We start from the raw sequence: 55,965 nt of genomic DNA on the forward strand, positions 1-55,965 counted from the left end.
TGTTCGAATCGCCGATCGTGATGGTCGGCAGATTCGACGCGTTGATTTTCACGACCGCGACGTCGGTTCGGTCGTCGACACCGATCAGCTTCGCCTTGAATTCGCGTTTGTCGGTCAGCGTCACGTAGATCGTGTCCGCGTCGTCGACGACGTGCGCATTGGTCATCACGTAGCCATCAGCCGACAGGATGAAGCCCGAGCCTACCCCGCTGTTCTGTTCGGCGTCGGTGTTGTCCGGTGAATCCGGGCTGCCGCCACTACCGCCGCCACCACCTCCACCCCCACCGCCGTTATCGCCCCCGTGCGGCGATTGCGGCGACTGCGGCATCGGAATCCCGAAGAAACGCCGGAAGAACTCCGACATGTCGCCGTCGTCCATACCCGGCGGCAGGCCGCCGCGAGAACTACCGTTCGACACGCGTGTTGTCGTGCGAATGTTGACGACCGCCGGGCCGACCTTGTCGACGAGGTCAGTAAAGTCGGGCAGATTGGCAGCGGGAGCCGCCGATGCCATATGCGGCACAAGCGGCAAACACGCCGCCACCACTACGGCCGCGAGGAATTTGCGCACCGAGAAAGTCGTCATATCGTAGCAAGCCGAGGGATTTCAGGATTCGGAAGGGTTACTTCGGAGCTTTGTATTCTATGGCAGACGCGAACTGCTGCAATGTGGTTTGGGGCACCTCACCGAGCAGGGTAATCCAGAAGTCGCCCTGACGCTTGACCAGTACGTGCGTTGCGCCGCTATCGCCCGTGCCCTCCTTGCGCGTATTGTTCTCGACCGGCTCGACGAACACCGAAATCGCCGCGAGGCCGTCGGAAAACACGGCCTGATCGACCGGGATCGGCGGCTGCCCCGTCTCGCGCGACGCCATCGGGCGGCGCAACTGGCGAATCATGTGGAAGCCCGGAACCGACGGCGTGATCTGCCAACCCTGCGCGGCCATGTCGACCGGCTCGACGGGCGGACGCACGACGGTCCAGCCCGCGAGATTGCGAATGCCGTTGACAATGCCCGTCTTGTCGACCGGAACACCGATGCGAACCTGCGAAAACGACAGCTGCTCGAGTACCTGGCCGCTCGGGTCGAGAGTCTGAGCGCGCAGCAGCAGACCGGTTTTTTTGTCGGCCCATAGCTTGTACGCAAAGCGATACGAGTCTTTGGGATCGAGTTCCATCACCACACTGTCGACGCCCGCGACGCGGTCGTCGCCAAGCATTTTCGGCTCGTAGACGGACAGTACCTGCTCGCCGTTCACGGCCAGCAGCGCAGGGAACGAGTCTTTGTTCTGCCGCTTTTCGAAGACTACGATACGCCGCTCGGGCACGAACGTGTACATGTCGTCGTTATGCCGCAGCATTTTGCGCGGCTTGCCGTCGAGGCTCTCGAGCTGCTCGAACTCGCCGTCCGCATGGGTGGAGTAGTGCGCGATGTGCGACGTCTGCACGAAATTGCCGCGCTGATAGACGAACGCGCCCTCGTAATTCTGCTGCTGGGCAGCCTCGTGGATGCGGTCGAGCAGTGCCGCGGCCGTGCGACGGACGACGGCCGGATCGTCTTGTGCGAAGACCCGCGGTGTGGCGGACAACAGCACGGCTGCACAGAACAGAAATGCTGGCAACCGCCCCCAGATAGTCGTTTTATTGAACCGCGGAGTCTGCATCAAACTATTGGCCCTGCGTGGAGACTGAGGCAGCGCGAATGACCGGCATCGAGCCTGCCATCACCGGTTGTTGCGCGAACTGCTGATGAGCTTCGAGGTATTGATCGAGGCTCGCGTCGCGAATGATGTTGGCGTCTTGCGCGGGCACCGAAGCCATGGCGACACGCTGCACCGTATCGCCGTGCGATTGGAGCGAAGCGAGCTGGGCACCCGGACCACCCGGCACGCCCTGCAGCTGCGGCACGACGATCCAGGTCAACGTTGCGGCGGCGGCAGCGACGGCAAAAGCCGGCACCACCCGTCGACGCAGCCCGAGCAGGCGGCGCGTGACCGACGCGGACGCGGCTGCTGGCGCAAGCACATGCGGCTCGCTTTCGAGACGCGCGGCAAAGCCGCTCAGAAAAGCGCTGCTCCGTGCGGGACTGACTGCCAGATCATCGGAACGCAGCGCGTCGCCGATCAGGTGGTAGCTCGACCAGGCGGCGCGATCATCGCCGTCCAGCTCCGCAAGAAACTTGTCCAGATTCAGATGCTCTTCGCCGAACAGTTCACCGTCGACGAAAGCGGACAGACGCTCGCCGTGCGAGCTCGCTTGCGACTGCATCGAGACCGACCCCATGATGCTCCCCATCTTCCAAATATCCCGTAGTGACACCACTAATCCAGATATTGCACCGCTGCCCCGCCAAGCCGGCTGGACGCTCAGAAACGTCTACCAGCGCTTGCCTTCGGGTGTGTCAAGCAACGGTCGCAATTTTGCCGCAATGGCTTCGCGAGCGCGGAAAATTCGTGATCTGACTGTACCAATTGGACAACCCATCATCTCAGCGATTTCCTCGTAGCTCAAACCCTCAATTTCTCGAAGAGTAATGGCGGTGCGCAATTCTTCCGGTAAAACCGCCATCGCAGCATTGACCGTTTCGGCGATCTGCTTGCTCATCAACATCGACTCAGGCGTGTTGATATCCCTTAGTTGGTCGGCGTCGGAGAAAGTTTCAGCTTCTTCAGCATCCGCTTCGGTCGAGGTCGGCGCGCGCCGGCCCTGGGTGGCAAGGTAGTTCTTCGCGGTATTGACCGCAATCCGGTACAACCACGTATAAAACGCCGACTCGCCGCGAAACTGCGGCAACGCGCGATACGCCTTGATAAAAGCGTCCTGCGCGACGTCTTCGACTTCGGCGGGGTCCCGCACGAGACGCGAGATCAGCCGGAGAATCTTGCGGTGGTATTTGGAGACCAGAAGCTCGAACGCGGCCTTGTCGCCCTTCTGAACGCGCTCGACCAGCACCTGATCAATTTCTTTTTCGCTCACCTGATAAATCCGTTAACTATAGGGCGCATGGCGGGGGACCATTGTAGCGTCCCCCTCTTGAGGGCACGTTACTACGGTAACAGCGGTTACAGTCGTTACAGTCAGGCGCCGGCTGCACGCCGGCCCAGCACGGAAAGTTCGCGGAAAACGGTGGGCGGCGACGCGTCGGCGGTGAGCAGCAGGGAGCGCATGCGGCCGCGCCTTTGACCACCCTCGGGCTCGATCGCAAGCACCAGCAAGCGGCCGCTCCACTGCGCGCACCCGACCACGCGGCCTCGTGCGAGCAACACGCCCGCGTGGTTCCAGGCGGAAATCTCGCCGATCCCGACATGCAGCGCGACGGGTTGCGCCGCCTCATGCCTCGCCGCGCACAGCGCGAGCAGCGCTGCGACGGCGAGCGTCAACGGAGCGGTCTGCCACGCGCCCAACCGCGGCGCGAGACAGGTATAGACGGCTAACGTCACAATCAGCACGAACGCCCCCAGCGCGGCACGCATTGCGACCGAACGACGCAGCGCAATCCGCTGGGCCGCGCTGCCCAATGTTGCCGGCGTGGGGGAAAGCGCCGGCGAAGCCGGCGTCGTGAACTGACTCGTCACCCGTGGTCAGGCGATCAGGCGCGCTTGAACACCAGCGTGCCGTTCGTGCCGCCGAACCCGAACGAGTTCTTCAGCGCGACGTCGATCTTCATGTCCCGCGCGGTGTTCGCGCAGTAATCGAGATCGCAGGCCGGGTCCTGGTTGAAGATGTTGATGGTCGGAGGCGAAACCTGGTGATGCACGGCGAGCACCGTGAACACCGACTCCAGACCGCCGGCGCCGCCCAGCAGGTGACCCGTCATCGACTTGGTCGAGTTGACGACCATGTCCTTTGCGTGGTCGCCGAACGCCCGCTTGATACCGGTCGTTTCCGCCAGATCGCCGAGCGGCGTGGACGTGCCGTGCGCGTTCAGATAGTTCACCTGATCGCCGTTGATACCCGCGTTCTTCAATGCGGCGAGCATGCAGCGGCGTGCGCCGTCGCCGTCTTCGAGCGGCGCGGTCATGTGGTACGCATCGCCGCTCATGCCGTAGCCGCCGATTTCCGCGTAAATCTTCGCGCCACGCGCCTTCGCGTGCTCGTACTCTTCGAGCACCATCACGCCCGCACCTTCGCCGAGCACGAAGCCATCGCGGTCCTTGTCCCACGGACGGCTCGCGGTCGCCGGATCGTCATTGCGTTGCGACAGCGCACGCGCCGCCGCAAAGCCGCCGATACCGAGCGGCGACACGGTCGATTCCGCGCCACCGGCGATCATCACGTCGGCGTCGCCGTATTCGATCAGGCGCGAAGCTTCGCCGATGCAATGCAGACCGGTCGTGCACGCGGTGACGATCGACAGATTCGGACCCTTGATGCCGAACTTGATCGACAAGTGGCCGGAGATCATGTTGATGATCGAAGCCGGCACGAAGAACGGAGAAATGCGACGCGGGCCGCGATTGAGCAATTCGGTCTGGGTGATTTCGATCATCGGCAGACCGCCGATGCCCGAACCGACCACCACGCCAATTCGCTCCGAGTTCTCGTCGGTGACTTCGAGGCCGCTGTCCTGCATCGCCTGGATGCCCGCAGCCACGCCGTAGTGGATGAACGTATCCATGTGGCGCGCTTCCTTACCGGGGATGTAGTCCTCGATATTGAAGCCCTTCACCTCGCCGGCGAAACGAGTCGAGAAGTTCGACGCATCGAACTTCGTGATATTGGCAATCCCAGACTTGCCGGCGACCAGATTGGCCCAGCCATCGGCAACATTATTGCCAACAGGCGAAATCAGCCCCAGGCCTGTAACAACAACACGACGGCGGCTCACGGTAACCCCTTTTTCATAGATGACAAAAAGCAAAAGCCACAGCGGCCACAGGAATCGCCCTGTGTGCCCTGTGGCTGTTTAAGTCGGCAATCGCGCGAAAGTTGCGCTGTCAACATCGCTGGCTCCTGACGGCCAAGCGGCGCGGCGCATGGTGTGCCAATGGACACGCCCCATAGCGCCGACCCTGCTGGCGCCGGCAAACGGCAAGGCGTCATGCGCGGCCCGTGCAGAAACGCAGGCGCGAATGACCTTAGGCCTTGACGTTCGCGCGAGCGTAGTCGATCGCTTGCTGAACGGTGGTGATCTTCTCGGCTTCTTCATCCGGAATTTCCATGCCGAATTCGTCTTCGAGGGCCATCACGAGCTCAACGGTGTCGAGCGAGTCGGCGCCGAGATCGTTCACGAACGACGCTTCGTTCTTGATTTCCGCTTCCGCAACGCCCAGTTGTTCCGCGACGATCTTCTTGACGCGCTGTTCGATATTGTCCATTACCCCTCCAAGGGAAAAGAAGTTCAAAAATACAGGTGCGCGCATTTTATCAGGTTTGACCCGGCAAAAAAGCGGCGCTTCGGGTTCCTGTCAACGCTTGCGCCTCATGCTTCTGCAAACACATCAAGGCGCGGATAGTAACCGAATTTGGTTACTGCATATACATGCCGCCGTTCACGTGCAGCGTCGTGCCGGTGATGTAGCCCGCTTGCGGCGACGCGAGGAACGCGACCGCGTGCGCGATGTCTTCCGGGCTACCGAGACGGCCGAGCGGAATCTGCGTTTTCAGCGCGGTCTGCTGCTCTTCGGGCAGCGCTTTCGTCATATCGGTATCGATGAAGCCAGGCGCCACGCAATTGACCGTGATGCCGCGGCTACCGATTTCACGCGCGAGCGCGCGCGTCATGCCCGCCACGCCGGCCTTCGCGGCCGCATAGTTGATCTGCCCAGGGTTGCCTGCCGAGCCGACCACCGACGTAATGTTGATGATGCGGCCGCCTTTCGCTTTCATCATCGGACGCAGCACCGCGCGCGACAGGCGGAACACCGACTTCAGGTTGGTGTCGATCACCGCGTCCCAGTCGTCGTCCTTCATGCGCATCGCCAGTTGATCCTGCGTGATGCCGGCGTTGTTCACCAGCACGTTGAGCGCACCGAATTCCTTGACCGTGCCGTCGATCAACGCCTCGGCCGCGGCCGCGTCGTTGACGTCGAGCACCGCGCCGCGGCCATTCACGCCCGCCGCCTTGAACGCTTCGCTGATTGCAGCCGCCCCGCTTTCGCTCGTCGCGGTACCGATCACCGTAGCGCCCTGATGCGCGAGTTCCATCGCGATCGCACGGCCGATGCCGCGCGATGCGCCCGTCACGATTGCGATCTGCTTGTCGAGAGTCTTTTCCATCTGTCAGTCCGGATGCCCTTCAAATAGGGCTGATTGATTCTTGTTGATTCGTCTGTCGGGAGATGCCGCGCCAGCGAGACGCTGCCCTGTCGACACGCGCTGGCGAATGCGCGCTCAGCCCGCCGTCACGAGCTTCAGCGTTTCTTCGAGCGATGCCGGATCGAACACCGACGCGCCGACCAGATTGCCGTCGATGCGCTTGGTCAAACCCGCAAGGACCTTGCCCGGACCGCATTCGATCACGTGCGTGACGCCCTGCGTGGCCATGGCCTGCACGCATTCGACCCAGCGCACCGCACCAGCCGCCTGGCGCACCAGCGCGTCCTTGATCCTGGCCGGCTCGTTGACCACGGCGACGTCGACGTTGTTGATGACGGGAATCGACGGCACCCGCACGTCGATGCTCGCGAGGTATTCGCGCAGTTGATCCGACGCGGGCTTGAGCAGCGACGAGTGGAACGGCGCCGACACCGGCAGCGGCAGCGCGCGCTTCGCGCCCTTCGCCTTCGCGACTTCGCAGGCCTTCTCGACCGCGGCTTTGTGGCCCGCGATCACGACTTGCGCCGGAGCGTTGAAATTGACCGCTTCGACGACGCCCGCCGGCGATGCTTCCGCGCAGACCGCGCGCACCGTGTCGTCGTCGAGGCCGAGAATCGCGGCCATGCCGCCTTCGCCCACCGGCACCGCGGTTTGCATCGCCTGCGCGCGGAAACGCACGAGCGGCACCGCGTCGCGAAACGCCAGCGCCCCGGCCGCGACGAGCGCCGTGTATTCGCCGAGGCTATGGCCGGCGACGATCGCCGGCGCCGGGCCGCCCGCCTGCTGCCACGCGCGATAGACAGCGTAGGCCGCGGTCAGCATGACCGGCTGGGTGTTGGTGGTGAGATTGAGATCTTCGGCCGGGCCTTCAGCGATCAGCTTGCCGAGGTCCTGGTTGAGTGCGTCGGACGCTTCCTGGACCGTCTCACGCACGATTGCGTGATCGGCGAATGCGTTGAGCATGCCGACCGCCTGCGAACCCTGCCCAGGAAAAACGAACGCGAATTTCATATCGTCCCCAAATTCTGTTTAATCGGATGTGACGGCCGGCCGCGGCTGCCAGATGACGCGCGGGATTACGCCGGCCGCGCGGGCGCCGGCCGCGGCGCCCTGCGATGCGTCGTCGCGCTCAGTAGCGAATGACCGACGCCCCCCACGTGAAACCGCCGCCGACGCCTTCGATCAGCACGTTGTGGCCGCGCTTGATGCGGCCGTCGCGTACCGCGACATCGAGTGCAAGCGGAATGGACGCCGCCGACGTATTGCCGTGCTCGCCCACCGTGACGACCATGCGCTCCTGCGGCAGACCGAGCTTGCGGCAGGTGCTCTGCATGATGCGGATATTGGCCTGATGCGGAATCAGCCAGTCGACCTGCTCGGGCTTCAGATCGGCTTTTTCCAAAGCTTCGATCGCCACCTTCTCGAGCACGTTGACGGCGAGTTTGAACACAGCCTGACCGTCCATGTGCAGGAACGCGCTGCCGGCGACCACGCCGCCGTTCACGTTGCCCGGTGTGCAAAGAATGTTCGAATGGCTGCCGTCCGCGTGCAGCGCGCTCGAGAGCACACCCGGTTCGTCGGAGGCTTGCAGGATCACCGCGCCGGCCCCGTCGCCGAACAGCACGCAGGTGGTGCGGTCGTTGAAATCGAGAATGCGCGAGAAGGTTTCCGCGCCGACCACGAGCGCCGTGCGATGCTGGCCGCTGCGAATCAGGCTGTCCACCGTCGCCACTGCATACGCGAAGCCGGAGCAGACCGCCTGCACGTCGAACGCGGCGCCGTGGTTTTTGATACCCAGCTTGTTCTGCAGCAGGCAGGCCGTGCTCGGGAACACGAAGTCCGGAGTGGAGGTGGCGACGACGATCAGGTCGATCGACTGCGGATCAATGTCCGCCGCTTCGATCGCGCGCTGCGAAGCGATCAACGCGAGGTCGCTGGTCGTGACGTCCGGTTCGGCGAAGTGACGCGCATGGATGCCCGTGCGCGCGACGATCCATTCGTCGCTCGTCTCGACACCTTGCCTGGCGAGACGCTCAGCCAGATCCTGATTGGTGACGCGGTTGGGCGGCAGACAGCTGCCGGTGCCCAGCACGCGGGAATAGATAGTGGATTGAGCCATTATGCCTTCGAGGATTGCGCAGCGTAGGGCTCGGCCGGCTGGCCTGCGATCGGGCTTGCGTGACCCGCACCGCTTGCGTCGCGCGCCGCCTGTTCGAGAGAACCCGCATTCTCTTCCATCGCTCGCGCAAGGCGCTCCAGCACGCCGTTTTTGACGGCATCATACCCGCGTTTGATGGCCCACTCAAACGCGTAGGCATCGGCGGAACCGTGGCTTTTGATCACGAGACCGCGCAAGCCGAGCAGCGCGGCGCCGTTGTATTGCCGATGATCGACGCGTTTCTTGAAGCGCATCAATACCGGCAACGCAAGCACCGCCATCACCTTGGTCAGCCACGACCGGCCGAACTCTTCCTTGATGATGTTCGACAGCATTTGCGCGAGACCTTCCGACGTCTTCAGCGCGACATTGCCGACAAAGCCATCGCAGACGATTACGTCGACGGTGCCCTTGTAGATGTCGTCGCCTTCTACATTGCCGTGAAAGTTCAGTGTACTCGCACGCAGCAGTTCGCCGGCGCGTTTGATGATGTCGTTGCCCTTGATGACTTCTTCGCCGATGTTGAGCAGGCCGATGGTAGGCCGCTCTTTTCCCTCGAGCGCGGACACGAGCGCGTGCCCCATCTCGGCGAACTGCAGCAGATGCTGCGGCTCGCAGTCGACGTTGGCGCCCAGGTCGAGCATCATCGTATAGCCGGTGGGATTTGGCAGGGCAAACGCGATGGCCGGGCGTTCGATGCCCGACAGCGTTTTCAGCACATAACGCGAGACCGCCATCAACGCGCCGGTATTGCCGGCAGAAATGCAGGCCTGCGCCTCGCCTTCCTTGACGCGGTTCAGCGCCACGCGCATCGACGAATCTTTTTTCTTGCGCAGCGCGACCTCGACCGGATCGTCCATCGCGACGACCTCGGTAGCAGGCACGACGGTCAGCGCCGGCAGATCCTGAGCCCTGAGCTTCTTCAGCTGCGCACGAATCGCACTTTCAATGCCGACGAGCAGCAACTGCGCATCGGGATGCGAACGAACGAAGTTGACGGCAGCGGGAACGGTCACGGACGGGCCGTGGTCGCCTCCCATGCAATCTATCGTGAGCTTTACTGTCATGGAGTGCGACGAATTTCAGACACAAAAAAGCGGCAGTTGAATGCCGCCTTTTTGCCGAACCGGGAAAATGTCAAGCGAGCCGATCGCTGCGCGAAACGCCACAGGGCGCATCGCAGTCAACGATTAGTCGTTCTTCGTCTTGACGACTTTCTTGCCGCGATAGTAGCCGTTCGGGCTAATGTGGTGACGCAGATGCACTTCGCCCGTGCTCGGCTCAACGGCCAGCGGCGCTGCCGTCAGGAAATCGTGCGAACGGTGCATGCCGCGCTTCGACGGCGACTTCTTGTTTTGTTGAACTGCCATGACTAAAACTCCAAAAAATTTTCCGAATTCTAACACAGCCCGATACGGACTTAACCACTGGCCGAATGGCCAATGCGCCCGCATCGCGCCCCCTGCAACTGTTCAGTGCTTCTTGCCGCCCGGCTCGTCGCGCTTCAGACTTTCGAGCGCCGCAAACGGGTTGCGCCGTTCGCCAGACTGGTCCGGCTCGCCGACATCGCCGGCTTCGTCCTGCGCGGCTTCGTCGCCCTCGCCTTCGCTGCCGTCCGCACCCGAGACAAGGCTCTCGTGCACTTCAGGACAAACCTCGTGTTTGGGCACGAGCGGCAAGGAAAGCAGCAACTCTTCTTCGATCAAGTCGATGAGATCGAACTGGCGCGAGCCCACGATCACCTCGACTTCATCCTCGTCGAGCGGAAACTCTTCGGCTTCCGCCTCCGTATTGACGATCCGGTAAGTTGCATCGACGTTGAACGCCTGCGAATACGGCGTCAAGCACCGCTGGCATTCGAGCCACGCCGCACCGTGAATCGCCAGCCGCAGATAAGGCTGGGGACCTTCGGTGCCGTCGTCCTGCAATTCCGGCTGCGTCGTCCCTTCGGCCTGCCATGTGAACGCGGTGTCGCGATCTGGCGCTTCCGCCGGGACTTCGTTTAACATGCGCGGCAGTTGCGAGACGCGCACGACACCCGCGGCCTGACGTCCGTTCCGCGTGAATTCGAACAGATCGAGCTCATGCGGGTCGGACAGACCTGCAGGATTGCCAGGATGTTGAGTCATGTGCGCTCCTGCGTCGGCAAGCATTTTGCCGGGGTGATTCGCGAAGGACGATCAGATCCGCCGCGAAGGTAATCCGGTGTGCGAGGTAGCCTGTGGACCACGACTGTTGCGTTCAACCTTGCTGTGCCTTCTCAACCTTCCGACTGCCGAAAGCCGCTGAACGCGCCGAGACCCTTCAAGCGCAAGCATACCGTGAAAAGCCCGAAATCATATCCGTTTTGTCTTTTCGAGTCAAACACTTAAGCTCGTACGCGCGCGAGCCTCGCCCGACGCCGTACGACCCGCCACTTCCGTTGCCCGCAAACCATGTCTGATTACTCCAAACGCCCGCCACGCCTGATTCTGGCGTCGAGTTCGCCGTATCGCCGCGAGCTGCTCGAACGCCTGCGGGTGCCGTTCGACGTCGTCGTGCCTGCGATCGACGAAACCCCGTTTGCCGGCGAAACGCCCGAAGCAACCGCGCTGCGGCTCGCCGAAGCCAAAGCCCGCGCGGTCGCTCAAGGCCTCGACGACGAACGCGCGCTCGTGATCGGCTCCGACCAGGTCGCCACTTACGACGGCCTGCAGATCGGCAAGCCCGGCACCCACGACAGGGCGCTTGCGCAATTGCAAGCGATGCGCGGCCGCGACGTGCTGTTCCACAGTGCGCTGTGCCTGTTCGACAGCGCGACGGACAGCGCGCAAACCGTCGACGTGATCACCCGGGTGCGCTTTCGCGACCTCCCGGACGCCGCGCTCGACGCCTACCTGCGCGCCGAAACGCCGTACGACGTAGCCGGCAGCGCCAAATCCGAAGGACTTGGCATCGCACTGCTGGAAGCCATCCATTCCGACGACCCAACCGCGCTCGTCGGCCTGCCGCTGATCGCGCTGTCGCACATGCTGCTCGCGGCCAACTACCCGCTTCTGGGGGCACGATGAACGGCACGCTCTATCTGATTCCGAATACGCTCGGCGAAGGTGACGCAAGCGCGCTCGAGTTGGTGCTGCCCGCGCCCGTGCGCGCCCGTGCGGCGTCGCTGCACTATTACATTGGTGAAAACGCCAAAACCACGCGCGCGTTCCTGAAAAAAGTCGGCACTGACCGGCCGATTCAGGAAATCGAAATTCGCGAACTGAACGTCAATACGCCCGCTGGGGAAATCGACAAGCTGCTTGCCCCGTTGCTCTCAGGCACCGACGCAGGACTTGTCTCCGAGGCCGGCTGCCCGGCGGTCGCGGACCCGGGCGCGCTGCTCGTGCGACGCGCGCACGAGCGCGGCGTGAAGGTCGTGCCGCTGGTGGGGCCTAGTTCGATTCTGCTCGCGCTGATGGCATCGGGGCTGAACGGCCAAAGCTTCGCATTCCACGGTTACCTGCCCGTCGACGCCGCCGAGCGCGCCAAACGCCTGCGCGATCTCGAACAACAGTCGCGAAAGAGCCGGCAAACGCAGATCTTCATCGAAACGCCGTACCGGAATCGCGCGTTGCTCGATACGTTGCTCGCGAGCTGCGCGCCGTCGACGCTCGTCTGCGTCGCGGTTGACCTGACGCTGCCGAGCGAAACGATCGCCAGCCGGAGCGTCGCCGACTGGAAAAAGAAGCCCGAGGTCGACCTGCATAAGCGGCCGGCGATTTTTCTGATTCTGGCGGTCTGAGCGCAGGCACCGGCCAGGCAGCGAAGGCCTGGTCGCGCCCGGAACCCGCACACAATGACAAAGCCCGCGCGATCGACCCATGTCGATCGCGCGGGCTTCTTTTATTACTACGAGCTCAACGCAGATTCATTTTCGCGCCGAGCGCCATCGCCCGAACCGCTCCAGCGCCGACCGCCGCACCGAATTTGCGGGCAACACGATCCGTAATGCTTTCTTTTACCGTGTAATCAACGATATCTGGCGCCTTGAAGATATCACGCGCGACGTAATCCGCATCGCCAAACCCGTCCGCGAGACCCAGCTCGACACTCTTCTGCCCGGTCCAGAAGAGACCCGAGAACATATCGGGTGTCTCATGCAGCCGCTTGCCGCGCCCCTGACGCACCGCATCGATGAACTGCGCGTGGATCTGATCGAGCATAGCCTGTGCATGTTCGTCCATCTTCGGCGTTTCAGGCGAGAACGGATCGAAAAAGCCTTTATTCTCACCCGATGTGTGCAGCCGGCGCTGAATCCCGAGCTTGTCCATCAGGCCGGTGAATCCGAAGCTGTCCATCAGCACGCCAATCGAACCGACGATGCTCGCCTTGTCGACATAGATCTTCTCCGCTGCCGCGGCCGCGTAATATCCGCCGGACGCGCACATATCGCCGACCACGACATACAGCGGAATAGACGGATATTTGCCGCGCAATCGCCGAACTTCGCTGTTGATAATGCCCGCCTGCACCGGACTACCGCCAGGACTGTTGCAATAAAGAATCACCCCGGCGGTATTGGAATCTTCGAACGCGGAATCGAGCGCAGTGTTGATATCTTCGGCGTTCGCATTCGTATCCGACGAGATCTCGCCATCAAGCGAAATCATCGCCGTATGACGGCCGGTCGTGGCAACGCGCTCGCCCGAGAAACTCAACGCACCCCACACCGCGAGTGCCAGCACGGCGAGAAACACGAAGCGGAAGAAAATCCGCCAACGCCGCGCGGCGCGTTGCTCGTTGACCGCTGCGAGCGCGATGCGCTCAAGCGCGGCCCGCTCCCAGCCGGGCTGGTCGGCGGACGCACGGGAGCGGCCTCCCGAGGCAGGGTCCTTTTCGGGGGTCAAATTGTCGGACATGCGAACAGTGGAAAAATTGAAGGGGAAATCAGCGCGTGACCGGCAGCAAATCGCCGTCAGGCAACCAGAATATCGCACGGCCCTCGGGCGTATCGCGTTCCTCGACCTGCACGGGGCGCAATCTGCCCCCTCGACACGGCCCACCGACGCATTTGCCGGTATCCGGCGCGTAAATCGCGCCATGTGTCGCGCACATCAAGTATAAACCGGACGATTCGAAGAACTGCCCTTCCTGCCAGTCGAGTTCCATCGGCACATGAGCGCAGCGGTTCAGATAGCCGTAGGCGCAACCATCATAGCGGACGAAAAACACCACGGCATCCTGTCCGCCGAGCCGCGCGTCGCGCCGGATGCCGTCGCCACCGTCGACCAGCTCGTCGGCGGCGCAAATACGCACTGCCTGCGCAGCCGCGGCGGCACCGGTAGCCACGCCGTCGGCACTCATGCGTTCTCCCGCAGCCAGCCGGACAAATCGCTGACGCTCGACGCAACGAACTTCGGTGACATCGCGTTCAGCGAATTCGCCGGATGCGCGCCGTACGTCACGCCGATGCCCGCCACGCCGGCGTTGAGCGCCATCTGCAGATCGTGCGTCGTGTCGCCGATCATGACCGTGCGTGCCGTATCCTGCCCCAATTCGCGGGTGAGTTCGTGCAGCATCGCCGGATGCGGCTTCGAGAAAGTTTCGTCAGCGCAGCGCGTGCCGTCGAACAGGCTCGTCAGGCGCGCCTGGTCGAGCGCGCGATTGAGCCCGACGCGGCTCTTGCCGGTCGCGACGGCGAGCAGATAGCCGACGTCGCGCAACTCCTGAAGCATCTCGCGCACGCCGGGGAACAGCTCGGTGGTCTGGTCTTTTACCAGAAAATGAAAGCGGTAACGCTCGGAAAGCCGCGGATAGTCAGCCGGATCGAGGGTCGGCGCGGCGATCTGCAATGCATCGCGCAGACCGAGGCCGATTACGTAGCTCGCGGCTTCGTCGGCGGGAACCGGCAGACCGAGATCGCGACACGCCGCCTGGATGCTGCGCGTGATGTGCGCGGTCGAATCCATCAGCGTGCCATCCCAGTCAAACACGATCAGATCAAATTGCTCTCTAGCCATGCAAAGTCGTCTCCGGGTTGAACCCAGTGCGTAGTTCGTTGAGTTGCTCGATAAAGCCGCGGCAATCGGCCGGCAGCGGCGCCTCCAGCTGCAGCGGTGCGCCGGTGGCCGGATGCGTGAGCTTGAGGCGGTAAGCGTGCAGAAACATGCGCTTGATGCCTGGCTTCGCATTGGCGCGCGCAAGCGCCTTGTTCAGCGCGAAATCACCATATTTGGCGTCGCCGACGATCGGCAATGCCAGATGCTGCAGATGCACGCGGATCTGGTGCGTGCGCCCCGTCTTCAGTTCCGCCTCCAGAAGCGCGTAGTCCGGCCAACGGTCGACCAGATTGAAGATCGTGTGAGAAGCGAGGCCATCGGCCTGCACGCGCACGCGGCGCTCGCCGTCGGCGGTGAGGTACTTGTGCAGCGGCTCCTTCACCGCGCGACGGCGGCCCCAGTCGCTCGCCCATTCGCCGTGCACGCACGCGTAGTAGCGCTTGTCCATCCGGTTGTCGCGGATCTGTTCGTGCAGATTGACGAGCGCCGCGCGCTTCTTCGCGAGCATCAGGATGCCCGAGGTCTCGCGATCCAGCCGGTGCACGAGTTCGAGGAATTTCGCCTGCGGCCGCGCCTCGCGCATCTGCTCGATCACGCCGAACGCGACACCGCTACCGCCGTGGACGGCGACGCCGGCCGGCTTGTCGATCACGAGCAGATGCTCGTCTTCGAACAGGATGTGAAAGGCCGCCGCAGGCACGGGCACGTGGGCGGCGGCCACATTCGGCTGCGCGACGCGAATGGGCGGCACTCGCACCAGATCGCCCAGTTCCAGCCGGTATTGCGCATCGATCCGGCCCTTGTTCACGCGCACTTCACCGCTGCGCAGGATGCGATAAATATGGCTCTTCGGCACGCCCTTGCAGACGCGCAGCAGGAAATTGTCGATGCGCTGACCGGCCGATCGGTCGTCGATTTCGATCAGCGAAACCTGGTCGCTTGAAACCTGGCCCGAAAGCGAGCCTTCGACCGCGCCTGCAACCGATCTCTGGGATGTTTTGCCTAACTCTTTCATTCTGAATATAATTTGCCCAGCAGTCCGCGACGGCCGGCGCAGTGTTCGCACAGCGTCCGGAATGTGGGTGGATTGCGCGAGCGCAAGCGATAAACCGTTATTTTACTTGCGCCGGGGTCTGGTTGCTCACCCTGAAAATGAGATGCAACAAGTTGCACGCACGAAGTCAGCACCCGGCAGGGACGGCGCCCGCAGGCGCGTTCGGTCAAGGCCGGCTTCGACGGTAACGGAATTTTGGTAAAAAAGAATTTAGCTTTCAGCTTCGTGATCCGGGTGGTATGACGCCCTGTTGGACGAAGCTGCAAGCCGCGAAAATACGGCGTGCGCCCGAGGCGTCTTGTAGAAAGTACAAGACATGGCGACGTCAAAAGAAGGCGAGACACCCCCAGCAGGAAAAGACGCGCCGCCTGCGCGAACTTCCCGTTGCGGCATGACCGCGGACTTCGGCCCTTCGCTCGCGCGCCCATTTGGCGCGCCAGTTCCACAGGACGAAGTCTTATGAAGGTCTGCTGGTTAAACGCGGCGTGTCAGGCCATGATTTGAAGCCGTGTTCGCATGTGCCCTGCGGCACCGCGCCCGTTTTTTGTTCGGGCGGGGCCCTCTCAGGCAATTCTCCCGCCATCTTTCCCGCTCCAGCGTGCTTGTGAAAACACAATAAGACGCGGCACGTCTGCCCTCTCCGCTCTCGCGACTGACAACCGCGCAGCTGGGCCGGCGAGGCCGCTCTGGAGCCGTTCAATGAAACGAATGTTGTTCAACGCGACGCAGCAGGAAGAGCTGCGCGTCGCCATCGTCGATGGGCAAAAACTCATCGATATCGACATCGAAACCGCCGGCCGCGAACAGCGCAAAGGCAATATTTACAAGGGCATCATCACGCGCATCGAGCCGTCGCTCGAGGCCTGCTTCGTCAACTACGGCGAAGACCGTCACGGCTTCCTGCCGTTCAAGGAAGTCGCCCGCCAGTACTTCCGCGACGGCGTCGACATGCGTTCCGCACGCATCCAGGACGCGCTGAGGGAAGGTCAGGAACTGATCGTCCAGGTCGAAAAGGAAGAACGCGGCAACAAGGGCGCAGCCCTGACCACGTTCATCTCGCTCGCCGGCCGCTATCTGGTGCTGATGCCGAACAACCCGCGTGGCGGCGGCGTGTCGCGCCGGATCGAAGGCGACGACCGTCAGGAGCTGCGCGAAACCATGGCGCAGCTGCAACTGCCGGAAGGCATGAGCATCATCGCGCGTACGGCCGGCATCGGCCGCAGCGCCGAAGAGCTGCAGTGGGACCTGAACTACCTGATGCAGCTGTGGCGCGCGATCGAAGCCGCGTCGCAAAGCGGCACGAGCGGTCAGCCGATGCTGATCTATCTCGAGTCGAGCCTCGTGATCCGCGCGATTCGCGACTACTTCCAGCCCGATATCGGCGAAATCCTGATCGACACCACCGAAATCCATGATCAGGCACGCGCCTTCATGGACATCGTGATGCCGGACAATGTCGGCAAGGTGAAGCGCTACCACGACGACGTGCCGCTGTTCTCGCGTTTCCAGATCGAGCACCAGATCGAAACCGCGTACTCGCGCACGGTGCCGCTGCCGTCGGGCGGCGCCATCGTGATCGATCACACCGAAGCACTCGTCGCGATCGACGTGAACTCGGCGCGCGCGACCAAGGGCGCGGACATCGAGGAAACGGCCGCGCGCACGAACCTCGAAGCCGCCGACGAAGTCGCCCGCCAGTTGCGTCTGCGCGACCTGGGCGGCCTGATCGTGATCGACTTCATCGACATGGAATCGGCCAAGAGCCAGCGCGAAGTCGAGCAGCGCCTGAAAGACGCGCTGAAGCACGACCGCGCCCGCGTGCAGATGGGCAAGATCTCGCGTTTCGGCCTGATGGAGCTGTCGCGTCAGCGTCTGCGCCCGGCGCTGTCGGAAGGCAGCCACGTCACATGCCCGCGTTGTAACGGCACGGGCCATATCCGCGATACCGAATCGTCCGCGCTGCAAGTGCTGCGGATCATTCAGGAAGAAGCGATGAAGGAAAACACCGCGGCGATCCATTGCCAGGTGCCGGTCGAAGTGACCGCCTTCCTGTTGAACGAGAAGCGCGCCGAAATCAACAAGATCGAATCGCGTTTCAAGGTCAACGTCGTGCTGATCCCGAACAAGCACCTCGACACGCCGCACTACAAGCTCGAGCGTCTGCGTCACGACGACGCGCGCCTCGACGATCCGCGCGCATCGTGGAAGATGGCCGAAGAAGCGGCCCGCGAACTCGAATCGGAAACCGGCTACAGCAAGCGCGCCGAGGAAGTGAAGCCGAAGCAGGAAGCGGCGGTCAAGGGCATCACGCCCGAGAAGCCGGCCCCGAGCGCGCCGGTCCGTCCGGCGGCCACCCCGGCTCCGGTCGCGGTGACACCGGCCAGCGGCGGTTTCATCGGCTGGCTGAAGAATCTGTTCGGCATGCAGCCGGCTGCTCCGGCACCCGCAGCACCGGCCACCACCGACAAGCAGGCTCGTCCGCAACGTGGCGAACGCACCGAGCGCGGTGAGCGCACGGGCGAGCGTGGCGGCGATCGCAACCGCAACCGCCGTGGCGGCGCAGGCGGCCGCGACGCAGCAGCGCGCGGCGAAGGCACGACCGGCGGCCGTCAGGCACAAGGTCAGCAGCCGTCGCAGCGTCGCGAGGAGCGCGAAGGCCGCGAGCCGCGCGTGCCGCGTGAGCAACGCGAACCGCGTGAGGCGCGTGAAGGCCGTGAACCGCGTGAAGGCCGTGAACCGCGTGAAGCCCGTGAGCCGCGCGAGGCTCGCGAACGCGACACCCGCGGCGCCGAGCGCGCGGAAGCCGTCGATGGCGCAGCACGCGCCGAACGTCAGGAACGCGGTGAGCGCCGCGAGCGTGGCGAGCGCGCTGAACGCGTCGAGCGTGGCGAGCGTCGCAAGCCGCAGGCGGAAGCTGCCGCGGCGCTGACGCAAACCGACACGCAAGCCGCCGACGAACTGGCGCGCGACCGCGCCGCAGCGGGTGAAAACGGCGTACCGGTCGATCAGGAAGCGGCAGCACGTGACGGCGAAGAGCGTCGTCGTCGCCGTCGCGGCCGCCGTGGTGGCCGTCGCGAGCGTGAAGAGGACGTGAACGGTAATCTCGCAGCGGACGTCGCGGAAGCAGAAGGCGATAACGTTGCCGCCAGCGACGAAGCGCCGGTGCACACCGAGCGTCCGGTCGAGCACACGCCCGCAGCCAGCGAAGCGAAGGACGTGACGCCGGTCGAAGTGGTGGTCGCCGCTGTCGCAACGGAAAGCGTCGTCGTGACCGAACTGCATGCTGCAGCCGAAACGCCGGCTCTCGCCGCGGAAAATGCCGCAAAGACCGAAAAGATCGTGCCGGTCGAAGAGGCTCCGGTGGCATCGATCGAGCCCGTGTCGGCGGAACCGGCTATTGAAGCGCCGGCGCAAGCCGAACAAGCCTCGCCGGCCGCGAGCGAACCGGTCGCACCGGTTGCTCCGGTCGCACCGGTTGCTGCGGTCCAACCGGCCACGCATGCCGAATCACCGGCAGTCGAACCGGCCCTGGTAGCGCAGCCGACCGTCCCGGTTGAACCGCAAGTCGCGCCGGTTGCGCTCGACACCGCGGCTCCGGCCACGATCGTCGAGGCACCGGCAGCCGAACCGGCGCCGCAGGCCGAGATCGTCGAGCCGCAACCGGTCGTCACAACGGAGCCGGCCGCGGTCGAACCGGCGCCCGTCGCTGCGGCCCCGCAGCCGGCTCCGGCCCGCAGCGCCGCGCCCGCCGCGTCGGCCGATGCATTGCAGCCGATCCTCGAGCAGGCTGGCCTGATCTGGGTGAACACCGACGCCGACAAGTTGCGCGCCGCGCAGGAAGCGGCGGCGCAGACGATCAAGCCGCCGCGCGTGGTCCGTGAGCGCAAGGCGCTGCCGCCGGCCGACAGCACGCCGATGCAACAGGTCGAAACGGTCAAGCATCCGCAATAAGCCGCGTCGTTGTCCGTGAAAAAGCCCGCCCCTTCCGGCGGGCTTTTTCTTTTGGCGGCCTGGCGTTGCCGCGAGCCGCGTCATGCGGCTCCCCGTATACCCCGACAACGCCCTCCTCCCGCCTGCCACCACGGGCATTTCCGATAGAATTAATCATCCGCTGTCCGTTCAAGCATCCGACGAAGCATTTCATGTCCCGACGCATCATCCCTGTTGCCGATCTCAGCACGGCGCCGGTCATCACCGGTCCGGCGCAGACGCCTAGCGGCGTGCTGCACGATGCGCTCGCGCGTCCGCTGCGCGATCTGCGCATCTCGGTGACGGACCGCTGCAATTTCCGCTGCGTCTACTGTATGCCGCGTGCGGTGTTCGACAAGGACTATGCGTTCCTGCCGCATAGCGCGCTGTTGAGCTTCGAGGAGATCGAGCGGCTCGCGCAGCAGTTCGTCGCGCATGGCGTCGAGAAGATTCGCCTGACCGGCGGCGAGCCGCTGCTGCGCAAAAACCTCGAATTCCTGATCGACCGGCTCGCCCGGCTGACCACGCCCGCGGGCCGTCCGCTCGATCTCACGCTGACCACCAACGGCTCGCTGCTCGCGCGCAAGGCGCGCAGCCTGAAGGACGCCGGCCTCACGCGCGTGACCGTCAGCCTCGACGCGCTCGACGACGCCCTGTTTCGCCGCATGAACGACGCCGACTTCGCGGTCGCCGACGTGCTCGACGGCATCGCCGCCGCGCACGCGGTCGGGCTCGCGCCGGTCAAAGTGAACATGGTCGTCAAACGCGGCACCAACGACAGCGAAATCGTCCCGATGGCGCGTCATTTCAAAGGCACGGACGTGGTGCTGCGCTTCATCGAATATATGGACGTCGGCACGTCGAACGGCTGGAACATGACCGAAGTGCTGCCGTCCGCCGACGTCGTCACCCGCATCGCCGAGCATTTCCCGCTGGCGCCGCTCGAAGCGCACAGCGCCGCGGAGACCGCGCAGCGCTGGGGCTATGTCGACGACGGCGGCGAGATCGGCGTCATTTCCAGCGTCACCCGCGCATTCTGCGGCAATTGCACGCGCGCGCGTTTGTCGACCGAGGGCAAGCTATACCTGTGCCTGTTCGCATCGACCGGGCATGACCTGCGCGCGCTGTTGCGCGGCGGTGCGAGCGATGCCGAAATCACCACCGCCATCGCCGAAATCTGGCAAGGCCGCAGCGACCGCTACTCGCAGCTGCGCGGCAGCCAGCCGGGCGAGCCGGGCGAGCCGGCCGGGCGTCGCGTCGAAATGTCCTACATCGGCGGCTGAGCGGCCGACGCATGTCCATCCCCCGCGAACAGATCACCGGGCTCGTGCTCGCGGGCGGGCGCGGCACGCGCATGGGCGGCATCGACAAGGGCTTGCAGCCGCTTCACGGCGAAGCACTCGCCGCTCACGTGCTGCGGCGCCTCGCCCCGCAGACGGGCCCGCTGATGATCAGCGCGAACCGCCATCCCGACGCCTACGCGGCGCTCGGCGCGCCGTATCGCGCAACGCTCGTCGCCGACACCCTCCCCGATTTTCCCGGCCCGCTCGCCGGCATGCTTGCCGGGCTGCGTGCCGCCGGCACCGCGTACCTGCTGAGCGTGCCCTGCGATTCGCCATGGCTGCCGGCCGACCTCGCCGCGCGCCTGGCGGACACACTCGCCGCCAACGACGCCGATATCGCGACCGTCAGCACCGTCGACACCCGTGGCGAAACCTCGCTGCACCCGGTATTCGCGCTGATGCGCACTGCCGTCGCGGACGACCTGGCCGCGTTTCTGGCCGCCGGGGAGCGCAAGGTCCGCGCGTGGTACGCGCGCCACAAGACGGTCGAAGTCGTCTTTGCCGACGAGCGAGCGTTCTACAATGCCAACTCGTTACAAGAACTCGCCGACCTCGAACGCAATCGAGGCCCCGGCTGACATCCGCTCCGGCCGCCCGGCAACAGCCGCGCCCGTCTCCGGTCGCGACGCCCAGCCATTCATGACCACGCTCAACGACTTTTCCCGCTGCGTCGCGCAGTACGATCCTCATGCGCTACCCGTGCCGGCCGCTCAGGCGATCGTCTGGCAGTGGGCGACGCCGGTCGCGGCCGTCGAGCGCGTGGCGTTGCGCGATGCGCTCGAGCGCGTGCTCGCCGCCGACGTCGTGTCGCCGATCGACGTTCCCGCGCACGACAACTCCGCGATGGATGGCTACGCGTTCAATCACGCGGCGCTCGCGGCCGGTATGCGAAGCGGCGCAGAGAGCGTCGAACTGACGGTTGCCGGCAAGGCGCTCGCCGGCCATCCGTTCACGGGCCGCGTAACAGCGAAGCAGTGCGTGCGCGTGATGACGGGCGCCTGTCTACCCGCCGGCTGTGACACCGTCGTGCCGCAGGAACAGGTGGAGCGCGACAGTGCGGATTCCCCGTCGATCCGCTTTGCGGCCAGCGCGGTCACGGCGGGCGCGAACCGCCGCCGCGCCGGCGAAGATCTCGCGCGCGGCCACGTCGCGCTGCATGCCGGACGCATCGTGCGCGCGTCGGACCTCGGTCTGCTCGCGTCGCTCGGGATCGGCGAAGTCAGCGTGCGGCGACGTCTGCGCGTCGCATTCTTTTCGACCGGCGACGAACTGCGTTCGCTCGGCGAACCGCTCGACGCCGGCTCGGTCTACGACAGCAACCGCTACACGCTGTTCGCGATGCTGCGGCGCCTGAACGTCGACACGCTCGATCTCGGCGTGGTGCGCGACGAGCCGGAGGCGCTCGAAGCCGCGCTGCGCAGTGCCGCGGCCAATGCCGACGTGGTGGTGACCTCGGGCGGCGTGTCGGTCGGCGAGGCGGACTACACGAAGCAACTGCTGCAGACTTTCGGCGACGTCGCGTTCTGGAGTCTCGCGATGCGCCCCGGCCGGCCGCTCGCGTTCGGCCGCCTGTGGTCCGGCGCGCAGGCGGGGCTCGGCAAACCTGCGCTATTCTTCGGCCTGCCCGGCAATCCGGTCGCCGTGATGGTGACGTTCTATCAGATCGTGCGCGAAGCGCTGCTGCTGATGGCCGGCGCGACGCCACGGCCGTTGCCGGTGATTCACGCGACGAGCAGCGTGGCGGTGGGCAAACGCGCGGGCCGCACCGAATTCCAGCGCGGCATCGCCGAACAGGACGCGCACGGACACTGGCACGTGAGCCCGACCGGGTCGCAAAGCTCGGGCGTGTTGAGCTCGATGAGCGAGGCGAACTGCTTCATCGTGCTCGGCCACGACGAGGGCAATATCGACGTCGGCGATCGCGTGTCGATCATGCTGTTCGACGGTCTCATCTGACGCTCGACGCGGCGCATCGATCGCACGACATCGGCACCACCGCAGCACTTCATCGACGCTCCACCCACTATCACTACTACGACACACTGGGGATTGACTTACATGAAAAAACAGATCTCGTTCATCGCACCAGGGCAGACGGCCAAAGCGCTGATCCTCGTGTATCTGACGTTCTCGGTGCCGATCGTGCTGCTCGGCGTGGTCGTCGCGTTCGTGCGCTACGGCTCGGTCGAGCTGAGCACAGTGTTCAGCGCGCTGCTGCTGAACGCGATCCTCGGCTTCGTGCTGTTGTGGATCGCGTGCCACGCCTACAACTGGGTCGCGTCGCGCTTCGGCGGTATCGAAATCCATCTGGCCGACGCACCGGAAGAAGCGTAATGTCCGCGACGATCCGCGCAGCCAAGCCCGCGGATACCGGCGCGATCTTCGCGCTCACGTACGAGCTCGCACAATTCGAGAACCTCACGCACGTCTTCGTCGCGACGGAACAAAGCCTGCACGACGCGCTGTTCGGCGCGCGGCCGTCGATCGAGGCGCTGGTTGCCGAAGACGCGGCACGCATCGTCGGCTATGCCCTGTTCTTCCACAATTTTTCGAGCTTCGCGGGCCGCCGCGGGCTCTATCTCGAAGACGTCTACGTGCAGCCCGCGCGGCGTGGCGGCGGGCTCGGCACCGCGCTTCTGCGGCACGTCGCGGCGCTGGCCGTGGAGCGGCAATGCGCGCGCTTCGAGTGGACCGTGCTCGACTGGAACCAGCCGGCGATCAGCTTTTATCAGAAGATGGGCGCGACTGTGTTGCCGGATTGGCGCGTCGTGCGCGTGACCGGCGATGCGCTGGAGCAGCTGGCTCAACGCGCTTGAGTTGCAGCGCTTTGCCGCTCATTGCTCATCAGGCTCCACACCCGACAGCGCATCGCCGAGCAAGCCGCTCGCCTCGTCGCCCGGTAACGCCTCGACGTCGCGCAGCTTGCGGTTCATCATGCGCGTGCGCGTTTCGGCGGCTTCGATCGAACGCGTGACGGTTTCGAGCTGCGCCTTGGTCTTCGCGAGCACGTCGCCGAACTTGCCGAACTCCGTCTTCACCGCGCCGAGCACCTGCCAGACCTCGCTCGAACGTTTTTCGATCGCGAGCGTGCGGAAACCCATCTGCAAGCTATTGAGCAACGCGGTCAGCGTGGTCGGCCCCGCAATCGTCACGCGATAGTCGCGCTGCAGCAGATCCGTCAGCCCCGGCCGGCGCAGCACTTCCGCGTACAGGCCTTCGGTGGGCAGGAACAGCAGCGCGAAGTCGGTCGTATGCGGCGGCGCCACGTACTTCTCCGCTATGGTGCGCGCCTCCGAGCGAATCCGCGCTTCGAGCGCGCGCGATGCTTCTTCGACCGCGACCGGATCGGCGCGCTCCTGCGCTTCGATCAGCCGCTCGTAATCCTCGCGCGGGAATTTGGCGTCGATCGGCAGCCATACCGGCGTATTCGCGCCGCCCGGCTCCGGCCGCCCCGGCAACCGAATCGCGAACTCCACGCGATCGGCGCTCCTGGGCACCGTCGCGACGTTCTTCGCGTATTGATCGGCGGTCAGCAGCTGTTCGAGCAAGGCTTCGAGCTGCACTTCGCCCCACGTGCCGCGCGTCTTCACGTTGGTCAGCACGCGCTTCAGATCGCCGACGCCGGCCGCCAGCGTCTGCATTTCGCCGAGACCGCGATGCACCTGTTCGAGCCGGTCGGACACGAGCTTGAACGATTCGCCGAGACGCTGTTCGAGCGTGGCGTGCAGCTTTTCGTCGACGGTGCGGCGCATCTCCTCGAGCCGCGTCGCGTTGTTCGCCTCGATGTCCTTCAGACGCTGCTCGATCGTCGCGCGCACTTCGGCGAAGCGCCGGTCGTTCGCCTCGGTCAGTTGCCCGAGTTGCAGGCTCAGCGTGTCGCCGAACTGCTTCAGCGAGCGGCCCTGCTCGTCGCGCGCCTGCTGCGCCTGGGCCTGCAGGCTGTGACGCACGGCGTCGAGTTGCTGGGCGAAGCCGTCGATCTTGCCGCCCTGCACCGTCGTCATGCTGCTGAACTGTGCGGCGAGCGTCTGCTGAAACTGCGCGAAGCCGCTGCTTTGCTCGCTGCGCGACACGCGCGCGGTTTCGGCGATGTCGTTGCGCAGTTGCCGCTCGAGCCGCTCGGCGGTATGCGCCTGGGCGTCGACGACCGCATCGAGGCGTTCGTTCAGCATCTCGAACTGTTCGTGCTGCTCCGTGCGGTCGTGACCGCGCAGCAGCAACGCCAGTGCGATCACGAGGGCGACCGCCAGCACCGCGACGGCCGCCACCAGAATCATCGTCATGAACGCGCCTTGCCGATCACATCGGGGTTGACCGGATTCGGCGGCCGACCGGCGCGCGGTCCTGCGCCGAGCCCGGCGATCAGGTTGTCCGCGGCGAGATTCGCCATCGCGCGGCGGGTGGTTTCGGTCGCGCTCGCGATGTGCGGCGTCAGCACGACGTTCGGCACACCAAGCAGCGCCGGATTCAGATTCGGCTCGCCCTCGAACACGTCTAGACCGGCCGCCGCGATGCGCCTGTCACGCAGCGCCTCGGCCAAGGCCGCATCGTCGACGATGCCGCCGCGCGCGATGTTCGTGAGCGTCGCGCTCGGCTTCATCAGCGCGAGTTCGGCCGCACCGATCGTATGGTGGTTGTCTTTCGTGTACGGCAGCACCAGCACGACGTGGTCGGCGCGCCGCAGCAGATCCTGTTTCGACACGTACTCCGCGTTCAGTTCGGCCTCGATTTGCGGCGCGACGCGCGAGCGGTTGTGATAGATGACCCGCATGTTGAAGCCCTGCGCGCGCCGCGCGAGCGCCTGGCCGATGCGGCCCATGCCGATCACGCCGAGCGTCGAGCCGTACAGGTCGCTGCCGAGGAAGCCGTCGTAGCTCCACTTCTGCCAATGCCCGGCGCGAAGCCAGTGCTCCGATTCGGCGATGCGCCGCGCGGCCGCCATCATCAGCGCCCAACCGAAGTCGGCGGTCGATTCGTTCAGCACGTCCGGCGTGTTGGTGCCGAGTACGTTCGCCGCGTTGAACGCGGCCATGTCGAAGTTGTTGTAGCCGACCGCCATGTTCGACACGACGCGCAGACGTGGCGCCGCGGCAAGCACGCCCGCGTCGATCATGTCACCGGCCGTCAGCGCGCCATCCTTGTCCGCGAGACGGCGCTTCAGCTCGTCGGCGGGCAACACGTCGCCCTCGTTCCAGTCGACGTCGAAGTACTGCTTGAGCCGGTCGATCACATCGGGAAAGATCGAACGGGCAACGAGGATTTTCTGCATTGCAAGTCTCCGTGCCGCACGCCGAGGAGTTGCCGCGGCGTTGCAGAGTCAACGTCCAAAAAAGATCCAGCTGGTCAGCGCGAACAGCGGCAGCAGCACCGCGCCGGACCAGCCGAGATACGCAAAAAAGCTCGGCATGCGCACGCCGCGCGATTGCGCTATCGCCTTCACCATGAAGTTCGGCGCATTGCCGATATAGGTGTTGGCGCCCATGAACACGGCGCCGGCCGAAATCGCCGCGAGCGTGGTCGCGCCGGTGGTCATCAAGGTCTGCGCGTCGCCGCCTGCCAGGTTGAAGAACACGAGGTAAGTCGGCGCGTTGTCGAGAAACGAAGATAGCAGGCCGGTCGCCCAGAAGTACATGATGTCGCGCGGCTCGCCGGACGGCTCGTTGACCAGATGGACGATGCCCGCGAACGCGCCCGCCTCTCCCGCCCGCAGGATCATGATGACCGGCACGATCGTCACGAAGATGCCGGCGAACAGTTTGGCGACTTCCTCGATCGGCGCCCAGTTGAAGTCGTTGCCGGCACGGGCCGCGCGCGGCGTCCACGCGAGCGATAGCAGCGTGACGGCGATCAGCGCGACGTCGCGCACGATGTTTTGCAACGCGACGTGCGTGCCGAGCACGTCGAACGTGATTTGCGGGCGCCACAGTCCGCTCATCAGCACCAGCGCGATCACCGCGGCGAGCAGCACGAAATTGATCTTGCCGTCGATGCCGAGCGGCGCGCCGTCGGGCGTCGGATCGAGGAAAGCCGAACGCACCTCCTCGCGCTGGTGGAAGTAGTACGAATCGAGTGCATAGAAAGCGGCGAGCAGCACGCCGCTCACGAACAGCATCGGCCGCGCGAGATGCGTGGTGGTCCAGAAAAAGCTCACGCCCTCGAGAAAACCGAGGAACAACGGCGGGTCGCCAAGCGGCGACAGCGCGCCCCCAATGTTCGCGACGAGAAAGATGAAAAACACCACCACGTGGGTCACGTGGCGGCGATTGTCGTTTGCGCGCAGCAACGGGCGGATCAGCAGCATCGCCGCGCCGGTCGTACCCATTACGCTCGCGAGTAACGTGCCGAGCGCGAGAATCGCGGTGTTCAGGCGCGGCGTGCCGTGCAGATTGCCGCGCACGCAGATGCCGCCCGCGACCGTATAGAGCGCGGTCAGCAGGATGATGAACGGAATGTACTCGTCGAGCATGGCATGCGCGAGCGCGCCGAGCGCGGCGCTCGCGCCGAAGCTGACGGCGAACGGCGCGATGAACGCGAGCGCCCACGCCGCGGCAATCTTGCCGAAATGGCGATGCCAGAAGGCTGGCGCAACGAGCGGAAAGATCGCGATCGACAGCAGCACGCCCGCAAAGGGCAAGCCCCACAGCGCCGACAGGCGCACGCCGTCGAGCGTCGCGGCCTGCACGCACGGCGCGCACAGCGTGAGCATCGCCGCAACGGCGAGCCACCGGCCCGCGCGGCCAGCCTGCGAACTCATGCCGATACGGGGCGCGCGACGGTTTGCCAGCGCACGCAGGACAGATACCGCGTGTGTCGCAAGTGCGTTGGCACGCCGCCGCGCGACGCGTTCAAGCATCCTGCACGACGATCGCATGCACCCGGTAGGGGCCGTGCGCACCCAGCACGATGGTCTGCTCGATGTCGCCGGTGCGCGATGGCCCCGACACGAAATTGACCGCACGCGGCAGCTCGCCGCGCTCCTTGCGGATCAGGCCGAACGCCTCCTCATGACCCGCGACGATGCGCGACGCCGGCACGATCGCGATATGCGTCTCCGGCAGCAGTCCGGCCGACGCATACGTCTCGGGTCCGGACAGCAACACCAGCGTGCCGGTCTCCGCGGTCGCGCAGAAGCAGCCGGTGAGACCAACCACATCGTTGTCTTGCGGTTTGCGAAATTCGACGGCGAGGCCGGCTTCGGCCCACGGCAGATCGCGCAGCGTCTGCCACGCGATGGCCTGCAACGGCAAGCCGTGTTGCGTCAGGTAGCGATGCGCGGCGGCGGGCACGTCGGCGAGGGTTTGAACGGTGTCGACAGTGGTCGCCATTTTCTGCGCTTCTTCGATGAAGCGAGTGCGCAGATCGGCGGGCATGTCCGGACGCGGACCGGCCGGGTGACGCGCGAGATAGTCCGCCGCGGCTTCGCGCTCGGCGGCGCTCGGCTCGGGCTCGCGCCCTTGCGCGGCGCGGATGCGCGCCAGGATGTTGCGGCGGGCAATTGATGTGTCCATGGGCGAAATCCTCGTGTCGACAGCCGTGCGATATGGCGAGGATTATAACGGCCGCCCTTCACCCGAACACCCTGGCCGAACGGCATATTGCCGGGTGTCGCGAGCGCGGCGACACTGTTCGCCACGCTACCCCGAACACGAGCAGATCATGAACAGGCGATGAATCGAAAAGCGGGCCGCAAAGAACGCTACTTCGCCGCTTCTTCTTCCGGCTGCGCGATGCCGAACACCTGCCGCAGATACGCGAGATACGCCTTGTCCTCGCACATGTTCTTGCCCGGCGAGTCCGACAATTTCGCGACCGGCTGACCGTTGCAGCGAACCATCTTGATCACGATCTGAAGCGGGTTGTAGCCGAGGTCGTTGGTCAGGTTGGTGCCCACGCCGAACGCGAGCTTGCAGCGGCCGCGGAAGCGCTCGTACAGCTGCAGCACTTTCGGGATGTCGAGCGCGTCGGAGAACACCAGAACCTTGGTGCGCGGGTCGCAGCGATTCGCCTCGTAGTGCTTGAGCAGGCGCTCGCCCCAGTCGAATGGGTCGCCGGAATCGTGGCGAGCGCCATCGAACAGTTTGCAGAAGTACATGTCGAAGTCGCGCAGGAACGCCTGCATGCCGTACACGTCGGAGAGCGCAATCCCGAGGTCGCCGCGATATTCCTTCGCCCACATCTCGAAGCCGAAGATCTGCGAGTCGCGCAGCCGTGGACCGAGCGCCTGGCAAGCCTGCAGGTACTCGTGCGCCATCGTGCCGAGCGGCGTCAGGCTGTGCTTCATCGCGTAAAAGACATTGCTGGTGCCGGCAAACTGCTCGCCGAGGCCGTCCTTCAGCGTGAGGATCACCTCTTCGTGCCACTGCTTCGAGAAGCGGCGGCGCGTACCGTAATCGGCGATCTTGCAGTCGGCGAATTCCGGACGCGCGCCGAGCAGTTGAATCTTGTCGAGCAGACGGCCGCGGCCGACGTGGTAGTCCGGCGTTTGCTGGGTGTTGCGGAAATAGACTTCGTTGACGATCGCGAGCATCGGGATCTCGAAGAGGATCGTATGCAGCCACGGCCCCTTGATGTCGATGTCGATTTCGCCATTGCCCTTCGGCGACGGCGTGATCGAAATGTACTTCTCGTTCAGATGGAACAGCGCGAGGAACTCGATGAAATCGCCCTTGATGAAGCGCATGCGGCCAAGGTAGTCGAGTTCGTCGTCGGTGAAGCGGAGTTCGCAAAGCTTGCGCACTTCATCGCGAATCTCGTCGATGTACGGCACCAGATCGACCTTCGGCGTGCGGCAGCGGAAGCGGTACTCCACGTTCGCGGCGGGGAAGTGATGCAACACCACCTGCATCATCGTGAACTTGTACAGATCGGTATCGAGCAGCGAAGTAATAATCATGATGGTACGAACTGGACCGCTGAAAAAACGAAAAGGGCTCACATCACCCTTGCAATGGACGCGTCGAGCCGAGCGGCGCGCCAACCTGACGCATGTTACCCGAATGCGTTCGCATTCATCGTGCCACCGGGCCTTTGCCGGTCGCCGGCGGGCGCTCCCGGCACCCCATAAACTAATCACGAAAACATATAAGACCCATCGGCCGATGCTTCATACGCCTCTTGACGTTACGTTACAATAGCTTTTTTGGCGTACGCGCCTTCCCTGATTCCGCATGCAGGAGCTGCCTGAATGACTCACGTTGTGACCGAAAGCTGCATCAAGTGCCGCTATACCGACTGCGTCGATGTGTGCCCGGTGGACTGCTTTCGCGAAGGTCCCAACTTCCTCGCGATCGACCCCGATGAATGCATCGACTGCGCCGTGTGCGTGGCCGAGTGTCCGGTGAATGCCATCTATGCCGAAGAAGACGTGCCGGGCGACCAGCAGGACTTCATCGCGCTGAACGCCGACCTGGCGAAAGCATGGCCGAGCATCACGAAGACCAAGGCGCCGTTACCGGAAGCCGACGAATTCAAGGACGTAAAGGAAAAGCTCGCGCTGCTCGCGCGCTGAGCGCGGTGGTCTGTCGCCTGCCTTGGCCGTTCAGATTTAATCGCAAGATGAACGCAGAGGTATTGACAGACGTTTAAGCTGCCTCTAAAATCTCGCTTCTCTGCTGTTGTTGTTCTGTTCCTCGATAGCTCAGTCGGTAGAGCGCCGGACTGTTAATCCGTAGGTCCCTGGTTCGAGCCCAGGTCGAGGAGCCAAGAATTTCAAAAGCCCGTTAACCAAGACGGGTTTTTTTATGTAGATCAAGTTGTACTGCTGTTCCTCGATAGCTCAGTCGGTAGAGCGCCGGACTGTTAATCCGTAGGTCCCTGGTTCGAGCCCAGGTCGAGGAGCCAAAAAATTTGAAAGGCCCGCATCCGTGCGGGCCTTTTTGTTTTTGTGCCCCAACGGACAGCCTCACGCGCGCGACGCGCCGTTATACGATGGCGACTTCTCGGCGCACGTTTCGCCCCGCTCTGGCGCCGGCCCACTTCAGATACTCAACCGGCACGCTCATGAAATCCATCTCGTCAGGCTTCGCGCTCGCGGCCGTCGGCGCACTGCTGCTCTCTTCGGCGCACGGCGAAGAAATCGCCAGCGTCAACACGAATTTTCACGTTACCGGCTCGGACCGCGTGGTCGTCGAAGCCTATGACGACCCCGTCGTGCAAGGTGTCACCTGCTACGTGTCGCGGGCGCGAACCGGCGGCGTCAAAGGCACGCTCGGCATCGCCGAAGATCCGACCGAGGCGTCGATCGCGTGTCGCCAGGTCGGGGAGTTGCATTTCACCGGCCCCGTCAAGCAGAAGGACGACGTGTTCTCGGTCAGCATGTCGCTGATCTTCAAGTCGCTGCACGTGGTGCGCGTGGTCGACACGAAGCGCAACGCCCTCGTCTATCTGACCTACAGCGACCGCGTCGTCAGCGGCAGCGCGAAAAACAGCGTAAGCGCCGTGCCGATGCCACCCGGCACGACGATTCCGGTCAAGTAAGGGCGGAATCAGGGCAACTGACGGCACCAGCGGCACACGCGGCCTCATGCGCCGCGCGCGGGGCGTACCCGCCGCCGCCCCCGTCCACGACGCGTTAAACTGACCGGTCCAGCCGGACTTTTGTCATGACCGCCACCCCTCGTTTCCGCGATTCCGCCCGCTACTGGCGCACGCCGCTTCTACCCGGCGCGGATCTGCTCACCGCCGAATATCACGACCACGAGTTCGCGCCGCATTGGCACGACGCCTACACGATCCCGGTGATCGTCGCGGGCGCGGAGTGCTATCGGTATCGCGGCGAGAACCATGTTGCCGAAGCGGGCAGCGTGCCGGTCATCAATCCGGGCGAGTTGCATACGGGGTCGAAGGCGGTCGAGGCCGGTTGGCGGTATCGCGTGATGTATGCGCCGGTCGAATTCCTCCGCGCGCTTGCCGACGAAGTCGCCGGCAAGCCGCAGGCGTTGCCGTGGTTCGCGCCCGGCGTGATCCGCGATGCCGATCTCGCGACGCGGCTCGCGCACGCCCACCGCCTGCTCGAAGCCGGCGACGACGCGCTCGCCGCCGAAGCAGCGATGCTCGACGCACTGTCCACGTTGCTGGTCCGCTACGCGCAGACGCGCCCCGCCTCCGCGCGCGTCGCTACCGACGACACTCGCGTCGCACTGATGCAGGAGCGGCTGACCGGCGATCTCGTCGAACCGGTGACGCTTGCCGAGGTCGCGAAGGCGGCGGGTCTGTCGCCGTTCCACGCGGCGCGGCTATTCACGCTGTCGACTGGCCTGCCGCCGCACGCGTGGCGCAATCAGGTGCGCCTGCAGCGCGCGCTCGCGCCGTTGCGCGCCGGCGTCCCGGTGACCGACGTCGCCGCGGCGAGCGGTTTCACCGATCAGAGCCACTTCACGCGGCATTTCAGGCGCATGTTCGGTGTGCCTCCCGGTCAATGGCAGGGAACGCAGCGCGGCGGGTAGCGTCATGCGGCGCCAATGGCGCCGGCGCTGCACCGTGCGCGAGGAGCGTCCCGCCGCGATCCGCCAGCAGGTCACATGGCCTCCAGAAGTCCTTGATCGGCAATCCCACCAGCAACCCACCCGTCATCCCACCAGCAACCCCGCCGCATCCCACAAGAAACCCCACCATCGACCCCGCCGCAAGAACGTACAAGTCCGAACGCCGGTCAGCCGCTATGCTTCCGAAATCAAGGAGGCTTAGATTGACCGAATCCACCCAAGGCGAGCCCACCCGGGGCGGCCATCTCAAAGAATTCGCCGCCGGCGCGCGCGACATCATTCCGATGATGGTCGGCGCCGCGCCGTTCGGCGTCATTTTCGGCACGCTCGTGACGTCCAGCCCACTGCATCTGTGGCACGGCCAGTTGATGTCGCTCGTCGTCTTTGCGGGCTCCGCGCAGTTCATCGCGCTCGGGCTGATCGCCGGGCATGCGAGCTTCGCCGTGATCTGGGCTACCACGCTCGTCGTCAATCTGCGCCACGTGCTGTATAGCGCGACGCTCGCGCCGCACGTCGCGCATCTGCCCAAGCGCTGGCGCTGGGCGCTCGGCGCGCTGCTCACCGACGAAGTTTTCGCGGTCGCGTGGGAGCACTACCGGCATCGCAAGCCGGGCACCGTCGATCCGTACTACTTCTTCGGCGCCGGGGTCGCGATGTATCTGAACTGGCAGCTGTGGACCGTGGCCGGCCTGCTGTTCGGCGCGGCTTTCCCGGGCCTGCAGTCGCTCGGTCTCGACTTCGCGATGGTCGCGACGTTCATCGCGATCGTCGTGCCGCAACTGGTCGCGCTGCGCTATATCGCGGCGGCCGTCACCGCCGGCACGCTGGCGTTTTTCTGGCAGGCATGGCCGTACAAACTCGGCCTGCTCGGCGCGGTGTTCGCGGGGGTCGCGGTCGGCGTGCTGCTGTCGATGTCGCGTCTGAACCTGCGCGGCGCGCGCCGTCCCGTGGAGGCCACGCGATGAACTACGTCGTTCTGATCGTCGGCATGGCCGCGATTACGTGGTTGATCCGCGCGGCCGTGTTCGTGCTCGGCGACCGGCTGGTGTTCCCACCGCTTCTGCGCACCGCGCTCAGCTTCGTGCCGGTTACCGTGTTGACCGCGATCATCGTCCCGATGGCCGTGTCGCCGCACGGCAACAACGCCGAATTGACCTGGCGCAATCCGCAGCTGGTCGGCGCGCTCGCCGCGATCGTCGTCAGTGCTCTGACGCGCAGGCCACTGCTGACGATCGCAGTCGGACTGGGCGTGTTCTTCGTCTGGCAGTGCGTGGTGCTGAAGTAAGCGCGCCCTTCCTCCGCGCTGCTCGACCCGTCAGCGGTGCGTCGACGCCTGGCCGCGTCGCGGGCCGCGACGCTCACTCCGCTCCAGACGGCTCCCAGGCGCGCGAGCGCTCGAAGCTTCCCTCCAAAGCGCCCGCGCATCGCCGGGCCTCCCTCAAGTTTCCCGCCACCCCGCCGATATGCAGTCGAGGTCCGCTCATCGGGAGTCGTCCCGTTGGTTACGCGGCAACAGGCTGGAATCAAGCGCGCCGGCAGCCGGCGTCGCGTCGCCTCGGTGCGCGAGTGACCGGGCGATCTTGCGACGGCGCACCGCGCGCGGCCGCATTAAACGGGATAACACATGGGTCAAATCACCCTGAAGCTCAAGGACGAGACCGTCGCGTCGCTGCGCAAGGACTTCGAGGCCTTTTTGCGGGTCTCGCTGAAGCTCGATCCGCAGTTCGCGACGCCGTCGTTCGAGGATTTCTTGCGCGCGAAGCTGCTCGACAACATGGTGCCGCTCACCGAGCACGCGGTGCAGCGGATGCTGCAGGGCGGCCAGTACGCGTGGGCCAAACGCACGCTCGACAAGGAGTTTCCGGACGTCGTGTCGATCCTGATGCGGCAGGCGGGTGAGTTCGGCTTCGGTTTCGCGGCGCGTTCGGAATGGACGCCCGAGGAGCTCGCCAAGCAATGCCGCGACTGGGCCGCGGCGATCGTCAAGGAAGCGGAAGGCGACGCGACATTGATCGACCCGCTCGCCGCGCAGATCAAGAGCACGGTGCAGGACATCCAGGCGCTCGAGGAAGTGATGCAGACGCCGGCATGGCGGCTCGTCGAATCGCTGCGCCAGCGTGTCTACGAGGCGAAGGTCGCGTGCGAGACGAGCGTGGGCAGCACTGCGCGCGAGAAGCTCGGCGAGTTGCGTGGGCTCTTGCGGCTAGGCATTTCGCACGGCACGTTCCAGAAGCAGGAAGCGCAGCAGATCATGGAGTATCTGCGGCTATTGAAGCCGGAAATTTTCGTCGAAGAGCCGTACGACGTGTTCTCGCGGCTCGCGGCATGGCTGCGCAATTTCTTCGTGCCGCCGCCTCCGGTCGCGCAGCAACAGCAGCGGCAGTCGCGCTGAACTTGCGCTGAACTTGCACTAGGCCGAGCGGCGCCCGGCCAGCATCGGATCAGCGCTGCCCCTGTCCTCGCTGCGCTCCCAACTCGCCTCCCAACTGACGGCGCCAGCCGCTCAATCCCACATCTTCCTGAGCCTGGCCGCGATCTCGATCTTCGCCTGCGCGGCCGCGGCGAGCCCCGCCGCGCTCGGCGCGCCCGCCACCGGCACGCGCGGCCATGCGTACACATCGAACAGCGGCAGCATCGGCGTGTCGATGAAGCGCGTACGCGACGCCCACACATGGCGGTCGCCCAGATGCGTCTGGTTGTGCACGTAAAAACGCTGCGGCACGACGATATGCAGGTCTTCCTTCGCGCGCGTCATCGCCACGTAGAGCAGGCGCCGCTCCTCGTCGATTTCCTCGTCGCTGCCGGTGCCGAGATCGGACGGAATGCAGCCGTCGACGCCGTTCAGCACGAACACGTTGCGCCACTCCTGGCCCTTCGCCGAATGGATCGTCGACAGGATCAGATAGTCCTCGTCGAGCAGCGGCACGCCGGATTCATCGCTGGTGGCGTCGGGCGGATCGAGCGTCAGCTCGGTCAGGAAGCGCTCGCGCGACGCATACGTACCCGCGATGCTTTCCATCTGCAGCAGATCCGCGTGACGGATCGCGGCGTCCTCGTGATTGCGCTCCAGATGCGGCTCGTACCAGCGCCGCACCATCTCGAACTCGCCGGGCCACGGCGTTTGGCGCCCGTACACACTCGACATCAGCTTGACGAACGGATGCCAGTCTTCCTGCGCGCGCGCGGGCGCCGCAAACGCGGCCAGCACACCGCCCGCGGTCGCGACCGGATCGCCGCCGTCCGCGCGTGCGACGATGTCGTCGAGCACCTTTGCCGCGGTGGCCGGACCGACGCCCGGCAGCAGCTGCACGACCCGAAAGCCGGCGACGCGGTCGCGCGGATTCTCGGCCCAGCGCAGCACCGCGAGCACGTCCTTCACATGCACCGAGTCGAGAAATTTGAGGCCGCCGAATTTGACGAACGGAATGTTGCGGCGCGTGAGCTCGATCTCGAGCGCGGCGCTGTGATGCGCCGCGCGAAACAGCACCGCCTGCGACTTCAGCTTCACGCCCTGCTCGCGCGCTTCGAGAACCTGCTCGACGACGTAGCGCGCTTGCGCGGCATCGTCGGCGACCGTGACGAGGCGCGGGCGCTGCGCCGACGCCTTGTCGGTCCACAGATTCTTGGTGTAGCGCTCGCTCGCGAGCTCGATCACCGCGTTCGACGCGGCGAGAATCGGCTCGGTTGAGCGGTAGTTGCGTTCGAGCGTGACCTGCTTCGCGGACGGCTCGAACTGCGCAGGGAAGTCGAGGATATTGCGCACGGTCGCGCCGCGAAACGAGTAGATCGACTGCGCGTCGTCGCCGACCACGGTCAGGCCGCGGCCGTCCGGCTTCAGCGCGAGCAGGATCGACGCCTGCAGGCGGTTGGTGTCCTGGTATTCGTCGACCAGCACATGATCGAAACGCGCCGACAGATCGGCCGCGATGCTGGGCTCGGCGGCCATGTGCGACCAGTAGAGCAGCAGATCGTCGTAGTCGAGCACGCTCTGCTTTTGCTTGGCGTCGACGTACGCGGCGAACAGCCGGCGCAGATCGTCCTCCCACTCGCGACACCACGGAAACGCGCTGTCCAATACCTGACCGAGCGATGCGCCCGTGTTGACGACGCGCGAGTAGATCGCGAAGCAGGTGCCCTTCGCCGGAAAACGCCGCTCCTTCGCGGACAGTCCGAGCTCGTGGCGCACGAGGTTCATCAGGTCGGCTGAGTCTTCGCGGTCGTTGATCGTGAAAGCCGGCGCGAGGCCGATCAGATCCGCGTATTCGCGCAACAGCCGCGCGCCGACGCTGTGAAACGTGCCCGCCCACGTCAACCCTTGCGCGAGCGCGGCGCGTGCGCCGACGCTGGTGGCCGCGACGCCCGCGATGCGCGTCACGCGGCGGGTCATTTCGAGCGCCGCGCGGCGCGAGAAGGTCAACAGCAGGATGCGCTGAGGATCGGCACCCTTCACCACCAGATTGGCGACGCGGTGCGCGAGCGTGTTGGTCTTGCCGGAGCCGGCACCCGCGATCACGAGCAGCGCGCCGGGCAGCACGTTTGGCGTGTCGGTCCCGTATTCGACGGCTTCGCGTTGAGCGTCGTTGAGTTTCGCGAGCCAGGCGGCGGTATCGAACGACGGGGCGGATTCGGCGACGGTGGACACTGAGCGGATTTTGCGGGTTGGATGGATTTTCAGGATGCGACGCACACTGTATATCCATACAACCCTGCGCGACAAGCGCCCTTTTTTCAGGCGCCTACCGATCCCGGTCAAGCGTCGACAGGCGGGTTTCCACCTGCCTGTCGACGCCGCGTGCTACTGCTTTTTCGCGTCCTTCACGTTGGCATCGGCGCTGGCCTTGTCGGCATCGGCCTGAGCGTCGGTTTTGGTCTTGTCCGCCTTCGCCTGGGCGAGCGCGGCTTTCTTGTCGGCCTTCGCCTGTTCCTTCGCGGCCTTCTTGTCCGCATGCGTGGCGGGCGCCGCGGCCGGGTCGGTTGTCTGCGCGAACACGGCCGACGACAGGCAACCCGCGATCAGCACGGCGTAAATGCGGTTTCGGCTGGATCGATTGAGGTTCATCTGAAATCTCCCTGAAGCACGCCTGGTTGAGCGAGAGACGCCGGCGGCGCGCGAGCCTCGCAGACCCGCGCGCCGCGGCATCGATCAAGGCTTAATGCTTGACGTCCGCGCCATCGGCCTGCGCGGCAGCCTGCCCTTCCATGTTCATCTTCATTTCGTTATTGGCGGTCTGCTTGTCCGCCTTCTGGTTCAGCTTCGCGCCGCGCACCTGCTCTGTGTACTGCTCCTTCGCGGCCTTCTGCTGCGCCTTCAATTCCGCTTTCGAGGACTTCTTCGCCGCGCGATACTCGGCATTGGCCTTCGCGTCGGCGTCGCGCTTCTGCACGAGCGGATCGGTCGAGCCCGAAGCCGTCAAACGGGCCGGCGGCGGAGCCTCGACGCCTTGCGCGGCGGGCGCGCCCGGCACTTGCTGCATGCCTTGCGCCGAAGGCGGCACCTGCATGCCCTGTGCGCCGGCCGCGGACGGCGGCGCCATGTCGGCGGCGCCCGGGCTGCGGACCTGCGCCTGAGCCCCGATGCCTGCTGCCGGCTGCGCGGTCTGCGCGACGGCGGCCGTCGCGGCAAAAGCAGTGAGGGCGGTACCGATCAGGAGCGAACGAATCTGGGTCATGGCTATCCTCTCTAGAGTTGTCGTGACACGGGCGGACTCTCTGGCGTCGTGATGACGGATGGCCCACGCGCCCCGCCCGGTCTGTCTGTGCGTCGCTGGATGGTGGCCGGGGAGCGATCCCGGAAATGCCAGCGGGCTTTGCTGCTGAACTGCACTTTAGGAGTGAAATTCATCTGGCGCGATCAGCGTTACGGAACGTTTCACTTTCCGACAACTGAATAACATCTTCTTTCATTTGCTTGCGCGGGGGTCCCGCGCCGCCGCGCCGCATGCACTTGCTTTATGATGCGAACCCCCAACGCGACCCCGTGCCCAAGGTGCAAACGCCATGCCCAACCTCAATTTCACGCTGACCGGCGAGTACGTCGAACTCCACAATCTGCTGAAGATCACGGGCCTCGCGGACAGCGGCGGCTCCGCGAAGATGATGGTCGCGGACGGCGCCGTGATGGTCGACGGCCGGGTCGAGACGCGTAAGACCTGCAAGATCCGCGCGGGTCAGGTCGTGTTGCTCGGCGATACGCGGATCGCGGTCCACGAAGGCTGACGGCAGTCCGAAAATTCGCAGGACGGCGCGCACCAGAATTGTGCGTTGTCCATCGACATCGGCCGGGCAAGGCAATAAGCTGTCGGTTTCGACAGGTAAACGACGGACCGCGCCAAGGGCGAGGAGTCGGCTGACCGGCTCGCCGCCGCGCCGCGGTTTTTTCCCGGCCGCCGCCCCGCCGCTCCACCGCCCCTCGGAGCGCGCAGCGCGATGCAACGTGCCGCCGCTTGCGCCCGCGCCTCGCTGTCACCACCGCTGTCGCCAACTTTCGCCGCCACGCATTCAATGACTCAACCCAGCTTCGCCCGCGCGGCCAGCCGGCCGCCGACCCTATCCCGCCACGCGGCCGACACCGCTCGGCTAGCCGCGCCGCTCGCGATCGCGCAACTGTCGCAGATGGCGATGAGCGTCACCGACACGATCCTGCTCGGCTCGCTCGGCCCCGACGCGCTCGCCGCCGGCGGCCTAGGCGCGAATCTCTTTTTCGTCGTCGTCACGCTGCTGCAGGGCGTGCTGACCTCGGTCAGCGTGAGCGTCGCGCACGCGCGCGGCGCGCAGGACGACGGCCGCGTGCCGCATATCTACTGGACCGGTTTCGTGCTGTCGGTGCTGCTGGCGGTGCCGGCGTTCGTCCTGTTGTCGTTCGCGTCGCACATCCTGCTCGCGTTCGGCGAGCCGGGCCTGCTCGCGCACAACGTCGGCCGGTACGCGGCGGTGCTGCGCTGGGGCGCACCCGCGAGCCTGATCGGCGTCGGCCTGATGCGCTCGTTCCTGCCGGCGATCGGCGCGGCGCGGCGGCTGTTGTGGGTGTCGATCGTGAGCGTCGTCGTGAACGGCTTTCTGAACTACGGGCTGATTCACGGCGCGTATGGGCTGCCGCGACTCGGCTTTCTCGGCTCGGCGGCCGCGACCACGATCACCGTGTGGCTCACCGCGCTCGTGCTGATGGCGCTGCTGCATCTGCGGCCGCGCTTCCGGCATTTCGTCGTCGCGACGCGGCCGAAGCTGCCGTTGATGGGCGAATTGTTCGGCATCGGTTGGCCCGTTGCGATCACCTACGGCGTCGAGTCGACCCTCTTCCTCGCCACCGGCCTGATGGTCGGCCTGCTCGGCGAATCGCAACTGGCCGCGCATCAGATCGCGCTGAACGTCGCGTCCGTCGCGTTCATGGTGCCGCTGTCGATCGGCCAGGCGGCCAATGTGCGGGTCGGCTACTGGGCCGGTGCCGGTCAGCCGCTCGCCGCGCGCCACGCGGGCTTCGTCGCGCTCGCGCTCGGCGTCGGCTTCATGTCGATGTCGGGTCTCGTGCTGATTACCGCGCCGCACTGGATCGTCGGTCTATATCTGCATCTCGACGACCCGGTCAACGCGCCGACCATCGCGCTCGCCAGTTCGCTGCTCGGCGTGGCGGCGATTTTCCAGATCGTCGACGGGATGCAGGCGGTGGGCTCCGGCTGCCTGCGCGGCCTGAAAGACACGCGCATACCGATGATCGCCGCCGCGTTCGGCTATTGGGTGATCGGTTTTCCGACCGGCTATCTGCTCGCGTTTCACGCCGGCCTCGGCGCGCGCGGCTTGTGGTGGGGGCTCGCCGCGGGCCTCGCGAGCGTCGCGCTGCTGATGACGCTGCGTTTTCACAGGCTGAGCCGGCGGCTGGCGCCGACAGCGCCATCGGCCACGCCGCCCGCGCGCTCGGTTTGAGCGAAGTAGCGGCAAGCCCCACTCCTGAAGCACTCCCTGTAAAAGGTAAAATGGCCGCCGCGGCGTGCGAGCGCTAACCCGCGCTCCCACGCCACGAACCGCACGCCGGCGTGCCTCACGAAGGCAAGCGCCGGACCGGCGCCGCTCACTCACCATGGCTCGCGTCGCGTACGGCTTCGATCGGCCGCCCGTTTTTGCCGCGCTCTCGCCGCAGCGCGTGCCGTAGCCGCCTCGCGCGCTTCATCCGCATGGGTAGCGGCAAACGCCACGACGCTGGCCGACACCCCGGCCGCGCCGCAGCGCGCCTGCGCTTTCTCGCGACACAACATAACCCAAGGACCACCCGTCATGCTTGCCCGCGTCACCCGCCTGTTCCCGCTCTGGGCCGTGCTCGTCTCGGTCGCCGCGTACTTCTCGCCGGCCTCGTTTTCCGGCGTCGCGCCGCACGTCACCACGCTCCTCACGATCATCATGCTGGCGATGGGCGTCACGCTGTCGGCCGCCGATTTCCTGCGCGTGTTCTCGCGTCCCGCGCCGGTGATCGCCGGCATCGTGCTGCACTACCTCGTGATGCCGCTCGCCGCATGGGTCATCGCGAAGGCGCTGCGCATGCCGCCCGACCTGACCGCCGGCATGGTGCTGGTCGGCAGCGTCGCGAGCGGCACCGCGTCGAACGTGATGATCTATCTCGCGCGCGGCGACGTCGCGTTGTCGGTGACGATCAGCGCGCTGTCGACGCTCGTCGGCGTGTTCGCGACCCCGCTGCTCACGCGCCTTTACGTCGACGCGTCGATCGTCGTCGACGTGCACGGCATGCTGATGAGCATTCTGCAGATCGTCGCGCTGCCGATCGTCGTCGGTCTCGTCGTCAATCATCTGTTCGGCAAGCTCGTGCGCAAGATCGAGCCGATCCTGCCGCTCGTGTCGATGGTCGCGATCGTGCTGATCATCGGCGCGGTGGTGGGCGGCACGCAGAAGAGCATCGCGTCGGTCGGCCTCGTCGTGATGGTCGGCGTCGTCCTGCACAACGGCATCGGACTGCTCGGCGGCTACTGGGGCGGCCGCCTGCTCGGCTTCGACGAAGCCGTCTGCCGTACGCTCGCGATCGAAGTGGGCATGCAGAACTCCGGTCTCGCCGCGACGCTCGGCAAGCTCTACTTCACGCCGCTCGCCGCGCTGCCGGGCGCGCTGTTCTCGGTCTGGCACAACCTGTCGGGCTCGCTGCTCGCGGGCGTGTGGGCGGGTCGCCCGGCGAAAGGCTCGACCCATCCCGATGGCGAGCGCGCACTGCGCGCCGAACGCGTCTGATCTAGCACCGGCGCCGCGGTTCGCAGCAGGTGATGGTCCCCGAACCGCGGCGCACTTCCGACCGACGCGCCGCACTTCCCCACCACGCTGCTGCGTTTGCAGACGAACGACGAACCCGCGCCCCAATTCCCTTAGAATGGTTTTCTCGACAGCGTGTGCGGGCCTTCGCTGTCGCCACGCGAAAAGCTTGCAAAACAAGGGGAAAACAGCGTGCAGGGCCAATTCGAACAACATCGGCGGGCCGCGCGCCGCCGCTCGATATTCAGCACAACGAGGCAATTTTTCCTGCTCTGTTGCGCGGCGGCATTTTTGACCGCCTGCGCGACGAAGCCGCCCGCCACCGCGTTCGACCGCCAGCTCACGCACGCACTGCCCGCCACCGCCGATACGCCGCTGCGCGAAGCGCTCGCGCCGCTCGAGGCGAAGCATCCGCAGCAGTCGGGATTTCGCGTGCTGTCGAACGGCACCGACGCGCTGCAGATGCGCATCGCGCTCGCCCGCGCGGCGACCAAAACCCTCGACATGCAGTACTACATCGCCAACGAGGACACCACCGGCAAGCTGCTGCTGGGCGCCGCGCTGTACGCGGCCGATCACGGCGTGCGCGTGCGCATGCTGGTCGATGATCTGAACTTCAAGGACATCGACCGCATCATGGCGGGGCTGAACTCGCACGACAACATCGAGATTCGCGTGTTCAATCCGTTCGGCAGCGCGCAGGAAGGCATGTTCGAGCGCACCGCGAACGTCTTCACGCAGATTGGCCACTTCACGCGCCGCATGCACAACAAGGCGATGATCGCGGACAACCAGCTTGCGATCGTCGGCGGGCGCAATCTGGGCGACGAATATTTCAGCGCGAGCGAAACGCTGCAGTTCCGCGACCTCGACGTGCTCGCGGCGGGCCCGATCGTCGCCGACGTCTCCGCGAGTTTCGACGACTACTGGAACAGCGACCTCGCCTATCCGCTGCGCGCACTGAACAAGCAGAAGTTCGATCCGAAAGAACTCGACCAGACACGCGACGAGCTGCGCCAGCACTGGCGCACCAACGCCGATCCCTACAACGCGAAACCGCTGAACGCGACGCCGCTCGCCGCGCAGATCACGAGCGAGCAACTAGGCCTCACGTGGGCGAGCGCGGAATTCAGGGCGGACCTGCCGGAGAAGATCGCGCAGCCGTCACCGGACTACGTGAGCCCGCCGCTCGCACGGCTGCGCGAACTGATGCACGACGCGCAGCACGACTTCCTGATCGTGTCGCCCTACTTCGTGCCGCACGCCTCCGGCGTGCAGGCGGCCGGCGAGCTCACGCATCGCGGCATCCGCATCGCAGTGCTGACCAACTCGCTCGCGGCCACCGACGCGGTCGCCGTGCAGGCCGGCTACAGTCCGTTCCGCGTGCCGCTGCTGAAGGCGGGCGTCGAGCTATACGAATTCAGGCCGCACCAGGATTCACCGAACGTGGGGCTGGTCGGCTCGCGTTCGCGCGCGAGCCTGCACGCGAAGACCTATGTGATCGACCACCAGATTCTCGTGATCGGCTCGATGAACCTCGACCCGCGCTCGGCCAATCTGAACACCGAGCTCGCGCTGGTGATCCACAGCCCCGAACTCGCGAATCAGGTCGCGAAGATCTTCGAGCGTGCCACCCAGCCCGATCAGAGCTACCACGTGACGCTCGCCGACCCAGCCCAGCTCGCCTACCTGCGCTCGATCGGCGCGCCGCTGTCGCCGCTCGTGTGGACCGACGTCGAGAACGGCCAGACACGCACCTACATTTTCGATCCGCAGGCCGGTTTCTACCGGAACGCGCTAACGGGTCTATTCTCCTTATTGCCTGTCAACTCGGAACTTTGAGAAGCGGAGTCAACCATGACTGAAGACGTACGGATGGAGCGCGACACATTCGGCGAAATCGCGGTGCCGAACGCCCGCCTATGGGGTGCGCAGACACAGCGCTCGCTGCAGAACTTCAAGATTTCGACCGAGAAGCAGTCGCCCGAGCTGATCACCGCGCTCGCGGTGATCAAGCGCGCGGCGGCCGAAGTCAACCTTGGCCTCGGCGTGCTCGACGAGCAGAAGGCCCGCGCGATCATGCAGGCGGCCGACGAGATCATCGACGGCAAACATCCAGGCGAATTTCCGCTCGCGGTCTGGCAAACCGGCTCGGGCACGCAGACCAACATGAACCTGAACGAGGTGATCGCGAATCGCGCGAGCGAGCTGCTCGGCGGCGAGCGCGGCGAAGCGCGCAAGGTGCATCCGAACGACGACGTGAATCGCGGGCAATCGTCGAACGACGTGTTTCCGACCGCGATGCACGTGGCCGCCGCGGATGCGATCGTCAAGCATCTGCTGCCTGCGCTGAAGACACTGCGCGATACGCTCGACGGCAAGGCGAAAACGTTCACCGATATCGTCAAGATCGGCCGCACGCACCTGCAGGACGCGACGCCGCTCACGCTCGGCCAGGAATTCTCGGGCTATGTCGCGCAGCTCGAGCACGGCATCCGCCACGTCGAGTCGACCTTGCCGCATCTGTACGAGCTTGCGCAGGGCGGCACCGCGGTCGGCACGGGACTGAACGCGCATCCGAAGTTCGCCGACGGCGTCGCCGCCGCGATCGGCAAGCTGACCGGTCTGCCGTTCGTGTCGGCGCCCAATAAGTTCGAAGTGATGGCAGCCGCCGACGCGTTGGTGTTCGCGCACGGCGCGCTCAAAACGGTGGCCGCGAGTCTGAACAAGATCGCCAACGACATCCGCTGGCTCGCGAGCGGCCCGCGCTGCGGTCTCGGCGAGCTGTCGATCCCCGAAAACGAGCCGGGCAGCTCGATCATGCCGGGCAAGGTCAATCCGACCCAGTCCGAAGCGCTGACGATGCTGTGCGCGCAGGTGTTCGGCAACGACGTCGCCGTCAACATCGGCGGCGCGAGCGGCAACTTCGAACTGAACGTGTTCCGTCCGATGATCGCGCACAACCTGCTGCAGTCGGTGCGTCTGCTCGCCGACGGAGCGCATAGCTTCAACGAGAACTGCGCGGTCGGCATCGAGCCGAATCACGGGCGCATCGATACCTTGCTCAACGAATCGCTGATGCTGGTGACGGCGCTCAATCCGCACATCGGCTACGACAAGGCCGCGCAGATCGCCAAGAAAGCGCACAAGGAAGGCACGACGCTGAAGGCGTCGGCGCTGGCGCTCGGCTATGTCACCGAGCAGCAGTTCGACGAGTGGGTGCGACCGAAGGATATGGTCGGACGTACGGCGGGGTGAGTGGGCGAGGCGGCGCGACAAAACATACGCATGAGAGCGTATTTGACGTCGCGCCGCCCGCAGCCCTGCCGCGCTTAAACCGCGCTTAAACCTTACCTTGCGCGACTTCTTCCGGCTTCAGCTCGACGATCGCGTCGAGCGCTTCCTTCACGTCCATCGCGTATTTGGCCAGGCGTTTCTGCTCCTCGGTCTCAGGCACGAAGGCCGGCACCGGCACCGGATGGCCGTTCTCGTTGACGGCGACCATCACGACGAGACAGTCGGTGGTCTGCAGCAGCTCGCCGCCCTTCGGGTCGCCCGCCTGCACCGACACATGGATGTGCATGCTGGTGCGGCCCGTCGCGACGACGCGCGCGCGCAGTTCGACCAGATTGCCGACGAGAATCGGCCGACGGAAACGGATATTGCCGACGCTGACCGTCACGCAATAGCGCCCCGACCATACCGCCGAGCATGCATAGGCGGTTTCGTCGATCCACTTCATCAGCGCGCCGCCGTGCACCTTGCCGCCGAAGTTGACCGAGGTCGGCTCGGCGAGAAAGCGGAAGGTGGTTTCCGAACGGTCCAGCGGTGCTGTGGGAACAGTGCTCATCTTGACTCCGGTCAATCGGATGCATTGAAAGGAGGCGATTATACGAGCGCAATATTGCGCGCGGCGCGGCGTCGATCGGGGTACGCGGCGCGCGGGACCTATCGGGCGCTCTGCGGCCCGGCGCTCGGGCCGAGGCATCCTTGCCCGGCCGGTTGCGCGACGTCCTAGTTGTGGACGCTGATCCCTGCGTCGATGGTGCCGTACATGTTGATGCTGCCGCTGCCGGCCGAGCCCGAGCCTGCACCGCCTCCCGCGCAGGCGCTGAACAGCAGAACCGCCGCGGCGACGGCCAGAAGAGTTTTCATCGCATCGAATTCCTGCAAGGACAGGCTTCGATTCTAGCCTGGCGGCACGAGCAGACGCGGGAGCGCGGACCGGCGGCACCCGTCCGTCTCATTCATTGTTCACGCGAAGCTGAAACATCGAATGCCCGATGCGCGTAGAGTAGGAATCGTGGCGGCGCGCTTTGCCATTCGGCCGCGCCGCCCTTTGCCGCCCATTCAGGAGACGCGCGATGACCGCCCCCCTTTTAGACGACCAGAACCATTTTCCCGGCCTGAGCCGCATCGGCGCGCTACTCGCCGATCCCGGCCGCGCCGCGATGCTGTGGGCGCTGATGGACGGCAGCGCGCGCCCCGCCGGCGAACTGACGATGATCGCGGGGCTGTCGCCATCGGCGGCGAGCGCCCATCTCGGACGGCTCACCGACGGCGGGCTGCTCGCACTCGAAGTGCGCGGCCGGCATCGCTATTTCCGTATCGCGTCGGCGGACATCGCCGCGTCGATCGAAGCGCTCGCGAACGTCGCGCAAGTCAGCGCGCCGCAGCGCTCCGTGCCCCGTCCGGCGCGCACCGTGCCGCTGGAAATGCGCTACGCGCGCACCTGCTACGACCACATGGCGGGCGAGCTGTCGGTGCGGATGTTCGAGCGGATGCTCGAGCGCGGGCTGCTGACGCAAAACGGCGCATCGCTCGAAGCGACCGCGCAGGGCGTCGCCCGCTTCGCCGACTGGGGCATCGACCTCGCCGCGCAGAGGACCCGGCGGCGGCGCTTCGCATGCACCTGCCTCGACTGGAGCATGCGCCGGCCGCATCTGGGCGGTGCGCTCGGCGCGGCGCTGCTCGACGCGTGGTCGTCGCACGGCTGGGTCGAGCGGACCGAGCGGCCGCGGGTGCTGCGCGTGACGCCAGCCGGCCATCAACAATTCGATGCGTTTCTGGCCGGATAGACCGTCGAGCCGGCGGCGGCGCAGGGCTGCGAGACCCGCCCGATACCCGTGCGAGACCCGTGCGAGACCTTTTGTTACACGCCTGCGAATCCACCTTACAAATGAGCGGGCTTTGAAACATAGCCGGCAGGTACAGTGATTGAACGGACCCGGCCCATTGCCGCGTCCGCCGGAGATCAGTCATGACACATGCCAACCAGCCCGTGCAGCAAGCCGGGATCCAACGCCGGATGAGCGGCTATACGCTGATCGCGGCCGCCGTCGTCGCGCTCGCCGCGCAGATCGCGCACGCGCAGGAAGCGCCACCTCCGCCGCAAACCGCGGCGGCCGTCGGGTCGGGCGGCGATCAGTCGGGCGGCGACCCGCCCGGGCGCATCGCGCGTCTGAACTACACGGCCGGCGCCGTGACCACCGAGCCCGCCGGCGCGACCGACTGGTCGTACGCGCAGATCAATCGGCCGCTGACGACCGGCGACCAGTTGTGGAATGACCAGAACGCGCGCTCCGAGCTTCACATCGGCTCGACTGCGGTGCGCCTCGGCCAGAACACGAGCCTCGACGTGCTTAATCTCGACGACACGACCGCGCAACTGAAAGTCGCGCAAGGCACGTTGTCGACGCGCGTGCGCGAGCTAGCGCCGGGGTCGTCGTATGAAATCGACACGCCGAACCTTGCGCTCGGCGTGACCGGTCCCGGCGACTACCGCGTCGACGTCGCACCCGACGGCAGCAGCACCACCGTCACCGTGCGCAGCGGCAGCGCGATCGCGTACGGCGACGGCGGCCAGGTGCCGATCGCGGCGGGTCAGCAGATCCGTTTCGCCGGCACCAGCCTGCAGCAGCTCGCCGACAACCGCGCGCCCGCCGCCGACGAACTCGACCAGTGGGCCGCCAGCCGCGACGCCACCGAAGACCGCTCGCCGTCGGCGCGCTACGTGTCGCGCGACATCCCCGGCTACGAGGACCTCGATGCCAACGGCACATGGCGCGAGACACCGCAGTACGGCGAAGTGTGGACGCCGAACGCGACGCCGGCCGGCTGGGCGCCGTATCACGACGGCCACTGGGTCTGGCAGGCGCCTTGGGGCTGGACCTGGGTCGACGACCAACCGTGGGGCTTCGCGCCGTATCACTATGGCCGCTGGGCCGAGGTCGACGGCACATGGGCGTGGGTGCCCGGTCCACTCGAAGCGGATGCGGCGCCCGTCTATGCGCCGGCGCTGGTCGCGTTCGTCGGCGATGACGATGGCGGCGTCGACTGGGGTGTCAACCTGGCGGTCGGCGGCGTCATCGCCGCGGGCGTCGCGTGGTTCCCGCTCGGGCCGGGCGAGCCATGGCATCCGCATTGGGGCGATCACGACCGCTGGAGCCACGGGTACTACGACCGCGTGAACCGCACGACGATCGTCAACGACTACCACCGCAACGTGAACATCCACAACACGTACGTGAACTATCGCGTGCCGGGCGGCGTGACGGCCGTGCCGGCGACCGCGTTCGTGCATGGTCAGCCGGTCCGACGCTTTTCGCAGAAGGTCGATCCCGCGCAGTGGCGCAACGCGCGGATCAACCCCGGCGCGCCGGGGATCGCGCCGGTGCGCGAGAGCTTCGGGTCGGATCTGCGGCGCGCGAATTACCGGCCGCCGGCGAGCGTCGCCGGCCGGCCGGTCGTCGCGACGCGTAACCCCGTGATGCCGGCCGCTTACCACGACGAGCTGGCGCAGCGCTTCGCGCAAAGCGGCGGCGGTCGGGTGCCCGGCGGCGGCCAGCCGGTCGTGCGCACCTCGGTCCCCGCGCATATGACCGGCGCACCGGGCGCGCTGCCAATGGCGAACGTGCGGGTCGTGCAATCGCATGTGCCGGGACGTCCGCCGGGCATGGCGGCGGGTGCGCCTGGTACGCCTGGTACGCCTGGTACGCCTCGCGCGGCTGGTGGCAATGCGCCGCATGGCGTCGAGCAGGCCGGTCAGCGGCCCGGCGAAGCCGGTGCCGTGGGACCGCATGGCGAAGCGCCACAGGGGCGTCCGGGCATGCCGCCGCAGATGGTCGGCAACGCGCATCCGCCGCAGCCAGGCGAGGGCGGGATTGCGGGCAATATGGGTCATCCGTCGAACGGGGTGCCGCGGCCGCCGCAAGCAGGCGGTGCTAATCCGGCCAATGCGGGCGCGTCCGCACGGCAGCACGGCGCGCCGCAGGAATGGGGCGCAGTCGGCAGGTCGCAGCCGGCATGGACGCAGCCCCATACGCCGATGGCGCAGCAGGCGCCGCGCATGGAGCAGCCGGGCAGGCCGCAACAGCCGGGTTTCGCGCAGCAGTCGGGTGTGCCGCATCCGCCGGAAAACCTGGCGGCGCAGCAGCAGGCGCGTGGACAGGATGGGCGTCCTTCTGCGATGCAGCAGGTGCAGCAGCCGCGTGTCGAACCGCGTCCACAACCGATGCCGCAAGCCCGGCCTGAGCCGCAGCTCCAGCAGGCCCAGCAGCCGCGCGTCGAACCGCGTCCGCAGCCGATGCCGCAAGCCCGGCCCGAGCCGCAGTTCCAGCAGGCCCAGCAGCCGCGCCCCGAACCGCGTCCGCAGCCGATGCCGCAAGCCCGGCCCGAGCCGCGTCCGCAGATGCAGCAGCCGCGCCCCGAAGCGCGGCCCCAGCAGGTGCAGCAGCCACGTCCGCAACCGCAGCCGCAACCGCAACACGCCGAGCAGCATCAAAACGGCGGCAATCACGACGACCATCACAGGAGCTGATCGGGTCGCCCACCGTCCTGAAAACAAAAAAGCCCCGCGATGCACACCATCGCGGGGCTTTTTCCTATTCGACGAGGGCGGACGCTACCGCCCTGCTTCCACCGACATCAGATCGCCATCGGCGCCGTCAGCGGCTCGTGATGCTGATAGCCGATCAGCGAGAAATCCGCCGGCTCGATCTTCTCCAGCCATTCCGGCTCGTACACGCCGGTCTTCGCGTAGTCGGGCACGCGATCGGAAATCGCGAGTCGCGGACTCTCGTACGGCTCGCGCTTGAGCTGCTGGTGCAGCATGTCGAGCTGATTCTCGTAGATGTGCGCATCGCCGATGAAATAGCTGAACCAGCGCGGCGTATAACCCGTCAGCCGTCCGACCAGATGCAGCAGCGCCGCACCCTCGGTCAGATTGAACGGCGTGCCGAGCCCGACGTCGTTGCTGCGGATATACAGGCACAGCGAAATTTCGCGGCGCGTAACGTTCGGCAGAAACTGGTACAGCAGATGGCAGGCCGGCAGCGCGATCTGGTCGAGCACGGCCGGATTCCAGGCATGGAACAGAATCCGACGATCGGCGGGGTTCTGCATGATCGTGTCGAGACACTGCCGCAACTGGTCGATCGCCTTGTAAAGCAACACCTTCGAGCGGCCTTCTTCGTCGAACTGCGTGATCACGCGGAAGCCGCGCGCCTGCGCGTCGGCGAGCTGCGCGCTCGCGCTGGCGTCGAGTACCTTGTAGGCCGGCCACTTGCGCCATTGCACGCCGTAGACATCACCGAGGTCATCCGGGCCCTCGCGATACGGATTGGCGAGCCACTGCTCGTTCTGATTCGCGTTGCCGTCCCACACCTTGCAGCCGAGTTCGCGAAAATCCGCGGCGCTGCGCGAAGCACGCAGAAACCCGACCAGCTCGCCGATCGCCGACTTGAACGCGAGCTTCTTCGTTGTGACCGCGGGAAAGCCTTGCTGCAGATCGAAGCGCAGCATCGCGCCGGGCATGCTGATGGTGCGGATGCCGGTGCGGTTTTCCTGCCACGTGCCGGTGTCGAGAATCGTGCGGACGAGGTCCAGGTATTGTTTCATGCGGTTTCCTTCGACGCGGCGCGAACCCAATCAGGCGCGCTCACGGAATTGAGCAAATCCGGATTCTAGCAAGCGTGACCGGACGCCGCCTGGGCATGGCGCGCCACATGGGAAATATCGGGGGGGGGGAAATTCAGACGGAACGGAAAAGACCGCGGGACACGATATAGGAGCGGCGACACGCACGCGCAGCCGCGCTTCGAGGCGGCGCTTGCCGGATGGAATCGCCGTGCACGGGATCGTGCGGCCAACCTTTTCAAACCGGCAGAGCCGCGAGACCCGCGGCGACGCGCCAGACCTTCACATGCCGCGTCGCCAGCCTCGCCGCTCGCCCGCCATCTACAGATGCTGCACCGACGCCGGCAATTCGCTGTGCGGCGCCGTCATCGGCTCGCCTTCCATGTGTCGCATGCCGTGCGAGCACAGCAGCCGGTACAGCGTCACCCGCGAGATGCCAAGTTCCTGCGCCGCGTCTCCGAGCCGCCCGCGATGCCGCAGCAACGCAAGCTCGATCGCCTGACGCTCGGCCGCTTCGCGCGCCTGCGCGAGCGACACCGGCACGATCTCGACATATTCGGCAAGCTCGAGGTCGCGCGCGGTGATCGCGCGTCCCTCCGACATGACGATCGCGCGCCGCACCCGGTTGATCAACTCGCGCACGTTGCCCGGCCAGCCGTAGTTATGCAGCGCGGCGATCGCATCGGGCGCGAAGCCGCGCAGACGCCGGCTCGCATCCTTCTTGAAGCGTTCGAGCATGTGCCGCGCCAGCAGCTCGATGTCCTTGCCGCGCGCGCGCAGCGGCGGCTCGTCTATCTGCAGCACGCACAGGCGGTGATACAGGTCGGAACGGAAGCGTCCTTCGATCATCGCCGCGGTCATGTCCACGTGCGTGGCCGAAATGATGCGCACGTCGACGTCGATCGCGGTATGTCCGCCGAGCCGCTCGACCTTGCGCTCCTGCAGGAAGCGCAACAGGCTCGCCTGGCTTTCGAGCGGCAGATCGCCGATTTCGTCGAGAAACAGCGTGCCGCCGTTGGCCGCCTCGACCCGGCCGATCTTGCGCTGGTTCGCTCCGGTGAATGCACCGCGCTCGTAGCCGAACAGTTCCGATTGCAGAAGATGCGGGGGGATCGCGCCGCAATTGATCGGCACGAACGGCGCGTTGCGTCGCGCCGAGCGTTCGTGAATCGCGACCGCCGTCAGCTCCTTGCCGGTGCCCGATTCGCCGGAGATGAACACCGGCGCGTCGGTCATCGCGACCTTGCGGATCGAGCGGAACAGCGCGAGCATCGCGTCGCACGAGCCGACCATCTCGCCCTCGGCGCCCTGAGAGCCATCGTGCGAAGCCGTTTCGCTCAGCGAGATCATGCCGTACGCATGACCGACAGAGTCGACGATACGGTCGCCCGAATACGGCACCGTCACGTAATCGAAACAGTAGTCGCGCACGAGCCGGCGCAACGCGGCGTCTTGCAGTTGGCCAGGCGTGGTGGCAGCGACCCAGCCGACGTTCGGCATGGTCAAACAGGATTCAAAAGCGGCGATCTCGTGCGGCTGGAAATCACTGGACAAATCGAGCAGGCCGCCAGCTGCCGTTCCGGTGCGCACTGCCCGGCGCGCATCGCGCGCCGAACCCACGACTTCGACATGCCAGCCGCGCTGCAGAAAACGCGTATTCAGTTCCGCGCTCGGGTCACGCGAAACGTAAATCAGTTGCCGCGTTGCGGGTTCCATTATTCAGATCCTCTCGTCAACGAACGTTAAGGACGACGCATGCACCTGAAACTGCGGTTCAGACACGCTGACTCGTCCGGGATTCGCGAATCGCAAAACCCGAACGGCCATTCCATTCCGTGCGGACAGCTGATCCCCAAGAAAGCGGCGTGTGTGTTTGAAACGGCCTGATATGGGCCTTTTTTAAATCTGAAGCTGTTTTCGAGAGCTTACTATACGCGCGTCGCTTCGAAAACAATTATGCGAATTTAATCAATGGACCCCTTGCCTATAAAGGATTAGCGGGCGATCGCGATTTATTCAGCCGACAAATAAAACATTAGTGGAAGCGCTTTTCGTGGCGTTCTCGCGACGGTAGTCCGTTCCTTGCCGATTAACGAATTATAGGTATTTTCTGCTGACCCGTTTCAGCGCTGCAACGTTTTTTCCCGATTTGGAACGCATTAGTTGTGTTTCTGCTGGTTGGCGCCAGACGTATCAATGGATTGCGAGCGTTGGCACACGTTTCGCTAAAAGGCGTGCACCAGGGAGACACATCATGCGACTTGCATTCCGCATCGATCTGATAAGCCGCGGCGCACCATACCTCGCGATTTGCACAGCCCTCGCGTTCAGCGCCCTGCCGGCGAATGCCGGCACCCCGACAGCGCAAGCCGCCCCGGTTCGATCCGCCACGCTGACGGATTCCAACGAGGCCAGCAACTCCGCCTCCGCCAGCCTGCAAACCACCACGCCGGTTGCCGCGGACGACGATAGCCAGATTGCCGCCGGCGCGTCCAACCCGGACGCCGATGCTGCATCGGTGAACGATATTTCGCTCGATGACCAGATGCTGTCGCGTCAACGCGGTGGCGCGGTCGGCATGTTGATGGTCGCCGCGACGCCGCAACTGATGCAAAGCGGCGGCAACCAGGTGACGTTGTGGGACGAGATCGCCCCGCCCTCGCCGCTGCCAGTGCCCGTCGACGCCGCGCGCGCCCAGGGCAACGTCGCGACATACCAGCGCAAATAAGCACGACGAACCAAAAGTACAAACAGCACAAACAGCACAAACAGCAAATAACCAGGCAATGCAGGACCGGTGGCCGCGCGGCAGGCAACGCGCCCCACGACGGCGGGACACAAGTAACAAGAGAGAAGGGACCGGGACATGAGTACGAACCACCAGACGCCGCACGCCCTCGGGCTGCCGGCGGCGCCGTTCAGCAACGCTCCCGTCTTGCCGCGCGACGCTGCGGCGCGCAGCGCCCTCCTCGCCAGCGTCATCGTCACCGCCTGCTTCGCGAGCCAGGCGTATGCCGAGCAGGTCGCCAATCCGGGCGACGTCATCGTCGAGCGCAGCGTCATGCCGCGCGACGCGTTCGTCTCCGTGCCGCGCGACCAGGACCCGGTCGCGGTGCGCGCCACCACGTTCCCGGCCAACTCGTTCGATCCGACGATCGCCACGCTCGTCGGCGATACCGATCTGACCAACGCGCATGGGTCGACCGGCGTCGCCGAGGGCGGCGCGCTCGGCGGCACCGGCATGCAAGCCGTCACGCAGATCCTCTCCGGCAAGGCGACCGGCAACACGATCCCGCTGAACGCGGGCGGCATCGGCGGACCTGCGGCGGGCGTCGGCGGCACGGTCAGCTCGTCGGTGACGGGCGCGCTCGCGCCGCTGTCGAACGTGCTCGGCGGCGCGCTCGGAGGTCTGAAATGAGCTCGCGCCTTCTCTTCTCGCTGCCATCGCTCCAATTAGTGCAAGTCGCTTCGGCGCGCCCGGCCCTGCGCGTGTTTGCGTGCCTATGCATGGGCGTCGCCGCGCTCGTCGCCGACGCGGCCCACGCGCAGTCGCAAGCGGTGCCGGTCGTCGGCGCCACCGCGACGATCGGCGCCGGCGCGGGCATGGGCGCGACGGGCGCGCTCACGGTCAACGAAACCGCGGGCCTCGACAACGCGCAAGCCAATCAGATCACGGTGACGAACGGCACCGCGGTGGGCAACGCGAACGCGAGCGTGCAAAGCGCGTCGGTGGTCGCGAACGTGCCGCGCGCGCAAGCGTCGATCGAAGCCAATGCGTTTTCGAACACCTCCGGCGCGGTGCTGGTGAATCAGTCGGCCGGAGCAGGGAATCTGCAGCGCAACAGCACCCAGATCGGGACTGCGGCGCTCGGAGTCGAGACCGTCTCGGATGGGGAGCTATCCGCGACGGCCCCGAAAAACGGTAGTCCGGGGCAGTCGAACGCGATTCACGGCGTGCGCGAGGCAAGCATTTCCAGCGATGCCTTTCGCAACGCCAGCGGAATCGTGCAGATCAACCAGGCAGCCGGCGCCGGTAATGCCACGGCAAACAGTTTTGTGCTCCGTCCCCCGGCGGGCACTTTTTTTAACTGACCACACTTAAGTATCGGAGCGAATCATGAAGCGCACTCTTATTGCCACGGCCGTTCTCGTTGCCGCGTCCGGCAGCGTGCTTGCCGCGCCGCAGAAGGCCTACCTGTTCAATACGACGGTCGTCGGCGAGATGGTCGGCGTCGAAGGTATGGTCGGACTGTTTGGCTGCGTGCACGTCTCCAGCACGGCCGACGCGGTGATCAACAACAATCAGATGGTCAACGTGAACGCGACGCTCGATCCGCAGGCGCAGACCTACACCAGCGGCAACGTGACCACGACCATCAACAACAACAGGAGCTCGGTCAGAGGCGGCGGCACGGCATTCGCGTTCACGACACAAAACCATACGTCGTCGAGCTCAAGCTCACAGGGCTTCGAAGCTTCCGGCGGCTATGCGTACGGCAGCCAGAGCGCGAGCGTGACGAGCGGCGGCTATGAAATGAGCCAGCAGGCAGCCGGCATCGCGGGCGGCTTCTCGCACACGAGTCAGAACTCGGGCGGCCATATCTCGGCGGGCGGCTCGATCGGCGGCAGCTACAGCTACCAGGACCACAACACGTTCTCGCACGGCAGCGGCTCGTTCAACGCCCACGGCGGCCTGCAAGCCGGGTATCGCGAATCGAGCTATTCGAACTCCTCGGGCGTCGCCGGCGGATTCGAAGCGAGCGAAGCGTCCGGGCAAAGCCGTTCGTGGGGCTTCAAGGCGAACGAAGGCTCCGGCTATGCGATGGTCGGCGAGCAATCGTCGGGCTACTCGCGTAGCAGCTCGTCATCGAGCAACTCGTACGGCGCCGCATGGGGCATCGACGAAGGCATGACGACAACCGACGTGACGACGCGCGGCACGATCACGCAGCACATCAACAACCAGGCGGCCGGCACGCTGAACGCGACCACCGGCACCAACGCGGCCACCGGCGTGTCGGGCAACCTCGGCATCAACATCGCGGAAGGCATCGACAACGCGCAGAGCAACGACGTATCGCTCGCCTCGGTCGACGTCGGCAACGTGTTCGGCAACGCACAGGACTTCAATGTGCAGTCCTCGGGCGGCAGCGCGACGATCCACAACTTCAATCTGAACGCGTCGGTCGGCAACGGGTCGCTGTCGGGTGTGACGGGCAATGTCGGCGTGAACGTCGCGTCCGGTATCGGCAACGCGCAGGACAACGCGCTTGCCGGCGCAGTGACGACGACCTCGCCGGGCAAGGCGATGACCACCGCGATGGACGCGACGGACGACAACTCGCAATCCGCCACGATGGTCGTTCACGGGCAATTCCAGGGCACCGCGAGTCTGGGTGCCGATACGTTGAAAGGCGCCTCCGGCAACATCGGCGTGAACATCGCCGGCGGCGCGGGCAACCTGCAGCACAACGGCCTTGCCATCGCGGCGCTGAACAGCGGCAAGTAAGCCGACGAA

General features: G+C 65.5%; 54 protein-coding genes and 2 tRNA genes (1 of these 56 only partly in view). 27 read left to right on the forward strand and 29 right to left on the reverse strand.

What is annotated here, in order from left to right:
- The 13 genes from L0U84_RS14470 to L0U84_RS14530 form a co-directional block, all read right to left on the reverse strand.
- A protein-coding gene (locus tag L0U84_RS14470) for a DegQ family serine endoprotease (protein WP_233850728.1) crosses the window boundary here: on the reverse strand, positions 1-586 show its beginning. The gene continues 938 nt to the left of window position 1, outside the view; only the first 586 of its 1,524 coding nucleotides appear in the window; its start codon is at positions 584-586; its stop codon lies beyond the left edge, outside the window.
- A gap of 37 nt (positions 587-623) precedes the next feature.
- Positions 624-1,664: a MucB/RseB C-terminal domain-containing protein gene (locus tag L0U84_RS14475; protein ID WP_233850729.1), complete on the reverse strand. Its 1,041-nt coding sequence runs from the start codon at positions 1,662-1,664 to the stop codon at positions 624-626.
- Between the two features lie 4 nt (positions 1,665-1,668).
- Positions 1,669-2,283, reverse strand: a complete 615-nt coding sequence (locus L0U84_RS14480; RefSeq protein ID WP_129958178.1) for a sigma-E factor negative regulatory protein — start codon at positions 2,281-2,283, stop codon at positions 1,669-1,671.
- 93 nt (positions 2,284-2,376) lie between these two features.
- Positions 2,377-2,976 (reverse strand): RNA polymerase sigma factor RpoE, encoded by a 600-nt coding sequence (rpoE, locus tag L0U84_RS14485; RefSeq protein ID WP_006051939.1) that lies wholly within the window; start codon positions 2,974-2,976, stop codon positions 2,377-2,379.
- Between the two features lie 101 nt (positions 2,977-3,077).
- Positions 3,078-3,575, reverse strand: a complete 498-nt coding sequence (locus L0U84_RS14490) for a hypothetical protein (protein ID WP_326491176.1) — start codon at positions 3,573-3,575, stop codon at positions 3,078-3,080.
- Positions 3,576-3,589: 14 nt separating this feature from the next.
- Positions 3,590-4,828, reverse strand: coding sequence for a beta-ketoacyl-ACP synthase II (fabF, locus tag L0U84_RS14495; protein WP_062127833.1), 1,239 nt, complete (start codon positions 4,826-4,828; stop codon positions 3,590-3,592).
- A gap of 250 nt (positions 4,829-5,078) precedes the next feature.
- Complete coding sequence (acpP, locus tag L0U84_RS14500; protein ID WP_004197638.1) at positions 5,079-5,318, reverse strand: acyl carrier protein; 240 nt, start codon at positions 5,316-5,318, stop codon at positions 5,079-5,081.
- 151 nt (positions 5,319-5,469) lie between these two features.
- Positions 5,470-6,219, reverse strand: a complete 750-nt coding sequence (gene fabG, locus L0U84_RS14505; protein WP_129958176.1) for a 3-oxoacyl-ACP reductase FabG — start codon at positions 6,217-6,219, stop codon at positions 5,470-5,472.
- A gap of 114 nt (positions 6,220-6,333) precedes the next feature.
- Complete coding sequence (fabD, locus tag L0U84_RS14510; RefSeq protein WP_233850730.1) at positions 6,334-7,269, reverse strand: ACP S-malonyltransferase; 936 nt, start codon at positions 7,267-7,269, stop codon at positions 6,334-6,336.
- Between the two features lie 118 nt (positions 7,270-7,387).
- Positions 7,388-8,377, reverse strand: coding sequence for a beta-ketoacyl-ACP synthase III (locus tag L0U84_RS14515; protein ID WP_233850731.1), 990 nt, complete (start codon positions 8,375-8,377; stop codon positions 7,388-7,390).
- Positions 8,377-9,483, reverse strand: a complete 1,107-nt coding sequence (gene plsX, locus L0U84_RS14520) for a phosphate acyltransferase PlsX (RefSeq protein WP_233850732.1) — start codon at positions 9,481-9,483, stop codon at positions 8,377-8,379. The genes L0U84_RS14515 and plsX overlap by 1 nt, the downstream gene beginning before the upstream one ends.
- Positions 9,484-9,606: 123 nt before the next feature.
- Positions 9,607-9,786, reverse strand: coding sequence for a 50S ribosomal protein L32 (rpmF, locus tag L0U84_RS14525; protein WP_006401275.1), 180 nt, complete (start codon positions 9,784-9,786; stop codon positions 9,607-9,609).
- Between the two features lie 102 nt (positions 9,787-9,888).
- On the reverse strand, positions 9,889-10,545 hold the full coding sequence (locus tag L0U84_RS14530; protein ID WP_233850733.1) for a DUF177 domain-containing protein: 657 nt from the start codon (positions 10,543-10,545) through the stop codon (positions 9,889-9,891).
- Between the two features lie 306 nt (positions 10,546-10,851).
- Here L0U84_RS14530 and L0U84_RS14535 point away from each other — a divergent pair, with 306 nt between their 5' ends.
- Positions 10,852-11,466, forward strand: a complete 615-nt coding sequence (locus tag L0U84_RS14535; RefSeq protein WP_233850735.1) for a Maf-like protein — start codon at positions 10,852-10,854, stop codon at positions 11,464-11,466.
- On the forward strand, positions 11,463-12,182 hold the full coding sequence (locus L0U84_RS14540) for an SAM-dependent methyltransferase (RefSeq protein ID WP_233850737.1): 720 nt from the start codon (positions 11,463-11,465) through the stop codon (positions 12,180-12,182). The genes L0U84_RS14535 and L0U84_RS14540 overlap by 4 nt, the downstream gene beginning before the upstream one ends.
- 115 nt (positions 12,183-12,297) lie before the next feature.
- Here L0U84_RS14540 and L0U84_RS14545 read toward each other — a convergent pair whose 3' ends face one another.
- The 4 genes from L0U84_RS14545 to L0U84_RS14560 are packed head-to-tail and all read right to left on the reverse strand — an operon-like array spanning position 12,298 to position 15,454.
- Positions 12,298-13,299, reverse strand: a complete 1,002-nt coding sequence (locus tag L0U84_RS14545) for a S49 family peptidase (protein ID WP_233852028.1) — start codon at positions 13,297-13,299, stop codon at positions 12,298-12,300.
- Positions 13,300-13,327: 28 nt separating this feature from the next.
- Positions 13,328-13,744: a Rieske (2Fe-2S) protein gene (locus L0U84_RS14550; protein WP_233850739.1), complete on the reverse strand. Its 417-nt coding sequence runs from the start codon at positions 13,742-13,744 to the stop codon at positions 13,328-13,330.
- The gene (locus L0U84_RS14555) at positions 13,741-14,400 is read right to left on the reverse strand and encodes an HAD-IA family hydrolase (RefSeq protein ID WP_233850741.1); all 660 of its coding nucleotides are present in this window, start codon (positions 14,398-14,400) and stop codon (positions 13,741-13,743) included. The genes L0U84_RS14550 and L0U84_RS14555 overlap by 4 nt, the downstream gene beginning before the upstream one ends.
- Positions 14,393-15,454, reverse strand: coding sequence for an RluA family pseudouridine synthase (locus L0U84_RS14560; RefSeq protein WP_233850743.1), 1,062 nt, complete (start codon positions 15,452-15,454; stop codon positions 14,393-14,395). Before L0U84_RS14560 ends, L0U84_RS14555 begins: the two co-directional genes overlap by 8 nt.
- Positions 15,455-16,192: 738 nt before the next feature.
- Here L0U84_RS14560 and L0U84_RS14565 point away from each other — a divergent pair.
- The 6 genes from L0U84_RS14565 (at position 16,193) to L0U84_RS14590 (ending at position 23,621) form a co-directional block, all read left to right on the forward strand.
- Positions 16,193-19,444 (forward strand): Rne/Rng family ribonuclease, encoded by a 3,252-nt coding sequence (locus L0U84_RS14565; protein ID WP_233850745.1) that lies wholly within the window; start codon positions 16,193-16,195, stop codon positions 19,442-19,444.
- 191 nt (positions 19,445-19,635) lie between these two features.
- Positions 19,636-20,745 (forward strand): GTP 3',8-cyclase MoaA, encoded by a 1,110-nt coding sequence (gene moaA, locus L0U84_RS14570; RefSeq protein ID WP_233850747.1) that lies wholly within the window; start codon positions 19,636-19,638, stop codon positions 20,743-20,745.
- A gap of 11 nt (positions 20,746-20,756) precedes the next feature.
- Positions 20,757-21,383, forward strand: a complete 627-nt coding sequence (mobA, locus tag L0U84_RS14575; protein WP_233850749.1) for a molybdenum cofactor guanylyltransferase MobA — start codon at positions 20,757-20,759, stop codon at positions 21,381-21,383.
- 61 nt (positions 21,384-21,444) lie between these two features.
- On the forward strand, positions 21,445-22,761 hold the full coding sequence (gene moeA / locus L0U84_RS14580) for a molybdopterin molybdotransferase MoeA (RefSeq protein WP_233850751.1): 1,317 nt from the start codon (positions 21,445-21,447) through the stop codon (positions 22,759-22,761).
- A gap of 102 nt (positions 22,762-22,863) precedes the next feature.
- Entirely contained in the window at positions 22,864-23,139 is a 276-nt protein-coding gene (locus L0U84_RS14585) for a hypothetical protein (protein WP_008923126.1), read from the forward strand.
- Entirely contained in the window at positions 23,139-23,621 is a 483-nt protein-coding gene (locus L0U84_RS14590) for a GNAT family N-acetyltransferase (RefSeq protein ID WP_233850752.1), read from the forward strand. Before L0U84_RS14585 ends, L0U84_RS14590 begins: the two co-directional genes overlap by 1 nt.
- A gap of 18 nt (positions 23,622-23,639) precedes the next feature.
- Here L0U84_RS14590 and L0U84_RS14595 read toward each other — a convergent pair whose 3' ends face one another.
- From L0U84_RS14595 to pncB, 5 genes are all read right to left on the reverse strand, one after another.
- Complete coding sequence (locus L0U84_RS14595; protein WP_233850753.1) at positions 23,640-25,088, reverse strand: DNA recombination protein RmuC; 1,449 nt, start codon at positions 25,086-25,088, stop codon at positions 23,640-23,642.
- Positions 25,085-26,074 (reverse strand): 2-hydroxyacid dehydrogenase, encoded by a 990-nt coding sequence (locus L0U84_RS14600; RefSeq protein ID WP_233850754.1) that lies wholly within the window; start codon positions 26,072-26,074, stop codon positions 25,085-25,087. The genes L0U84_RS14595 and L0U84_RS14600 overlap by 4 nt, the downstream gene beginning before the upstream one ends.
- A 48-nt stretch (positions 26,075-26,122) precedes the next feature.
- Entirely contained in the window at positions 26,123-27,511 is a 1,389-nt protein-coding gene (locus L0U84_RS14605; protein WP_233852030.1) for a sodium:proton antiporter, read from the reverse strand.
- A gap of 139 nt (positions 27,512-27,650) precedes the next feature.
- Positions 27,651-28,313: a LutC/YkgG family protein gene (locus tag L0U84_RS14610; protein ID WP_233850755.1), complete on the reverse strand. Its 663-nt coding sequence runs from the start codon at positions 28,311-28,313 to the stop codon at positions 27,651-27,653.
- 188 nt (positions 28,314-28,501) lie between these two features.
- Positions 28,502-29,698, reverse strand: coding sequence for a nicotinate phosphoribosyltransferase (gene pncB / locus L0U84_RS14615; protein ID WP_233850756.1), 1,197 nt, complete (start codon positions 29,696-29,698; stop codon positions 28,502-28,504).
- 291 nt (positions 29,699-29,989) lie between these two features.
- Between pncB and fdxA the strand changes: the two genes are divergently transcribed.
- The 8 genes from fdxA (at position 29,990) to L0U84_RS14655 (ending at position 34,680) form a co-directional block, all read left to right on the forward strand.
- Positions 29,990-30,313, forward strand: coding sequence for a ferredoxin FdxA (gene fdxA / locus L0U84_RS14620; protein WP_062127873.1), 324 nt, complete (start codon positions 29,990-29,992; stop codon positions 30,311-30,313).
- 118 nt (positions 30,314-30,431) lie between these two features.
- A tRNA-Asn gene (locus L0U84_RS14625) sits at positions 30,432-30,507 on the forward strand.
- A 62-nt stretch (positions 30,508-30,569) separates the two neighbouring features.
- A tRNA-Asn gene (locus tag L0U84_RS14630) sits at positions 30,570-30,645 on the forward strand.
- A gap of 159 nt (positions 30,646-30,804) precedes the next feature.
- Complete coding sequence (locus L0U84_RS14635; protein WP_233850757.1) at positions 30,805-31,281, forward strand: CreA family protein; 477 nt, start codon at positions 30,805-30,807, stop codon at positions 31,279-31,281.
- A gap of 125 nt (positions 31,282-31,406) precedes the next feature.
- Positions 31,407-32,249, forward strand: a complete 843-nt coding sequence (locus tag L0U84_RS14640; RefSeq protein ID WP_233850758.1) for an AraC family transcriptional regulator — start codon at positions 31,407-31,409, stop codon at positions 32,247-32,249.
- A gap of 242 nt (positions 32,250-32,491) precedes the next feature.
- Positions 32,492-33,253, forward strand: coding sequence for an AzlC family ABC transporter permease (locus L0U84_RS14645; protein ID WP_233850759.1), 762 nt, complete (start codon positions 32,492-32,494; stop codon positions 33,251-33,253).
- Positions 33,250-33,573 carry an AzlD domain-containing protein gene (locus L0U84_RS14650; protein WP_233850761.1) on the forward strand — a complete coding sequence of 108 codons (324 nt, stop codon included), beginning with the start codon at positions 33,250-33,252 and terminating at the stop codon, positions 33,571-33,573. Before L0U84_RS14645 ends, L0U84_RS14650 begins: the two co-directional genes overlap by 4 nt.
- Before the next feature lie 339 nt (positions 33,574-33,912).
- Positions 33,913-34,680, forward strand: coding sequence for a DUF4088 family protein (locus L0U84_RS14655; protein ID WP_233850763.1), 768 nt, complete (start codon positions 33,913-33,915; stop codon positions 34,678-34,680).
- 111 nt (positions 34,681-34,791) lie between these two features.
- On the opposite strand, the gene L0U84_RS14660 is transcribed toward L0U84_RS14655, so the two are convergent.
- The 3 genes from L0U84_RS14660 to L0U84_RS14670 all read right to left on the reverse strand — a co-directional run bounded on the left by L0U84_RS14660 (position 34,792) and on the right by L0U84_RS14670 (position 37,957).
- Complete coding sequence (locus L0U84_RS14660) at positions 34,792-36,930, reverse strand: ATP-dependent helicase (RefSeq protein WP_233850765.1); 2,139 nt, start codon at positions 36,928-36,930, stop codon at positions 34,792-34,794.
- A gap of 153 nt (positions 36,931-37,083) precedes the next feature.
- Complete coding sequence (locus L0U84_RS14665) at positions 37,084-37,347, reverse strand: hypothetical protein (RefSeq protein ID WP_233850767.1); 264 nt, start codon at positions 37,345-37,347, stop codon at positions 37,084-37,086.
- 91 nt (positions 37,348-37,438) lie between these two features.
- Positions 37,439-37,957 (reverse strand): hypothetical protein, encoded by a 519-nt coding sequence (locus L0U84_RS14670; RefSeq protein WP_233850769.1) that lies wholly within the window; start codon positions 37,955-37,957, stop codon positions 37,439-37,441.
- A gap of 328 nt (positions 37,958-38,285) precedes the next feature.
- On the opposite strand from L0U84_RS14670, the gene L0U84_RS14675 reads away from it, so the two are divergent.
- The 5 genes from L0U84_RS14675 to fumC all read left to right on the forward strand — a co-directional run bounded on the left by L0U84_RS14675 (position 38,286) and on the right by fumC (position 44,789).
- Complete coding sequence (locus L0U84_RS14675) at positions 38,286-38,504, forward strand: RNA-binding S4 domain-containing protein (RefSeq protein WP_013090085.1); 219 nt, start codon at positions 38,286-38,288, stop codon at positions 38,502-38,504.
- 285 nt (positions 38,505-38,789) lie between these two features.
- Positions 38,790-40,205 (forward strand): MATE family efflux transporter, encoded by a 1,416-nt coding sequence (locus L0U84_RS14680; protein ID WP_233850771.1) that lies wholly within the window; start codon positions 38,790-38,792, stop codon positions 40,203-40,205.
- Positions 40,206-40,553: 348 nt separating this feature from the next.
- Positions 40,554-41,513 carry a ketopantoate/pantoate/pantothenate transporter PanS gene (gene panS / locus L0U84_RS14685; RefSeq protein WP_233850772.1) on the forward strand — a complete coding sequence of 320 codons (960 nt, stop codon included), beginning with the start codon at positions 40,554-40,556 and terminating at the stop codon, positions 41,511-41,513.
- Between the two features lie 258 nt (positions 41,514-41,771).
- The gene (locus tag L0U84_RS14690) at positions 41,772-43,373 is read left to right on the forward strand and encodes a phospholipase D family protein (protein WP_233852031.1); all 1,602 of its coding nucleotides are present in this window, start codon (positions 41,772-41,774) and stop codon (positions 43,371-43,373) included.
- A gap of 15 nt (positions 43,374-43,388) precedes the next feature.
- The gene (gene fumC / locus L0U84_RS14695) at positions 43,389-44,789 is read left to right on the forward strand and encodes a class II fumarate hydratase (RefSeq protein WP_233850774.1); all 1,401 of its coding nucleotides are present in this window, start codon (positions 43,389-43,391) and stop codon (positions 44,787-44,789) included.
- 85 nt (positions 44,790-44,874) lie between these two features.
- Here the strand turns inward: fumC and L0U84_RS14700 are convergent, their stop codons facing one another.
- Positions 44,875-45,381 (reverse strand): acyl-CoA thioesterase, encoded by a 507-nt coding sequence (locus L0U84_RS14700; protein WP_233850775.1) that lies wholly within the window; start codon positions 45,379-45,381, stop codon positions 44,875-44,877.
- A gap of 164 nt (positions 45,382-45,545) precedes the next feature.
- A complete protein-coding gene (locus L0U84_RS14705) occupies positions 45,546-45,686 on the reverse strand; it encodes a hypothetical protein (protein WP_233850776.1) in 141 nt (46 codons plus the stop codon).
- A 209-nt stretch (positions 45,687-45,895) separates the two neighbouring features.
- Here L0U84_RS14705 and L0U84_RS14710 point away from each other — a divergent pair, with 209 nt between their 5' ends.
- Positions 45,896-46,609, forward strand: coding sequence for an ArsR/SmtB family transcription factor (locus L0U84_RS14710; RefSeq protein WP_233850777.1), 714 nt, complete (start codon positions 45,896-45,898; stop codon positions 46,607-46,609).
- A gap of 182 nt (positions 46,610-46,791) precedes the next feature.
- Positions 46,792-49,350 carry a DUF6600 domain-containing protein gene (locus L0U84_RS14715; protein WP_233850778.1) on the forward strand — a complete coding sequence of 853 codons (2,559 nt, stop codon included), beginning with the start codon at positions 46,792-46,794 and terminating at the stop codon, positions 49,348-49,350.
- A gap of 107 nt (positions 49,351-49,457) precedes the next feature.
- Here the strand turns inward: L0U84_RS14715 and L0U84_RS14720 are convergent, their stop codons facing one another.
- Both L0U84_RS14720 and L0U84_RS14725 read right to left on the reverse strand, forming a co-directional pair.
- A complete protein-coding gene (locus L0U84_RS14720) occupies positions 49,458-50,429 on the reverse strand; it encodes a thymidylate synthase (protein WP_233850779.1) in 972 nt (323 codons plus the stop codon).
- Positions 50,430-50,768: 339 nt separating this feature from the next.
- Complete coding sequence (locus tag L0U84_RS14725; RefSeq protein WP_233850780.1) at positions 50,769-52,163, reverse strand: sigma-54 dependent transcriptional regulator; 1,395 nt, start codon at positions 52,161-52,163, stop codon at positions 50,769-50,771.
- A gap of 538 nt (positions 52,164-52,701) precedes the next feature.
- Between L0U84_RS14725 and L0U84_RS14730 the strand changes: the two genes are divergently transcribed.
- The 4 genes from L0U84_RS14730 (at position 52,702) to L0U84_RS14745 (ending at position 55,956) form a co-directional block, all read left to right on the forward strand.
- Positions 52,702-53,175, forward strand: coding sequence for a hypothetical protein (locus tag L0U84_RS14730; RefSeq protein WP_233850781.1), 474 nt, complete (start codon positions 52,702-52,704; stop codon positions 53,173-53,175).
- 138 nt (positions 53,176-53,313) lie between these two features.
- Positions 53,314-53,865, forward strand: a complete 552-nt coding sequence (locus L0U84_RS14735) for a hypothetical protein (RefSeq protein WP_233850783.1) — start codon at positions 53,314-53,316, stop codon at positions 53,863-53,865.
- The gene (locus L0U84_RS14740) at positions 53,862-54,539 is read left to right on the forward strand and encodes a hypothetical protein (RefSeq protein ID WP_233850785.1); all 678 of its coding nucleotides are present in this window, start codon (positions 53,862-53,864) and stop codon (positions 54,537-54,539) included. The genes L0U84_RS14735 and L0U84_RS14740 overlap by 4 nt, the downstream gene beginning before the upstream one ends.
- 25 nt (positions 54,540-54,564) lie before the next feature.
- A complete protein-coding gene (locus L0U84_RS14745) occupies positions 54,565-55,956 on the forward strand; it encodes a hypothetical protein (protein ID WP_233850787.1) in 1,392 nt (463 codons plus the stop codon).
- The last annotated feature ends 9 nt before the right edge of the window (positions 55,957-55,965 follow it).

Source organism: Paraburkholderia sp. HD33-4, from assembly GCF_021390635.1.
Taxonomy (GTDB): Bacteria; Pseudomonadota; Gammaproteobacteria; order Burkholderiales; family Burkholderiaceae; genus Paraburkholderia.

What these genes read in the sequence shown, in the direction of transcription:
- L0U84_RS14475 (WP_233850729.1), bottom strand. Translation starts at nt 1,664, where the DNA reads ATGCAGACTCCGCGGTTCAATAAAACGACTATCTGGGGGCGGTTGCCA.
- L0U84_RS14480 (WP_129958178.1), bottom strand. Translation starts at nt 2,283, where the DNA reads ATGGGGTCGGTCTCGATGCAGTCGCAAGCGAGCTCGCACGGCGAGCGT.
- acpP (WP_004197638.1), bottom strand. Translation starts at nt 5,318, where the DNA reads ATGGACAATATCGAACAGCGCGTCAAGAAGATCGTCGCGGAACAACTG.
- fabG (WP_129958176.1), bottom strand. Translation starts at nt 6,219, where the DNA reads ATGGAAAAGACTCTCGACAAGCAGATCGCAATCGTGACGGGCGCATCG.
- fabD (WP_233850730.1), bottom strand. Translation starts at nt 7,269, where the DNA reads ATGAAATTCGCGTTCGTTTTTCCTGGGCAGGGTTCGCAGGCGGTCGGC.
- L0U84_RS14515 (WP_233850731.1), bottom strand. Translation starts at nt 8,377, where the DNA reads ATGGCTCAATCCACTATCTATTCCCGCGTGCTGGGCACCGGCAGCTGT.
- plsX (WP_233850732.1), bottom strand. Translation starts at nt 9,483, where the DNA reads ATGACAGTAAAGCTCACGATAGATTGCATGGGAGGCGACCACGGCCCG.
- rpmF (WP_006401275.1), bottom strand. Translation starts at nt 9,786, where the DNA reads ATGGCAGTTCAACAAAACAAGAAGTCGCCGTCGAAGCGCGGCATGCAC.
- L0U84_RS14530 (WP_233850733.1), bottom strand. Translation starts at nt 10,545, where the DNA reads ATGACTCAACATCCTGGCAATCCTGCAGGTCTGTCCGACCCGCATGAG.
- L0U84_RS14535 (WP_233850735.1), top strand. Translation starts at nt 10,852, where the DNA reads ATGTCTGATTACTCCAAACGCCCGCCACGCCTGATTCTGGCGTCGAGT.
- L0U84_RS14540 (WP_233850737.1), top strand. Translation starts at nt 11,463, where the DNA reads ATGAACGGCACGCTCTATCTGATTCCGAATACGCTCGGCGAAGGTGAC.
- L0U84_RS14545 (WP_233852028.1), bottom strand. Translation starts at nt 13,299, where the DNA reads ATGTCCGACAATTTGACCCCCGAAAAGGACCCTGCCTCGGGAGGCCGC.
- L0U84_RS14550 (WP_233850739.1), bottom strand. Translation starts at nt 13,744, where the DNA reads ATGAGTGCCGACGGCGTGGCTACCGGTGCCGCCGCGGCTGCGCAGGCA.
- L0U84_RS14555 (WP_233850741.1), bottom strand. Translation starts at nt 14,400, where the DNA reads ATGGCTAGAGAGCAATTTGATCTGATCGTGTTTGACTGGGATGGCACG.
- L0U84_RS14560 (WP_233850743.1), bottom strand. Translation starts at nt 15,454, where the DNA reads ATGAAAGAGTTAGGCAAAACATCCCAGAGATCGGTTGCAGGCGCGGTC.
- L0U84_RS14565 (WP_233850745.1), top strand. Translation starts at nt 16,193, where the DNA reads ATGAAACGAATGTTGTTCAACGCGACGCAGCAGGAAGAGCTGCGCGTC.
- moaA (WP_233850747.1), top strand. Translation starts at nt 19,636, where the DNA reads ATGTCCCGACGCATCATCCCTGTTGCCGATCTCAGCACGGCGCCGGTC.
- mobA (WP_233850749.1), top strand. Translation starts at nt 20,757, where the DNA reads ATGTCCATCCCCCGCGAACAGATCACCGGGCTCGTGCTCGCGGGCGGG.
- moeA (WP_233850751.1), top strand. Translation starts at nt 21,445, where the DNA reads ATGACCACGCTCAACGACTTTTCCCGCTGCGTCGCGCAGTACGATCCT.
- L0U84_RS14585 (WP_008923126.1), top strand. Translation starts at nt 22,864, where the DNA reads ATGAAAAAACAGATCTCGTTCATCGCACCAGGGCAGACGGCCAAAGCG.
- L0U84_RS14590 (WP_233850752.1), top strand. Translation starts at nt 23,139, where the DNA reads ATGTCCGCGACGATCCGCGCAGCCAAGCCCGCGGATACCGGCGCGATC.
- L0U84_RS14595 (WP_233850753.1), bottom strand. Translation starts at nt 25,088, where the DNA reads ATGACGATGATTCTGGTGGCGGCCGTCGCGGTGCTGGCGGTCGCCCTC.
- L0U84_RS14600 (WP_233850754.1), bottom strand. Translation starts at nt 26,074, where the DNA reads ATGCAGAAAATCCTCGTTGCCCGTTCGATCTTTCCCGATGTGATCGAC.
- L0U84_RS14605 (WP_233852030.1), bottom strand. Translation starts at nt 27,511, where the DNA reads ATGCTCACGCTGTGCGCGCCGTGCGTGCAGGCCGCGACGCTCGACGGC.
- L0U84_RS14610 (WP_233850755.1), bottom strand. Translation starts at nt 28,313, where the DNA reads ATGGACACATCAATTGCCCGCCGCAACATCCTGGCGCGCATCCGCGCC.
- pncB (WP_233850756.1), bottom strand. Translation starts at nt 29,698, where the DNA reads ATGATTATTACTTCGCTGCTCGATACCGATCTGTACAAGTTCACGATG.
- fdxA (WP_062127873.1), top strand. Translation starts at nt 29,990, where the DNA reads ATGACTCACGTTGTGACCGAAAGCTGCATCAAGTGCCGCTATACCGAC.
- L0U84_RS14635 (WP_233850757.1), top strand. Translation starts at nt 30,805, where the DNA reads ATGAAATCCATCTCGTCAGGCTTCGCGCTCGCGGCCGTCGGCGCACTG.
- L0U84_RS14640 (WP_233850758.1), top strand. Translation starts at nt 31,407, where the DNA reads ATGACCGCCACCCCTCGTTTCCGCGATTCCGCCCGCTACTGGCGCACG.
- L0U84_RS14650 (WP_233850761.1), top strand. Translation starts at nt 33,250, where the DNA reads ATGAACTACGTCGTTCTGATCGTCGGCATGGCCGCGATTACGTGGTTG.
- L0U84_RS14655 (WP_233850763.1), top strand. Translation starts at nt 33,913, where the DNA reads ATGGGTCAAATCACCCTGAAGCTCAAGGACGAGACCGTCGCGTCGCTG.
- L0U84_RS14665 (WP_233850767.1), bottom strand. Translation starts at nt 37,347, where the DNA reads ATGAACCTCAATCGATCCAGCCGAAACCGCATTTACGCCGTGCTGATC.
- L0U84_RS14670 (WP_233850769.1), bottom strand. Translation starts at nt 37,957, where the DNA reads ATGACCCAGATTCGTTCGCTCCTGATCGGTACCGCCCTCACTGCTTTT.
- L0U84_RS14675 (WP_013090085.1), top strand. Translation starts at nt 38,286, where the DNA reads ATGCCCAACCTCAATTTCACGCTGACCGGCGAGTACGTCGAACTCCAC.
- L0U84_RS14680 (WP_233850771.1), top strand. Translation starts at nt 38,790, where the DNA reads ATGACTCAACCCAGCTTCGCCCGCGCGGCCAGCCGGCCGCCGACCCTA.
- panS (WP_233850772.1), top strand. Translation starts at nt 40,554, where the DNA reads ATGCTTGCCCGCGTCACCCGCCTGTTCCCGCTCTGGGCCGTGCTCGTC.
- fumC (WP_233850774.1), top strand. Translation starts at nt 43,389, where the DNA reads ATGACTGAAGACGTACGGATGGAGCGCGACACATTCGGCGAAATCGCG.
- L0U84_RS14700 (WP_233850775.1), bottom strand. Translation starts at nt 45,381, where the DNA reads ATGAGCACTGTTCCCACAGCACCGCTGGACCGTTCGGAAACCACCTTC.
- L0U84_RS14705 (WP_233850776.1), bottom strand. Translation starts at nt 45,686, where the DNA reads ATGAAAACTCTTCTGGCCGTCGCCGCGGCGGTTCTGCTGTTCAGCGCC.
- L0U84_RS14710 (WP_233850777.1), top strand. Translation starts at nt 45,896, where the DNA reads ATGACCGCCCCCCTTTTAGACGACCAGAACCATTTTCCCGGCCTGAGC.
- L0U84_RS14715 (WP_233850778.1), top strand. Translation starts at nt 46,792, where the DNA reads ATGACACATGCCAACCAGCCCGTGCAGCAAGCCGGGATCCAACGCCGG.
- L0U84_RS14720 (WP_233850779.1), bottom strand. Translation starts at nt 50,429, where the DNA reads ATGAAACAATACCTGGACCTCGTCCGCACGATTCTCGACACCGGCACG.
- L0U84_RS14725 (WP_233850780.1), bottom strand. Translation starts at nt 52,163, where the DNA reads ATGGAACCCGCAACGCGGCAACTGATTTACGTTTCGCGTGACCCGAGC.
- L0U84_RS14730 (WP_233850781.1), top strand. Translation starts at nt 52,702, where the DNA reads ATGCGACTTGCATTCCGCATCGATCTGATAAGCCGCGGCGCACCATAC.
- L0U84_RS14735 (WP_233850783.1), top strand. Translation starts at nt 53,314, where the DNA reads ATGAGTACGAACCACCAGACGCCGCACGCCCTCGGGCTGCCGGCGGCG.
- L0U84_RS14740 (WP_233850785.1), top strand. Translation starts at nt 53,862, where the DNA reads ATGAGCTCGCGCCTTCTCTTCTCGCTGCCATCGCTCCAATTAGTGCAA.
- L0U84_RS14745 (WP_233850787.1), top strand. Translation starts at nt 54,565, where the DNA reads ATGAAGCGCACTCTTATTGCCACGGCCGTTCTCGTTGCCGCGTCCGGC.